The 50,667-nt window shown below is 37.2% G+C and carries 52 protein-coding genes and 2 riboswitches; of the genes, 15 read left to right on the plus strand and 37 right to left on the minus strand.

The features are described 5' to 3' along the window. Nucleotides 1-106: 106 nt before the first annotated feature. The 8 genes from ABES03_RS17670 to ABES03_RS17705 all read right to left on the minus strand — a co-directional run bounded on the left by ABES03_RS17670 (nt 107) and on the right by ABES03_RS17705 (nt 8,001). Nucleotides 107-253 carry a hypothetical protein gene (locus ABES03_RS17670; RefSeq protein WP_430119056.1) on the minus strand — a complete coding sequence of 49 codons (147 nt, stop codon included), beginning with the start codon at nt 251-253 and terminating at the stop codon, nt 107-109. 247 nt (nt 254-500) lie between these two features. Then, on the minus strand, nt 501-2,213 hold the full coding sequence (ptsP, locus tag ABES03_RS17675; RefSeq protein WP_430119058.1) for a phosphoenolpyruvate--protein phosphotransferase: 1,713 nt from the start codon (nt 2,211-2,213) through the stop codon (nt 501-503). Next, nucleotides 2,213-2,479, minus strand: a complete 267-nt coding sequence (locus tag ABES03_RS17680) for a phosphocarrier protein HPr (RefSeq protein WP_430119060.1) — start codon at nt 2,477-2,479, stop codon at nt 2,213-2,215. The genes ptsP and ABES03_RS17680 overlap by 1 nt, the downstream gene beginning before the upstream one ends. Before the next feature lie 349 nt (nt 2,480-2,828). After that, on the minus strand, nt 2,829-4,319 hold the full coding sequence (gene glpK, locus ABES03_RS17685; RefSeq protein ID WP_430119062.1) for a glycerol kinase GlpK: 1,491 nt from the start codon (nt 4,317-4,319) through the stop codon (nt 2,829-2,831). Nucleotides 4,320-4,349: 30 nt separating this feature from the next. Further along, nucleotides 4,350-5,552: a hypothetical protein gene (locus tag ABES03_RS17690; protein WP_430119064.1), complete on the minus strand. Its 1,203-nt coding sequence runs from the start codon at nt 5,550-5,552 to the stop codon at nt 4,350-4,352. Continuing rightward, nucleotides 5,549-6,745, minus strand: coding sequence for a DUF58 domain-containing protein (locus ABES03_RS17695; RefSeq protein WP_430119066.1), 1,197 nt, complete (start codon nt 6,743-6,745; stop codon nt 5,549-5,551). Before ABES03_RS17695 ends, ABES03_RS17690 begins: the two co-directional genes overlap by 4 nt. After that, nucleotides 6,742-7,692: an AAA family ATPase gene (locus tag ABES03_RS17700; protein ID WP_430119068.1), complete on the minus strand. Its 951-nt coding sequence runs from the start codon at nt 7,690-7,692 to the stop codon at nt 6,742-6,744. The genes ABES03_RS17695 and ABES03_RS17700 overlap by 4 nt, the downstream gene beginning before the upstream one ends. Nucleotides 7,693-7,806: 114 nt before the next feature. Continuing rightward, complete coding sequence (locus tag ABES03_RS17705; protein WP_430119070.1) at nt 7,807-8,001, minus strand: hypothetical protein; 195 nt, start codon at nt 7,999-8,001, stop codon at nt 7,807-7,809. Nucleotides 8,002-8,248: 247 nt separating this feature from the next. On the opposite strand from ABES03_RS17705, the gene ABES03_RS17710 reads away from it, so the two are divergent. Further along, nucleotides 8,249-8,437, plus strand: a complete 189-nt coding sequence (locus tag ABES03_RS17710) for a YkvS family protein (RefSeq protein WP_149869412.1) — start codon at nt 8,249-8,251, stop codon at nt 8,435-8,437. 118 nt (nt 8,438-8,555) lie between these two features. Here the strand turns inward: ABES03_RS17710 and ABES03_RS17715 are convergent, their stop codons facing one another. Then, the gene (locus ABES03_RS17715; protein WP_430119072.1) at nt 8,556-8,678 is read right to left on the minus strand and encodes a DUF6254 family protein; all 123 of its coding nucleotides are present in this window, start codon (nt 8,676-8,678) and stop codon (nt 8,556-8,558) included. A 143-nt stretch (nt 8,679-8,821) separates the two neighbouring features. Between ABES03_RS17715 and ABES03_RS17720 the strand changes: the two genes are divergently transcribed. Continuing rightward, nucleotides 8,822-9,433 carry a CPBP family intramembrane glutamic endopeptidase gene (locus ABES03_RS17720; RefSeq protein ID WP_430119074.1) on the plus strand — a complete coding sequence of 204 codons (612 nt, stop codon included), beginning with the start codon at nt 8,822-8,824 and terminating at the stop codon, nt 9,431-9,433. A gap of 43 nt (nt 9,434-9,476) precedes the next feature. Here ABES03_RS17720 and ABES03_RS17725 read toward each other — a convergent pair whose 3' ends face one another. Then, nucleotides 9,477-10,526 (minus strand): YkvI family membrane protein, encoded by a 1,050-nt coding sequence (locus tag ABES03_RS17725; protein WP_430119076.1) that lies wholly within the window; start codon nt 10,524-10,526, stop codon nt 9,477-9,479. A gap of 202 nt (nt 10,527-10,728) precedes the next feature. On the opposite strand from ABES03_RS17725, the gene ABES03_RS17730 reads away from it, so the two are divergent. Beyond that, nucleotides 10,729-12,879, plus strand: a complete 2,151-nt coding sequence (locus ABES03_RS17730; protein ID WP_430119078.1) for an AAA family ATPase — start codon at nt 10,729-10,731, stop codon at nt 12,877-12,879. 44 nt (nt 12,880-12,923) lie between these two features. On the opposite strand, the gene ABES03_RS17735 is transcribed toward ABES03_RS17730, so the two are convergent. The 3 genes from ABES03_RS17735 to ABES03_RS17745 form a co-directional block, all read right to left on the minus strand. Continuing rightward, nucleotides 12,924-14,618 (minus strand): M3 family oligoendopeptidase, encoded by a 1,695-nt coding sequence (locus tag ABES03_RS17735; protein ID WP_430119080.1) that lies wholly within the window; start codon nt 14,616-14,618, stop codon nt 12,924-12,926. Nucleotides 14,619-14,711: 93 nt separating this feature from the next. Next, a complete protein-coding gene (locus tag ABES03_RS17740; RefSeq protein WP_309865452.1) occupies nt 14,712-15,152 on the minus strand; it encodes a MarR family winged helix-turn-helix transcriptional regulator in 441 nt (146 codons plus the stop codon). Nucleotides 15,153-15,267: 115 nt separating this feature from the next. Continuing rightward, nucleotides 15,268-16,257 (minus strand): phosphotransferase enzyme family protein, encoded by a 990-nt coding sequence (locus ABES03_RS17745; RefSeq protein WP_430119082.1) that lies wholly within the window; start codon nt 16,255-16,257, stop codon nt 15,268-15,270. 139 nt (nt 16,258-16,396) lie between these two features. On the opposite strand from ABES03_RS17745, the gene ABES03_RS17750 reads away from it, so the two are divergent. Continuing rightward, complete coding sequence (locus ABES03_RS17750; protein ID WP_430119084.1) at nt 16,397-17,635, plus strand: MFS transporter; 1,239 nt, start codon at nt 16,397-16,399, stop codon at nt 17,633-17,635. Between the two features lie 20 nt (nt 17,636-17,655). Here the strand turns inward: ABES03_RS17750 and ABES03_RS17755 are convergent, their stop codons facing one another. Further along, nucleotides 17,656-18,180 (minus strand): hemerythrin domain-containing protein, encoded by a 525-nt coding sequence (locus ABES03_RS17755; RefSeq protein ID WP_430119086.1) that lies wholly within the window; start codon nt 18,178-18,180, stop codon nt 17,656-17,658. A 222-nt stretch (nt 18,181-18,402) separates the two neighbouring features. Here ABES03_RS17755 and ABES03_RS17760 point away from each other — a divergent pair, with 222 nt between their 5' ends. Then, nucleotides 18,403-18,750, plus strand: a complete 348-nt coding sequence (locus ABES03_RS17760) for a hypothetical protein (RefSeq protein ID WP_430119088.1) — start codon at nt 18,403-18,405, stop codon at nt 18,748-18,750. Between the two features lie 641 nt (nt 18,751-19,391). On the opposite strand, the gene ABES03_RS17765 is transcribed toward ABES03_RS17760, so the two are convergent. Genes ABES03_RS17765 through ABES03_RS17780 form a run of 4 tightly spaced genes read right to left on the minus strand, consistent with a single transcriptional unit; the run spans nt 19,392 to nt 22,855 of the window. Then, a complete protein-coding gene (locus ABES03_RS17765) occupies nt 19,392-19,676 on the minus strand; it encodes a ferredoxin family protein (RefSeq protein ID WP_307289207.1) in 285 nt (94 codons plus the stop codon). Further along, nucleotides 19,676-20,971: an FAD-dependent oxidoreductase gene (locus ABES03_RS17770; RefSeq protein WP_430119090.1), complete on the minus strand. Its 1,296-nt coding sequence runs from the start codon at nt 20,969-20,971 to the stop codon at nt 19,676-19,678. The genes ABES03_RS17765 and ABES03_RS17770 overlap by 1 nt, the downstream gene beginning before the upstream one ends. Continuing rightward, nucleotides 20,964-21,995, minus strand: a complete 1,032-nt coding sequence (locus tag ABES03_RS17775; protein WP_430119092.1) for an electron transfer flavoprotein subunit alpha/FixB family protein — start codon at nt 21,993-21,995, stop codon at nt 20,964-20,966. The genes ABES03_RS17770 and ABES03_RS17775 overlap by 8 nt, the downstream gene beginning before the upstream one ends. A gap of 35 nt (nt 21,996-22,030) precedes the next feature. Further along, a complete protein-coding gene (locus ABES03_RS17780; protein WP_430119094.1) occupies nt 22,031-22,855 on the minus strand; it encodes an electron transfer flavoprotein subunit beta/FixA family protein in 825 nt (274 codons plus the stop codon). Between the two features lie 392 nt (nt 22,856-23,247). Here ABES03_RS17780 and ABES03_RS17785 point away from each other — a divergent pair, with 392 nt between their 5' ends. Then, entirely contained in the window at nt 23,248-23,979 is a 732-nt protein-coding gene (locus ABES03_RS17785) for a ZIP family metal transporter (RefSeq protein WP_430119095.1), read from the plus strand. Nucleotides 23,980-24,036: 57 nt separating this feature from the next. On the opposite strand, the gene ABES03_RS17790 is transcribed toward ABES03_RS17785, so the two are convergent. The 6 genes from ABES03_RS17790 to ABES03_RS17815 form a co-directional block, all read right to left on the minus strand. Further along, nucleotides 24,037-24,279, minus strand: coding sequence for a Spo0E family sporulation regulatory protein-aspartic acid phosphatase (locus tag ABES03_RS17790; RefSeq protein WP_430119097.1), 243 nt, complete (start codon nt 24,277-24,279; stop codon nt 24,037-24,039). Nucleotides 24,280-24,653: 374 nt separating this feature from the next. Further along, nucleotides 24,654-25,187 (minus strand): 1,2-dihydroxy-3-keto-5-methylthiopentene dioxygenase, encoded by a 534-nt coding sequence (locus ABES03_RS17795; RefSeq protein ID WP_430119099.1) that lies wholly within the window; start codon nt 25,185-25,187, stop codon nt 24,654-24,656. 28 nt (nt 25,188-25,215) lie between these two features. Then, complete coding sequence (locus tag ABES03_RS17800) at nt 25,216-25,845, minus strand: methylthioribulose 1-phosphate dehydratase (RefSeq protein ID WP_430119101.1); 630 nt, start codon at nt 25,843-25,845, stop codon at nt 25,216-25,218. Further along, nucleotides 25,839-26,513, minus strand: a complete 675-nt coding sequence (locus ABES03_RS17805; RefSeq protein WP_430119103.1) for a 2-hydroxy-3-keto-5-methylthiopentenyl-1-phosphate phosphatase — start codon at nt 26,511-26,513, stop codon at nt 25,839-25,841. Before ABES03_RS17805 ends, ABES03_RS17800 begins: the two co-directional genes overlap by 7 nt. After that, nucleotides 26,514-27,725, minus strand: a complete 1,212-nt coding sequence (mtnW, locus tag ABES03_RS17810) for a 2,3-diketo-5-methylthiopentyl-1-phosphate enolase (protein ID WP_430119105.1) — start codon at nt 27,723-27,725, stop codon at nt 26,514-26,516. It lies immediately after the preceding gene. 73 nt (nt 27,726-27,798) lie between these two features. Further along, nucleotides 27,799-27,908, minus strand: a riboswitch (SAM riboswitch). 78 nt (nt 27,909-27,986) lie between these two features. Beyond that, nucleotides 27,987-29,165: a pyridoxal phosphate-dependent aminotransferase gene (locus tag ABES03_RS17815; protein WP_430119107.1), complete on the minus strand. Its 1,179-nt coding sequence runs from the start codon at nt 29,163-29,165 to the stop codon at nt 27,987-27,989. A gap of 120 nt (nt 29,166-29,285) precedes the next feature. On the opposite strand from ABES03_RS17815, the gene ABES03_RS17820 reads away from it, so the two are divergent. Further along, nucleotides 29,286-30,071 (plus strand): carbon-nitrogen family hydrolase, encoded by a 786-nt coding sequence (locus ABES03_RS17820; protein WP_430119109.1) that lies wholly within the window; start codon nt 29,286-29,288, stop codon nt 30,069-30,071. Nucleotides 30,072-30,179: 108 nt separating this feature from the next. Next, nucleotides 30,180-30,350: riboswitch (SAM riboswitch) on the plus strand. Between the two features lie 99 nt (nt 30,351-30,449). Continuing rightward, nucleotides 30,450-31,634 carry an S-methyl-5-thioribose kinase gene (mtnK, locus tag ABES03_RS17825; protein ID WP_430119111.1) on the plus strand — a complete coding sequence of 395 codons (1,185 nt, stop codon included), beginning with the start codon at nt 30,450-30,452 and terminating at the stop codon, nt 31,632-31,634. Nucleotides 31,635-31,676: 42 nt separating this feature from the next. On the opposite strand, the gene ABES03_RS17830 is transcribed toward mtnK, so the two are convergent. From ABES03_RS17830 to ABES03_RS17840, 3 genes are all read right to left on the minus strand, one after another. Further along, entirely contained in the window at nt 31,677-32,261 is a 585-nt protein-coding gene (locus tag ABES03_RS17830) for a metalloregulator ArsR/SmtB family transcription factor (protein WP_430119147.1), read from the minus strand. A gap of 124 nt (nt 32,262-32,385) precedes the next feature. Next, a complete protein-coding gene (locus tag ABES03_RS17835) occupies nt 32,386-34,680 on the minus strand; it encodes a thiamine pyrophosphate-dependent enzyme (RefSeq protein ID WP_430119113.1) in 2,295 nt (764 codons plus the stop codon). Next, nucleotides 34,680-35,693, minus strand: a complete 1,014-nt coding sequence (locus ABES03_RS17840) for a 2-oxoacid:acceptor oxidoreductase family protein (RefSeq protein WP_430119115.1) — start codon at nt 35,691-35,693, stop codon at nt 34,680-34,682. Before ABES03_RS17840 ends, ABES03_RS17835 begins: the two co-directional genes overlap by 1 nt. Before the next feature lie 399 nt (nt 35,694-36,092). Between ABES03_RS17840 and ABES03_RS17845 the strand changes: the two genes are divergently transcribed. Beyond that, the gene (locus tag ABES03_RS17845) at nt 36,093-37,829 is read left to right on the plus strand and encodes a B12-binding domain-containing radical SAM protein (protein WP_430119117.1); all 1,737 of its coding nucleotides are present in this window, start codon (nt 36,093-36,095) and stop codon (nt 37,827-37,829) included. A 141-nt stretch (nt 37,830-37,970) separates the two neighbouring features. Here ABES03_RS17845 and ABES03_RS17850 read toward each other — a convergent pair whose 3' ends face one another. After that, complete coding sequence (locus ABES03_RS17850) at nt 37,971-38,132, minus strand: hypothetical protein (protein WP_430119119.1); 162 nt, start codon at nt 38,130-38,132, stop codon at nt 37,971-37,973. Nucleotides 38,133-38,264: 132 nt separating this feature from the next. Here ABES03_RS17850 and ABES03_RS17855 point away from each other — a divergent pair, with 132 nt between their 5' ends. Together ABES03_RS17855 and ABES03_RS17860 are read left to right on the plus strand one after the other, a co-directional pair. Next, nucleotides 38,265-38,621: a DUF3905 domain-containing protein gene (locus ABES03_RS17855; protein ID WP_430119121.1), complete on the plus strand. Its 357-nt coding sequence runs from the start codon at nt 38,265-38,267 to the stop codon at nt 38,619-38,621. A gap of 112 nt (nt 38,622-38,733) precedes the next feature. After that, on the plus strand, nt 38,734-38,937 hold the full coding sequence (locus ABES03_RS17860; protein ID WP_430119123.1) for a small, acid-soluble spore protein, alpha/beta type: 204 nt from the start codon (nt 38,734-38,736) through the stop codon (nt 38,935-38,937). 41 nt (nt 38,938-38,978) lie between these two features. Here the strand turns inward: ABES03_RS17860 and ABES03_RS17865 are convergent, their stop codons facing one another. From ABES03_RS17865 to ABES03_RS17880, 4 genes are all read right to left on the minus strand, one after another. After that, on the minus strand, nt 38,979-40,085 hold the full coding sequence (locus ABES03_RS17865; protein WP_430119125.1) for an anti-sigma factor domain-containing protein: 1,107 nt from the start codon (nt 40,083-40,085) through the stop codon (nt 38,979-38,981). Next, nucleotides 40,082-40,828 (minus strand): RNA polymerase sigma factor SigI, encoded by a 747-nt coding sequence (gene sigI / locus ABES03_RS17870; protein WP_430119127.1) that lies wholly within the window; start codon nt 40,826-40,828, stop codon nt 40,082-40,084. The genes ABES03_RS17865 and sigI overlap by 4 nt, the downstream gene beginning before the upstream one ends. A 299-nt stretch (nt 40,829-41,127) precedes the next feature. Then, nucleotides 41,128-41,607 (minus strand): hypothetical protein, encoded by a 480-nt coding sequence (locus ABES03_RS17875; protein WP_430119129.1) that lies wholly within the window; start codon nt 41,605-41,607, stop codon nt 41,128-41,130. 156 nt (nt 41,608-41,763) lie between these two features. Further along, nucleotides 41,764-43,344, minus strand: a complete 1,581-nt coding sequence (locus tag ABES03_RS17880) for a peptide chain release factor 3 (RefSeq protein WP_430119131.1) — start codon at nt 43,342-43,344, stop codon at nt 41,764-41,766. Between the two features lie 187 nt (nt 43,345-43,531). Here ABES03_RS17880 and ABES03_RS17885 point away from each other — a divergent pair, with 187 nt between their 5' ends. From ABES03_RS17885 to ABES03_RS17895, 3 genes are all read left to right on the plus strand, one after another. Then, nucleotides 43,532-43,783 (plus strand): hypothetical protein, encoded by a 252-nt coding sequence (locus tag ABES03_RS17885; RefSeq protein WP_430119133.1) that lies wholly within the window; start codon nt 43,532-43,534, stop codon nt 43,781-43,783. Between the two features lie 134 nt (nt 43,784-43,917). Continuing rightward, nucleotides 43,918-45,657, plus strand: coding sequence for an AAA family ATPase (locus ABES03_RS17890; RefSeq protein WP_430119135.1), 1,740 nt, complete (start codon nt 43,918-43,920; stop codon nt 45,655-45,657). 105 nt (nt 45,658-45,762) lie between these two features. Next, nucleotides 45,763-46,185, plus strand: a complete 423-nt coding sequence (locus ABES03_RS17895) for a YkvA family protein (protein WP_430119137.1) — start codon at nt 45,763-45,765, stop codon at nt 46,183-46,185. Nucleotides 46,186-46,194: 9 nt separating this feature from the next. Here ABES03_RS17895 and ABES03_RS17900 read toward each other — a convergent pair whose 3' ends face one another. From ABES03_RS17900 to ABES03_RS17910, 3 genes are all read right to left on the minus strand, one after another. Further along, nucleotides 46,195-46,743 carry a cell wall hydrolase gene (locus ABES03_RS17900; protein WP_430119139.1) on the minus strand — a complete coding sequence of 183 codons (549 nt, stop codon included), beginning with the start codon at nt 46,741-46,743 and terminating at the stop codon, nt 46,195-46,197. A gap of 161 nt (nt 46,744-46,904) precedes the next feature. Further along, a complete protein-coding gene (locus tag ABES03_RS17905; protein WP_308080397.1) occupies nt 46,905-47,048 on the minus strand; it encodes a YjcZ family sporulation protein in 144 nt (47 codons plus the stop codon). A 23-nt stretch (nt 47,049-47,071) separates the two neighbouring features. Further along, nucleotides 47,072-47,176, minus strand: coding sequence for a YjcZ family sporulation protein (locus ABES03_RS17910; RefSeq protein WP_308080398.1), 105 nt, complete (start codon nt 47,174-47,176; stop codon nt 47,072-47,074). A gap of 247 nt (nt 47,177-47,423) precedes the next feature. Here ABES03_RS17910 and ABES03_RS17915 point away from each other — a divergent pair, with 247 nt between their 5' ends. After that, nucleotides 47,424-48,233 (plus strand): glycerophosphodiester phosphodiesterase, encoded by an 810-nt coding sequence (locus ABES03_RS17915; protein WP_430119141.1) that lies wholly within the window; start codon nt 47,424-47,426, stop codon nt 48,231-48,233. A gap of 45 nt (nt 48,234-48,278) precedes the next feature. Here the strand turns inward: ABES03_RS17915 and ABES03_RS17920 are convergent, their stop codons facing one another. Both ABES03_RS17920 and ABES03_RS17925 read right to left on the minus strand, forming a co-directional pair. Beyond that, nucleotides 48,279-49,109, minus strand: a complete 831-nt coding sequence (locus tag ABES03_RS17920) for an undecaprenyl-diphosphate phosphatase (protein WP_430119143.1) — start codon at nt 49,107-49,109, stop codon at nt 48,279-48,281. Between the two features lie 225 nt (nt 49,110-49,334). Beyond that, nucleotides 49,335-50,516, minus strand: coding sequence for a response regulator transcription factor (locus tag ABES03_RS17925; protein ID WP_430119145.1), 1,182 nt, complete (start codon nt 50,514-50,516; stop codon nt 49,335-49,337). Nucleotides 50,517-50,667: the final 151 nt, after the last annotated feature.

Genomic DNA, 50,667 nt, shown 5'->3' on the forward strand with positions numbered 1-50,667 from the left:
ACTCCCACAGGAGTCTTCGTGCCTTCCGCTCCAATAATCAACACTGTTATTAACACAGCCAAAAATAAAAAGGGATTTGTCATGTGACAAACCCCAGCAAAGTACATTATTCATTTGTATCAAGTGTGTAAGGATTACGACCGATGTTTATTCTCATTTCATCAGTCATTTGGAATGGTTCAGTTACTACTGCCTCGTTTGTTGCTTGGCCAAGTTGAGAACTTCCATCATAATGTACAGGCTTTTGTTCCATTTTCCCTTTCACCTCCACTGACTCTTACAGTTATCATATGTATATTTGTACCCATTTACCGCTTATTTCACTATCTCATAATACCTAAAAAAATTAGATAAAATTAACAGTAATACAGGTCTTTCTATCTATTATTATACTCTGTTTGTCACACAAAAGACATAATTTTTGAAAAAATAATATTATTTCAGCATGTATATATAAAAAAGAGACTGACTTAAAGTCAGCCTCTTCCAAAACTCTTATTTTACTTAATAGCAGCATTTACTGCTTCAATTACTTGGTTAGTTGTTTGCATGTTGAGAACTTCTTGAGCTAGTTTCTCCATGTCAGACTTTTTTAAGTTCCGAATTAAAGAACGAGCCTTTAGTATGGATGTTGCACTCATAGAGAATTCGTCAAGTCCTAATCCTAAAAGAACAGGAATAGCTGTTTCGTCCCCAGCCATTTCTCCGCACATACCTGCCCATTTACCTTCCGCATGCGCAGCATCGATTACCATTTTTACCAATCTTAAAATAGATGGGCTGTATGGCTGATAGAGATAAGACACACGTTGGTTCATACGGTCTGCTGCCATTGTGTATTGAATCAAATCATTGGTTCCAATACTGAAGAAGTCCACTTCTTTAGCAAATTGATCAGCTAAAACAGCAGTAGAAGGGATCTCAACCATAATTCCTAATTCAATATGTTCTGCAACTTTCTGATTTTCTGAAATAAGCTTTTGCTTTTCCTCTTCAAGAATCGCTTTAGCTTCTCTGAATTCATCTAAGGTTGCAATCATAGGGAACATAATTTTTAAATTACCATAGCTGCTAGCACGTAATAATGCACGAAGCTGGGTACGGAAAATATCTTGCTCTTCAAGACATAAACGGATTGCACGAAAACCTAAGAATGGGTTTAATTCCTTAGGCAGTTCAAGATATGGAAGTTCTTTATCTCCCCCGATATCAAGCGTCCTTACAACAACAGGTTTTCCACTCATTCCTTCTAATACTGCCTTATAAGCTTCAAATTGCTCTTCTTCTGTTGGAAGTTGGTCTCTACCCATGTATAGGAATTCTGTTCTGTAAAGGCCTACCCCTTCACCACCATTTTCTTTTACTCCCTTTAAATCTTTAGGAGTTCCGATGTTGGCAGCCAACTCCACATGATGGTCATCAGCAGAAACAGTAGGTTCATTTACAAGCTTCGCCCATTCTGCCTTTTGTACCTCATATTCTTCATGTGTCTTACGGTATTGTTCAACAAGTTCTGGTGTTGGGTTAATGTGAACTTCACCCTTTAAGCCGTCTACAACAACTAAGTCCCCATTGTTAATTTCCTCTGTGGCAGTCTTTGTACCGACAACTGCAGGAATTTCCATTGAACGAGCCATAATAGCTGAATGAGAGGTACGTCCACCAATATTTGTTGTAAAACCTTTTACAAACTGCCTATTTAATTGAGCTGTATCTGATGGAGTTAAGTCTTCAGCAACAATGATTACTTCCTCAGCAATCATGCTTGGGTTGACAATATGAACACCTAATAAATGTGATAGAACACGTTTCGTTACATCACGAATATCTGCTGCACGTTCTTTCATATATTCATTATCCATTTGTTCAAACATCATAATGAACATATCTGCTGTTTCCTTAAGAGCAGTCTCAGCGTTCACATTTTCAGACTTTATTTTATCTTCAATAGGTGAATTTAACTCTGGATCACTTAATACAAGAAGATGTGCTTCGAAGATAGCTGCTTTATCTGCACCAAGGTCAATTTTAGCGCGATCACGAATAGCTTCTAATTCACTTTTTGATTGCGCCATAGCTTGACGGAAACGCTCTACTTCTGCAGCAGAATCTTCAACTGTTACTTTTTCGAAAGATAAATCTGGCTCAACCAGACGGTATGCCTTCGCAATAGCAATACCGTTTGATGCAGCAATTCCATTTAAAAACGTCATTATTCTGCCAAACCTTCTTTTTTCAAGGTTTCACCTAAGCTGTTTAATGCCTCGTCTGCATCGTTGCCTTCAGCAGAAATCACAATGTCAGCTCCTTGGCCCACACCTAGAGACATAACACCCATAATAGATTTCAAGTTAACTTTTTTGCCTTTATATTCTAATGTGATTTCAGAATCGAATCTGCTAGCTGTTTGCACTAATAAAGTTGCTGGTCTTGCGTGAATTCCTGTTTCTGCGATTACTTTAAATTGCTTTTCTGCCATGCTTAATCAAACTCCTTTAATAAGTAAGTGTATTTATTCTGACTTAATAAAAATAAACATTTCTTCTTATTTAGTCAACTAAATCAATAAAAGACTAAAGAATTAATATCAATCCTTTTCCGCTTAATTTTTCCAAAAAACGAACCATTCATGTATTGATTTTAACCTAGTCATGATGTTTATTTGTATACAAGTGCTAGAATATCATTTTAATTCATAGTAAACAACTGAAAAACTCAAAAAACATTATTGTTCACAAAACTGTCAAAAACTGTCGAAAACCATCAAATCACTATAATTAAAACAGCACAAAAAGTTGCCTTTTAAGACAACTTTTTATGGATTCCATTTATTTAAAGACCATAGCCGCGTTAACTGCCTTCTTCCAGCCTTCATATAAAGTCTTGCGATTTTCATCTGTCATTTTAGGATTAAATTGGTGTTCAATAGCCCATTGCTTTGAAATCTCCTCTTGATTATCCCAATAACCAACTGCAAGCCCTGCTAAATAGGCTGCTCCAAGTGCGGTAGTTTCATTGATGATAGGCCGTTCAACAGGAACATTTAAGATGTCACTTTGGAAAGACATTAAAAAGTTATTTTTAACTGCTCCACCATCCACACGAAGCGTTTTTAATTCAATACGCGAATCAGCTTCCATAGCAGATAAAACGTCTTTAGTCTGATAGGCTAAGGATTCTAGTGTGGCCCGGACAAAATGCTCTTTCGTCGTTCCTCTTGTTAATCCAAAAACGGCTCCCCGAACATCACTATCCCAGTAAGGAGTCCCCAGGCCAACAAATGCTGGAACAACATATACGCCTGCCGTTGAATCTACCTTTGCTGCATAATCCTCGCTATCCTTTGCGTTCTTCAATATTCTTAACCCATCCCGAAGCCATTGTATAGCTGACCCAGCAACAAAGATACTGCCTTCAAGAGCGTAGTGAACTTTCCCATTTAACCCCCAAGCAATAGTTGTTAGTAATCCATGTTCTGATTGAACAGCTTTCTCCCCAGTATTCATTAGCATAAAGCAACCGGTACCGTAGGTATTTTTAGCCATTCCTTTTTCAAAACATGCCTGCCCGAAGAGAGCAGCTTGTTGATCTCCAGCAACGCCAGCAATGGGGATTTCTTTCCCGAAGAAATGATAATCAACTGCATTTGCGTATACTTCTGATGATGGTCGGACCTCTGGCAGCATGGTTTTAGGTACACCTAATATATCTAATAGTTCTTCGTCCCATTTTAGTTCAAAAATATTAAACATTAGCGTACGGGAAGCATTAGAATAATCCGTAACATGCGTTCGTCCACCGGAAAGCTTCCAAATTAACCATGTATCAATGGTTCCAAATAGTAATTTTCCATCATTCGCTTTTTTACGGGCATCCTTTACATTGTCTAGAATCCACTTTACCTTTGTACCTGAGAAATAAGCATCAATTAGCAAACCCGTTTTTTCACGAAATAATTGGTTGTAGCCTTTTTCTCTTAATTCATCACAAATCCCGCTCGTCTGTCTTGACTGCCAAACAATCGCATTGTAAATTGGATCACCTGTTTCTTTATCCCACACCACAGTGGTTTCACGCTGGTTAGTTATCCCAATACCGGCAATTTGATCGGCTTTAATTCCCGATTCAGATAGAACACCCGCAATAACCGAGAGAATGGAACCCCAAATCTCGTTAGGACTATGTTCCACCCATCCTGGTTGTGGAAAATACTGAGTAAATTCCTTTTGCGCTGTATGGATGATTTCACCTTGTTTATTAAAAAGAATTGCTCTCGAACTAGTTGTCCCTTGGTCAAGGGATAAAATAAATTGGTCCAATCAAACCCCTCCCTATGCTCTCCCGAAGGTTTAGTTTTTTCCCTTTTTATGAATTTCTTTTAATTGCTGCTTTAACTGATGAATTTCTGTCTTAATATACGACTGTTCTTCATAAGAGGACTGGACATCACCATAACGTACCTTTTCATAGATGCCTATTATTTCTTCTACTCCCACTAGCCCAATTCTATTCCACCATTCTTCAATCGATTCAGACGAATGACGACCTAATTTTAATTTATGGGCGTATTTCTCGAGATTATAAATTTCCCTTCTAATATACTCCTCCGGTGGTGTACCTTTTTTTCGTAATCCCACCATCGAGTTTGTACTAAAGAAAGCATCGAAAATCTCTATCCGTGGGGTAGAGTTACTTTCTATCGCCTGTTGCTTTAGCCTTTTCTTATAGATTAAGTACCCAATAATCCCTACAACTACCACAATAAGAATTAGGAGTAAGAAATCCATTGAGAAGGATTGATCTTGATATTTGCCCGCTTCATACTCCATATCACTTTCCAAAGGTTTTGCCACAAATTCCTCATGCCCAAAAAGACTGATAATGTATTCAAGGCCACTTAAGAGTGGTTTAGCAATTAGAATACTAAAAATCATGACAATCACATGTAAGATGCTGAAAAAAGCGAGTTGAACATATTTCAGTAAAAATGTAAGTCCTATTCCAATAATAGAAAATACAGCAAGGATTTTCATAAAATAAACAGCAAATTTAGTTTTGTCTACTTGAATAGAATACCATTTACCATAAAAACTGCCCAATAGGGCTAGTATTATTTGAGATATTAGTAGATAAATCACTGCGTCTTGAAATGGATAGTGACTCAGCGCGGAATAGATGATTGCAACCAAACCAACCATAAAAGATAACAGTAATATAACCGCTTCAGATTGTAGCGATCCATCGTCATACAATGAAATTCCCCGCCAAAATATAAATAATCCAATAATTAATCCAAAAAATAAAGAAAGCTCAGCTTGGTGATAAATATATAACAGCAATGGGAAAATCGTTACAATATAAACCCATTTTCCCTTCTCACGTATTTTTACAAGAAGGGTTGCTAAAAAAATCATACCACCTATACAAGTAAGCAACAAAAAGGAAATAGGCGGGATTTCTTTTTTATTTATATAAAATAAGAAAAGGAAAAGAATCCCTACATTACATTCCAAGACAAATCGATAGGTTATGGAAGCGACACGTTTCATCATAAGCGTACCCTTCTATCATTTTGAATGTCTAATTCACTTAGAACACCATGCTCCTGTTCAATAGTAAGCTCAAGCAACTTAGCCCCTCTTTGTCCAACCCTTAAGAGTATCCGATTATCTTCTTCTGTCCTGATACCTGTATGGATAAAAAAGGGTTGTGACGTTAGATGTCTATTATAAAAAGAAAGCATATATTCATATGGAATACTTGTATTTTGAGTACTAATGGAGGCCAGTGTTTCTAATGCCTTTTGGAGTTGTTCTTTTCCTTCTCCTTTTGGAAGAAATAGAAAAGGAGTACTCCCTGCCGTCCGTACATTAATACATAAGGAATAAGGAATCTGTTTGTTACATGCATAATAAGCAATCTCAGTAATTCCACTAATCAATTTCTCGATTTGACTAGTAATGGAATGGCCATTCGATACGTTTAATGCAATAGTCCAACCCTTTTCGGAAATTTTTTCAAAAACTTTTGTTTGCAGCGTTTGTTTTTTTGCACTAGCTTTCCAATTGATTCGATTAAAGCTATCCGAAGATATATAATCCCTTGTTCCTAAAGGACCAAGGCGATCTTCATAAACTGAATAAGGAACCGCGTTTACACCTTGTAGAACAGACAATTTCTCTATTAGCCCTTTTACTGGAATAGGTTGGGGATAGACTACGGCTTGTTGCTTTAAAAACGTTTTCGATTCCAAAATGATTTCTCCGAATCCAAAAAGACTTGGTACATGAAATTCAAGCTTACGAATTCTAGCAATTCCCCTTCTCCTAGCTTCGAAAGGAATGACTACCTGTTTTGTTTGTTTACTAAAAATAGAAAACGGGATTGAAATATCATACATGGACGAATTTGATTCCACTTCTTCACCCTCTGGAACCACAAAATGATCAAAGTAAACTCTTAATTCACCTTTTAAGATGGGGAGCCCCTCATTCCTAAAAATGAATGACCATCGTCCATTATCCTCGACAAAAAAATGGTTTTTTTCATAAATATTATCTAAGTAAAGCTTATCACCTGCTTTTTTTAGATAATAATTATTAGCAACAACAATGATTAGAAAAAACATAGCTAAGAAAAGCACTAATTTTGACTCCATATACAAGCTGACAAAGATAAGGAGTATGGCAAAAATACTAATACCCGGAATCTTTCGGTCTTCTACCGAATCTTTACTCCAAGTCATTCATTTATCCCCAATTCGACTGGTACAGGTACTGAGCGTATGATTTCTTCAATAATTGATTCAGGAGTTTTAGTTAAGGAACTCTCAATTGATAAAAAGATTCTATGTCCTAGAACAAACGGAGCTACTGTTTTTACATCATCGGGGATAACATATGTACGACCATTCAAAAATGCTTTTCCTTGCGATGCTTTCATTAATGCCAACGTTCCTCTTGGGCTCACACCTAATTCAATACTGTTATGCTCCCGCGTCTTCCTTACTACAGTCAACAGATAATCCTCCATCTCATCTGAAATGTAAATGTCGTTGATGGCTCCCTTTAATTGTTCTATTTCTTGCGTAGTAAATACTCGACCAATAGTGCTCATTTTTTTATCCCCACGATGAATTTGCATGATTCTCTTTTCATCCTCATACATCGGATAATCTACATTAATTTTAATAAAAAATCGGTCCATCTGTGCAACAGGCAGTGAAAAGGTCCCTTGCTGTGATTCAACGGGATTCTGTGTGGCAATTACCATGAAGGGTTCGTTTAATCTAACCGTTTCTCCATCAATTGTTACCTGTCGTTCTTCCATTACTTCTAATAAACTGGACTGTGTTCTCGGTGTGGCCCTGTTAATTTCATCAGCTAAAACGATGTTGGCCATAATTGGTCCTGGACGTAATTCAAATTCCTGCCGCTTTGGATTAAAAAACTGGATCCCCGTAACATCACTTGGAAGGACATCTGGGGTAAATTGAATGCGCGAAAATTCCCCTCCAATTGCAGTTGCAAAGCTTTTAGCGAGCATAGTTTTCCCGGTCCCAGGAACACTTTCAAGTAATATATGTCCATTAAATAATAAAGAAATTGCCATTAATTCTACTTCTGTATCCTTTCCGACAATCACCTTACCAATTTCCCGTTTTAATTCCGTAATTTTTTCTGTAAGAACCACTCTCTCATCCCCTTAGACGTGTATATATTTTTGTAGTCTTATATATTTTAACAAATTTTTCAATTTTTCCAAATATAAACAAAAAACCGCCTAATAAAGCGGTTTTGGCTACTATTAACTTCTTGGTTCTTTAAGGTACTGGTATAGTACATCTCCCCCTCGCTGACCAATTCCACGGAAATGTTTGAAATCTTCTCTCTTTACAAGAACCTTCCGAAATTCCATAAAATCCTCGTTCTTCACGTAATACTCTGATAGTTCACCTGTCATAAGTCTATTTAGAATGTCGGTTACATACTCTTCGTTCATTTCATAGCACCACCTTATTTATATTTATTTTATCGTATATTCATTTCTAAAAGTCAAATATCGCTTTCTTCTATTCTACTTATGGTAGCGTTTTCTATTCTTTTTACTATTTTCTTCACATATACCTGAAATATTCCGTGATAATTAACCAAATTGTCAAATAAAAGGCTTTACGAATTCCGAAAAGTAGTGCAAACTGGTATTTAACTGGTTTTATTATAGTTTTGTAGTAAAGGAGAGAGACTAAATGAAAAAAGCAGAAGTTGGGAATATCATAGAATTCCGTGGTGGTTTGCAAGGGATTGTTGAAAAGGTAAATGAAAATTCTGTAATAGTCGACCTAACATATATGGATAACTATCGTGATTTAGAATTAGATCAACGAACGGTTGTCAACCATAAAAACTATAAGGTAGTAAAAGAAAGCGCTTATTAATGGAAAAAATTCGTAAGAAAAGGCAGATTATCCTGCCTTTTCTTTTTTTCATGGCTCTGTTGATTTCCGCTCCAATCAACAGGTGTGCCAAATCAACATAAGGCTTTAAATTAATCCCTTATTCTTTTCCCTTCCCTGCTTCAGTCGCAAGGTTTTTAAATGACTTTACTTTCCCATGGGGGTTTTGATCCTGTTTTCTAACTGTCCATTCCCGCTCTTGTTCACTTTTTGATTTGCTCATCCCTATCACTCCTTTCTAGATTATTTTTTTCTTTTTTCCCTCTTCTTATCAGTCATTTTTGTGAATTCATTCATGTAAACATTTCCTTTGAAAACCATTTTTGCTACAATAACTTTTATTGACTCTTAAAGGAGATGCCACTAATGAAAAAACACAACCTAGACATACGGCTTATTGTCGGGTTACTTGTTGCCCATATCCTCATCAACTTTTCATTTCATGATAAAGCTATTTTTTGGTATATATTTTCTGGCTCCTTACTCGTGTTAATTGCCTATGCTACTCTCCAAGGTGAAGTAGACGATGAAGTCCCGTTTATAAAGTATTTCTTTTTAGGCGCTTTAAGTGGATTCGTACTCTATTTTGTATTTTGGCTAGGCATTCAAACAATGGAGTTGCTTCACCTTCCAATTGAAAATAGCCTAAATAAATTGTACAAGTTGTATGCACCTTCGTTATTTTGGCAGTATATTGCATTAATATTGGTTGCAGCACCTGGGGAAGAGCTTTTCTGGCGTGGATTTATTCAGAAAAATTTAATGAAATATTTCCGTCCATTGGTAAGTATTGTAATAGCTGCATTACTCTACGCTTCAGTACACATCTATTCTGGTTCTTTTTTGTTAGTTTTAGCTGCTTTTCTATCAGGTCTCACCTGGGGATTCCTCTATTACTGGAAAAAAAGCATGCCGCTTATCATTGTTTCACATCTTGTCTTTGACATCATGATTTTTATTATTTTACCGCTTAAATAATGTTAATTGCAGAAAGTAGAGGCTGACTCTGAAGTCAGCCTCTTTAACTTTTTTCAGTTGGTTTAAAAGGTTTCATCCAAAGTAAAACAAAAAAGGTCATACAAATATACCCAAATAAAGGATATAAATATGATAAAAGGGTCCCATAATTCACAAGGCTGATAAGATAGGAAACGACAAAAATAGACGAAACCGATACCATTGTTGGGATGGCCATATATTGTTTCAGCTGCCGATCAAGGCCGAAAACATTCCCAATCACGGAAGTGAAAATCTCTCCGTAAATGACAAGGACAAAAACGCCATAAAGAAATGGTGCTAAATTTTTCATAATAATGGCCATTGGAATTTCATATAGTTCAAGATTTGGAAGCATAATTAATGTTGAATGACTGGCAATTAAGATAAGAGTTAAGGCCATTCCCCCGAGAATTCCCCCCCATTTAATTGTCCAATCATCTTTTATTTCTGATGCAATCGGTACTAGAACTGCCTGAGCTAAGCCAAGATTCAAGGCTGTATAGGAAAACGGTGCCACGACACTTTTCCATCCATCTTCTGCATGGGGTATAAATAACAATTTATTTAAAAAATTGGGCATTTGAATGGAATAAGACATCAATATGAGACTAAAACAAATCATCAGCGGAACCACAAAACTATTCACTGCAAAAAGTCCCTTAGTTCCAATTAACATAACAATAATGGATAATGCGATTGTTAGAAACACTCCCAGGTTTTTAGTAAGACCTAGCTGCTCTTCAAAAACAGCACCTGCTCCTGCAAGCATTACTGCGCTTACTCCTAGAAGCATAAAAAGCATAAATATGTTAATAACCCTACCCGGCCATTTGCCAAACAAGTACTCATTAAACTCTTGATATGATTTTGCGTTTATTTGTGCAGCAATTCTCATAAGCTTAGACCCTAATACAATAAAGAGATACCCGCTCATCAATATACTAATAAAGCCAAAGAATCCAAACCGTGAAAAAAACTCAACGATTTCCTTTCCTGTGGCGAACCCTGCTCCAATCACTGTTCCAACATAGACTGCCGCAATTTGAAAGGCTGCTGGCCAATTCTTCCTCACATCATCTCCCCCTTATCATCAATATATGAGTGAAGGGACAAACAAAGACGAGCTTTTTTCCTTAATTGGTAACCATTTCAATAATCAAATCTCTTGAAAGTCAAAAAAGGTCAGAGTATACTATGGTCATAAAGTCAAAGATAGTCAAAGTCAAAATCTGATGTTAAACACCTTATATATATTATTAGGAGGTTATTTGCTTATGTATTGTCAAAAATGTAATGTAAACCATGCAAATGTACAGTTAAATATGAATATCAATGGCCAACGTAAGGAAATAAAACTCTGTCAGGAATGCTATTTGAAGGAAAAGCAAACCTTGGGTTCTAGTTTGGGTTCACATATGAACTCGTTCCCTAGCTTTCCTTTTGAAAATCTGTTTATGAGTAACCACGTACCACAGGATGATCAAATACATGAACCATATATAACTCAACAAAAGGCCTCTCATGGTGGATTTATCGATCAATTCGGTCGTAATCTAAGTAACATGGCGAAAGCAGGTCTTATTGACCCCGTCATCGGTCGAGATGATGAAGTGAAACGTGTCATTGAAATTCTCAACAGAAGAAACAAAAACAACCCAGTATTAATTGGTGAACCTGGTGTCGGTAAGACAGCTATTGCGGAAGGTCTTGCCATTAAGATTGCAGATGGAGATGTACCAGGAAAACTGAGGAATAAAGAGGTCTATTTACTAGATGTTGCCTCCCTCGTTTCTAATACTGGAATTCGTGGACAGTTTGAAGAACGAATGAAAAAATTAATTACAGAGTTACAAGAACGTAAAAATATTATTCTTTTTATCGATGAAATTCATTTGCTTGTTGGTGCAGGTTCTGCAGAAGGATCAATGGATGCTGGAAATATTTTAAAACCTGCATTAGCACGTGGGGAATTACAAGTAGTGGGGGCAACAACCCTCAAGGAATATCGTCAGATTGAAAAGGATTCAGCCCTAGAACGCCGCTTTCAGCCAGTTCACGTTCTTGAACCAACAGCGGTAGCTGCTATAGAAATTTTAAAAGGAATTCAAAAGAAGTACGAGGATTATCATGAAGTGGTTTATTCTGATGAAGCCATCCATGCATGTGTCCAATTGTCACAGCGCTATATCCAAGACCGCTTCTTACCTGATAAGGCCATCGATTTACTTGATGAAGCTGGTTCAAAATTAAATTTAATCTCTGATTATAGAAGTACTGAACAAATTGAGGCCCGCTTAAAAGAGATTGCAGGTGCAAAACAAGCAGCCCTTAAAAAGGAACAATATGAAGCTGCAGCTAAACTTCGTGACGAAGAATTACAGCTTGAGAAGTCATTAAATAAGGATACAAGCGCTGAAAGACCTGTTGTTCAAGTTTCACATATTCAAGAAATTATTGAACAAAAAACAGGGATTCCAGTCGGAAAATTGCAGGAAGAAGAACAGTTTAAAATAAAGGATTTGGAAACAAATTTAAATCATAAAGTCATTGGGCAGGAAAAGGCTGTTAAAAAAGTAGCAAAAGCGATTAGACGCAGTCGCGCTGGCTTAAAGTCAAAGAATCGCCCGATTGGATCTTTTCTATTCGTCGGTCCTACGGGTGTCGGAAAAACGGAACTATCTAAAACACTTGCTGAAGAGCTATTCGGTACAAAAGATGCCATGATTCGTCTGGATATGAGTGAATATATGGAAAAGCACAGTGTATCAAAATTGATTGGTTCACCTCCTGGTTATGTGGGTCATGACGAAGCAGGACAGCTTACCGAAAAAGTACGCAGAAATCCTTACAGTATTATTTTGTTAGATGAAATTGAAAAGGCACATCCTGATGTTCAACATATGTTCCTGCAAATTCTTGAAGATGGCCGTCTTACAGATAGTCAGGGAAGAATTGTTAGCTTTAAAGATACAGTCATCATCATGACAAGTAATGCGGGTGTCAGTCATAAATCAGTTCATGTCGGCTTTAGTACAAATGAAGCTGTCGAAGAAGCTACGATTCTTGACTCACTAGGCAGTTTCTTTAAACCAGAATTTTTGAATCGCTTTGATAGTATCATTGAATTTAACGCACTGGATAAAGAAAACATCTTATATATTGTTGATTTAATGATGATTGAACTACAAGAAACATTAGCTGAACAAAATATTGAGCTACACATTACGCCAGAAGCCAAAGAAAAGTTAGCTGAGCTTGGTTACCATCCTGCTTTCGGTGCACGCCCACTCCGCAGGGTCATTCAGGAACAACTAGAAGATACCATTGCGGACTTTATCCTTGAGCAGCCAGATGCTAATAAGTTACAAGCCATTTTAGAAGATGGCCAATTAAAAGTCGTTTCTGAAATGATTCCAGTTCAATAAAAAGGTGAAAGAGGTTGACTCAGTCAACCTCTTTCATACATTTCTTATAGTTTTTTATCCTCAATAGAATTGAGCCAATTCTCAATCTCACCAACTACAGATTCCACACAACCGTTTTCAAATGGAGAAATGAGGTTCGCTGCTTCCACTAACTTGGTAAATGACATACTTCCACCAAGCTTACATAGATTCACATAATCATTCCAAGCCTCTTCTTGGTTCTCTCTTGAGCGTTTCCAAAATTGGAAAGCACAAATTTGAGCAAGAGTGTAATCAATATAATAGAATGGAGAATTGTATATATGACTTTGACGTTGCCAGAAGCCCCCGTTTTCTAGGTATTCATTCCCGTCATAATCCTTATGAGGTAAGTATTTTTTCTCAATCTCACGCCACTGAAGATTACGTTCCTGCGGTGTTGCAGTTGGATTTTCATATACCCAATGCTGGAATTCATCAACAGATACACCATATGGAAGGAATAATAGGGCTTCGCTTAAATGGGAGAACTTATATTTATCTGTATCTTCCTTGAAGAATAGCTCCATCCACGGCCATGTAAAGAATTCCATACTCATGGAATGGATTTCACATGCTTCATAAGTTGGCCAATAGTATTCAGGAATTTCAAAGTGACGGCTAGAATACACTTGGAAAGCATGCCCAGCTTCGTGAGTTAATACATCGATATCGCCAGATGTTCCATTGAAATTGGAAAAAATAAATGGAGCTTTATTGTTTTCAATAAATGTACAATAACCACCAGCAGCTTTTCCTTTTTTAGCGACTAAATCCATAAGGTTATTGTCTTGCATAAAACGGAAAAACGCTCCAGTTTCCTCTGAAAGTTCTTCGTACATTTTCTGTCCGTTTTCAATAATCCATTCAGGACTGCCTTTTGGAACAGCATTTCCTGTTTTAAAAATAAATCCCTCATCATAATATTTCAATTGATCAAGACCAATTCTCTCTTGTTGACGAGCTTTTAGTTTTGTAGCTATTGGAACAATAAAATCCTTCACCTGCTGACGGAAATTCGCTACCATTTCTGCATTGTAGTCTGTTCTCATCATTCGATAATAAGCTAACTCTACAAAGTTTTTGTATCCAAGCTTCTGAGCAATCTCTGTTCTTACTTTTACAAGGTCATCGAAAATTCGATCAAGCTCTGCCTGATGTTCTGCTAAGAACCCAAACCTTGCCTCATTTGCCCGTTTCCTCATATCTCTATCTGTCGACTCAGTAAATGGTTGTAATTGTGTTAAAGTCCTCTCTTCACCTTCAAAATCAATCTTTGCTGATGCAATTAGCTTTGTATATTCTGTTGATAAGCGATTTTCCTTTTGAAGTAATGGGACAATCTCTGGCTTAAATGTCTTAAGCTGACCTTCTGCAAGAGCAAAAAGCTGCGTGCCCCACTTTTCCTCTAATTCTCGGCGAAATGTTGATTCTACCAATGCTTGATAATACTTTGTAGCTAGACCTTCAACCTCAGGCTGAATTTCATCCATATAGTCTTGTTCCTGCTTATAAAACTCATCGTTTGTATCAATGGAATGACGAATGTAACATAAGTTGAACATGGTTCCAATGTCATTTCTAAGCGCATTAATTTCATGCATAGCCTCACTCTGTTCCTCAACTGAAACTGCACTTTTAAAACGCTCCAGTAACGCATCGAATGTAACAGTTGCTTCTTCTAAATTCGGGCGTACATATGTATAGTTTTCAAAGCTCATTAAACATCCCCCTTATCTTGTCTTCTGCATATATTTCTTCGACACTCTACCATCATATTCCTTTTACAAAAAAAATACGACCATTTGGCCGTATTAAAATTTCCCTGCAGGTATACCTAATTTTTTTAATAGGTCAATCGCTTCCGACTTTTCCGAATCAGTTAGACTCGACATAAGTTGATCAATTTGTTCGGCATGCTCGGGGAATATGCCTTGAATAAATGCTCTTCCCTCTTCAGTAATTTGAGCATAAGTGACCCTGCGGTCTTTTGGACAGGCAATCCTTTTTAACATCCCTTTTTGTTCAAGCTTATCCACCACATAAGTTATACTTCCGCTGGCAAGCAAAATTTTTCCGCCAATTTGCTGCATTGGCTGGTCACCTTTATGATAAAGAAGCTCTAAAACAGCAAATTCTGTTGGATTTAAGCCACTAGCTTGAATCACTTTATTTACATGTTCATTAATTGCTTTATATGCTCGTGAAAGGACAATAAATAACTTTAATGATTTTGCTACTGAATCATTTTCCATAAAAACTCATCCTTTATAGGGTATTTCTAAATTATCTCGATTTCAAAATTATTATAAGAAAATTTTAGTTTGATGTCAATTTTCTAATAAAAAAACGAGACACCAGCCGGTCTCGTCACTTTGTTTTTACAATTGTTTCTTTTTGGATAATTCTTTCCTGTATTTCAATAATAATTTGATTTAATCGTTCGTCTCGGTCTTCCGGGGCAATCTTCTTTTGAAAAACAGAATAAAGAGTAATATCTCTTAGCTTCAAAAAGAGTGGTAAATGTTTCTCCCAACTTTCCGGTAGGGTATTAAATTCTTTATATCCTTCAATAAAATATGTAAGGAAATTCCGAGCAAATTCGGTCTTTTCCTGTTCACTCGCATTCCGAAGTCCATAAAAAATAGAATAATAAAGTGGGATAGCAATATCTGATGTAAACCAATGGTAGCTGCAATCATCAAAATCAAACACATGTACTTCCTTGCCATCATAAAAGAAATTACCGGAATGGATATCCGTATGGATTAAACCGAAATTATCTGTCGATTGTGGAAGTGCCCATAGTTCCTTCATTAGCTCACTTGTGTTCTTAATCATTTCCGGTTCATCTGGAAAATATGCTGAAACATCAATGAGTTCTTCTTCATGCCAAAAAGGGCGCATTTTCAATCCTTTTTTCGCTTGATAATGCTTCGTCACTGCATGCATATGTCCCGTCACCTTCCCCCAGGCATGGAACAATTCGTTACTAAAATACTCAGAGTCGGTCTTAACCGGAAATCCTTCGGCCTTTGTATAAAGACAAGCAAAAAAGCAGGACTCATCCAAAGCCTCAAATTTTTCTATTAAATGTCCATTAGAAGAAAGAAATACTTTTGGACAATTTACACCATTTTCGTTTAAATAGTTCATCCAATCTAGCTCTGCTTCTATTTCACCTAAAGAGCGGTGTGAACTATGGGTAATCCTCAAAACAAATGGTTGACCATTGCGGTACACTTCAAATACATAATTTTCAAAGTCTCCCAATTTCTTTACTCTTGATTCTAATTCAAACCTTGTTAAAAATTGATTTAAAACTTCTTGAGTAAACAATACTTCAACGGACTTTTCCATAAATCCCCCTATGAAACAATTATTCTTTCATTATAGTTTAAAAATTCCGAAAGTAGAAATAAATATTTCTTATTTTTGGCAATCGGTAGTAAGATATGGATAGAAAACTATTTGCATTTTTTACAAAGAAGGGATGTCAATGAGTCAGCAAGCTGCTTTACCCGTTAAAACGCCAAAAGCCTCAGAGTCTACCATGTTTAAAATTCTCTTTATCATCGGGCTATGTCATTTATTAAATGACGCGATTCAGGCTGTTGTACCAGCTATGTTTCCGATATTAGAGAAGTCGATGGGATTAAGCTTCACCCAGCTAGGGATCATTGCTTTTTCATTAAATATGGTCTCCTCTGTCATGCAGCCTCTAGTCGGGGTTTTAACTGACAAAAAGCCTATGCCTTATGCTTTGCCAATAGGACTTACTTTTACTTTAGTTGGAATACTTGGATTAGGATTTGCTTCAAATTTTTCTTGGATTGTCTTAGCTGTTGTCTTGATTGGTCTCGGTTCAGCCGTGTTTCACCCTGAAGGCTCTAGGGTTGCCTATATGGCTGCAGGGAATCGACGAGGTCTTGCTCAATCAATTTATCAAGTCGGCGGAAATACTGGTCAGGCATTGGCCCCACTTATTACAGCACTTATTTTAGTTCCACTGGGTCAAATCGGCGCATCTTGGTTTACCATTGTTGCTGCTCTTGCTGTGGTTTTATTGATTTATATTGCAGGTTGGTATAATCATAGACTAAACCAATCTCCTAAAACAGCAAAAGGTAAAAGAACAAGTACGGATCAAAAAGTCGGGTTGTCCAAAGAAGTTAAAAATACAATTGTCTTTATCCTGTTACTAATCTTTGCTAGGACTTGGTACACATCAGGAATGACCAATTTCTATACATTTTATGCGATTAAAGAGTATGGACTTACAATTAAACAGTCTCAGCTTTTCTTATTTGTCTTTCTCGTATCGGGTGCAATCGGTACATTCTTTGGAGGTCCGCTTTCTGACCGTTTTGGAAAGAAACAGATTATATCCTTTTCCATGCTGGCAACTGTTCCTTTTTCGATTCTCATTCCTTATGTAACTCCAACAATTGCCTTTATCTTTTTGATTTTTACCGGATTTATTTTAATGACTAGTTTTTCTGTGACGGTTGTCTATGCACAAGAATTAGTTCCTGGAAAGATTGGGACAATGTCTGGTTTAACTGTAGGACTTGCATTTGGCATGGGGGCAATTGGTTCAGTGGGGTTAGGATACATTGCCGACTGGATTGGTTTACAATCAATGATTACATGGCTTGGGGTACTTCCACTACTCGGTTTAATCGCCTTTTTACTTCCATCTGATCAGAAAGTGTGGGAATGGAATCAAATAAAGTAAGGATAGGCTAATGCCTATCCTTACTTTATTTCTTGTATTCTTTTGTACAATTCAGCTTTTTCTTCATCTGTAAGCATTCTTTCTGCCATAGGAAATAGTACATTTTCTTCTTTAGAGAAATGCTCTGTTAAGATGAAATAGGCATTTTGGATTAACTCAGCTAATTTTTTCATTTTTTCAGTTGATGCTTCAGTAACTCCTGCATTTGTTAGGAAAGAACCAATATTAGCTTTCGCTTGATCATGTTCATACTCCATTACCGCTATAGGTCCTGAGGTTGTTCCAATATAGGTACCCATCATTGGGAAAAGAACTCCTTCTTCTCTTTCTGAATGTGGGTCTAAAGCTGCCTTAAAGGCTTTCACTTGCTCAATTAATTCAATAAAGTCTTCTTCTACATTCAACTCTTGGTCAATATTTTGTGTTAAAGTATATAGCTTCTCTAATTGTTCTAGTAATGGAGGATGTTCACTTTTAAGTTGTTTTAATCCTTCACTTAATTCAGCTTGGGGCATACCACCAAACCCACTCATGCAACCACTCATATCATTCACCTCTATTGTAATATGTGCCTTAAGTATAAAATTTACTATGAAACTATGTAGTGACAGAGGTCACATTTCTGCAAAGGGAGCAAAAGGTTGTCGTATTTTTGTCATTTTTATGAAACCGTTTTAATTTTTTTGAGATTTTAACATTTATCACACAAAAATTGATTGAAAGTTTCATATAATGAAGATAGAACATGAAAGGGAGGTCAAAAACACATGAAAACCCCAAATTACCATGACTTTTATCAAAAGGCATTAATCCCAATCGGTTTTAACGATTTAAGGGCTCTAAAGGAATCCGATACTACCATTCCTAATTTTCCTTATACACACTGGCTTATTGCTGTAGAAGGGGTACAACTCCCGCAACCTTCCATTTACTATAATTGGAAAGTTAGCATATACCCCGCTGATTGTGACGGTGATTTCAACTGGAAAAAGCCTTATTATTGTTCAGCAAATATGGAATTAATGGATCACGCAAATAAACTTGCTTCTTCATTTGTTGCTTCAGGCAAGAAAGATGAGCTATCCTCATCAACCCTACTAGAGAAAATTAGCTAAGCCACTTATATTATTCCCTCTGCTTTACCTTCTTTTTACCCTCACTTGTGAAAAAACCTACATATAGTGATAATTAAAATATTTTTAATTTAATAGTGCATGCATATTGTTGTTTTTTGAAAAAACTAAGCATGTTTTTGGCCGGAATCCAATACGGTAAATTAGACTGGCTGCTACGTTACCGATTCCACTTTTCCAACACCACTTGGGGCACGTAGACTTCTTCTACGTTACCGGCTCCACTTTCTCAACACCACTTAGGGCACGTAGACTTCTTCTACGTTACCGGCTCCACTTTCTCAACACCACTTGGGGCACGTAGACCCCTTCTACGTTACCGGTTCCACTTTCTCAACACCACTTGGGGGCACGTAGACCCCTTCTACGTTACCGTTCCACTTTTACATCACCAGTTGGGGCACGTAGACCCCTTCTACGTTACCGGTTCCACTTTTCCAACACCACTTGGGGCACGTAGACCCCTTCTACGTTACCGGTCCCCTTTCACAACTTCACTTTGGTCACCTAGGACTGACTACTTCTTAATAATATAAGATCTACGACAGCACTTTTTGTTTCCAGATACCAAATAAAAAAAGTGTTGTTCACGGCAGGCCGCAAACAACACTTTTTCTATTATTCTATGCAAGTCTAAATACTATTCCGTGTCCACCCTTTGGATACTCCCATTTGATGTTTTGGTACGGACAGCCTATACGGCAGCTTCCGCATTCATGACAACCCTCGTAGCCCACCTGCATCCTTGTTCCTTCCCACTTATACACCTCTGCTGGGCAAAATACTGTACAAAGCTTATCAGGACATTGGGTCATACACACATCATGATCGAGTACAGTTAAATGCGATTTCGTGTCACACTTAAAACGGAGAAGATACTGTTTTTCTTCGATATTCTTCGTTGACATTATTTCACCGCCTTCCAAGCACGATAAATATCTTGCAATACTCGAATCGTTCCTCTTTCAGAAGTGACACTCTTCATTATCTGCTTTTGCTTTTCACGTTTTGGCGTTCCATCTACGGTAAAGAATTTGCTCATGGCCTTATTCATCATTGGAACATATTCATTAAAGTATTGTGGATACTTTTCAAATGTATGAGCAGCATCTTTATATTTCTCTAAGTCTTTGATGATAAAGCTATCATATAACTTCTCACGGTAGAGATTTAAGCTGGACTCTGAATAGTCGCCTCGATTTTTCGCCTCTATAACAGTTTCAGCCGCTAGTAAACCAGAATGCATGGCCATATTCGAACCTTCGCGGTGGATGGCATTAACAAGCTGAGCAGCATCACCGATAACAACTACTCCATTTCCAGCAACCTTAGGAACCGAGCGATAGCCACCTTCTGGAATAAGATGGGCAAGATACTCAGCGGATTCTCCACCAGCAATTAATGGTTTTACCATTGGGTGAGTTTTCAAGTAATCAAGCAGCTCATACGGCTTTAATTTTGCTTTAATCATACTAGAAAGAGTGGTACCCACTCCAATGTTAATACTTTCTTTATTTGTGTAAATAAAAGCAGTTCCGAGGTTACCTTTTGTTGAATCCCCAAAGACCTCTATGGTACAGCCTTGGTTATCCTCCAGATTAAACCGATCATTGATCTTTTCCTTGGATAAATTAACCACCTCCATTACAGTTAAAGCCACTTCATCTGGTCGAAATTCTTTATGGAAGCCTAACTGTTTAGATAAAAGTGAATTTACTCCGTCTGCAAGTACAACGACATCAGCATATACCTCTCCATCTGGGCGGTCCGTACGCACACCTACTACCTTGCCATTTTCAACAATACATTCTGTAACGACAGTTTCGTTGATTAGGAGCGCTCCGGCCTCGACTGCTTTTTGCGCAAACCATTGGTCAAACTGTGCTCTTAGAACAGTGAAGTTATTATAAGGTTCCACGGCCCACTCAAGACCTTTATAGCCAAAGGAAACAACAGATTCTTTATCCATCATCCAGAAGCGCTGTTCAATCACGGGTCTCTCAAGAGGTGCTTCCTTCCAAAATTCAGGAATTAGCTCTTCCATTTGCTTTCGATATAACACTCCACCCATTACGTTTTTGGCACCAGGATATTCTCCTCTTTCTATAAGCAAAACGTTTAATCCATTTCTGGCACAAGTCAGAGCACAAGAAGTACCTGCAGGACCCGCACCAACGACAATCACATCAAATTTCTCAGGCATAGCTTATTACACCGCCTTTTTCCGTTCTGAGCTGCTTAAATTGCTCGATTAGTTTAGGTACAATCTCCATTGCATCTCCTACAATTCCATATGTTGCAACATCAAAAATTGGCGCATTCGGATCTTTGTTGATGGCGATGATGAACTCGGAGTTCTTCATACCAACTACATGTTGAATCGCTCCTGAAATACCAATAGCAAAATAAATCTTCGGAGTCACTGTTTCTCCCGTTTGACCAACTTGTTGTTCGTGAGGTAGCCATCCAGCTTCTACAACATCACGAGTACCGCCCACACTTGCCCCTATTGATTCTGCTAACTCATGGATAAGCTGGAAATTTTGAAAATCTCCCATGCCTTTTCCACCGCATACTATGACATGTGCCTCAGCTAAATTAGCTTTTTTTGTTACGTCATTCACAATTTGGAGTACTTTTGTCCGCATATCTTCTTCTTGAAGTGAAATCTTTTCTTCAATGATTTTACCAAGGCGCCCTGCATCCGGCTCTAATGCCTTCATTACTTTTGGTCTAACAGTGGCCATTTGCGGTCGATGCTTTTTACATAGGATGGTTGCCATAATATTTCCACCAAATGCTGGTCTACTTGCTTCTAGCAATCTATTATCGGTATCAACATCCAACATCGTTGTATCCGCTGTTAATCCTGTAGATAAATCGGTTGCGACTGCACTTGCTAAATCCTTCCCATTTGGTGTTGCTCCGTAAAGGATTATCTCTGGCATATATTTTTGAGCCAGCAGCATAACACCCTTCATATAAGATTCAGTCCGATAATCTTTCAATACTGGATGATCAATGACATAAACCTCATCAGCACCATAGGCTATGGTCTGATTAGCTAATGATTTAATTTCACTTCCTAATAAGAATCCTGCTAATGGAACTTGCAGTTTATCTGCCAGCTTTCTGCCAGCTCCAAGCAATTCAAGTGAAACGCCTTCTATTTTACCTTCGTTTTGTTCAATAAAGACCCAGACTCCACGATACTCGTCTAGATTCATGTAAACCCCTCCCTGCGGCAACTGATTAATCTTTGTTATTTAGATGACTGGATTGTTAACAGGTCTTTTTTATCTATTAACAATTCCATGAGCTGCTTCACTTGCTCATCAGCAGTACCCTCAAGTCTTTTACCACCCTCTGGTCGTGGAGGTGTAAACATTTTACCTACAATGGTCGGTGAACCTTTAAGTCCTAGTTGAGAACGTTCAACATTCTCAAGGTCACTTACTGCCCAGATAATCGGTTCATATCTTGCTGCACTAATCATGTTTGGCATTGGGGAATAATCGATTTCATTTATTTCTTTTTCAACTGTTAATAAACAAGGTAGCTCAGACTGAATGAGTTCATATCCGCTGGTTAATTTTCGTTTGATTAAAATGGTTTTCTCCGCTTGATTGACTTCCGTAACTTCAATTACATTTGTGACTGGGGGAATATCCATCCTTCTTGCGATTCCTGGTCCAACTTGCCCTGTATCTCCGTCAATAGCATGTTTCCCACAAATCACAATATCCACTGGGAGATCCTTACCGATTCTTTCCAATGCTTTAGATAAGGCATAACTTGTTGCAAGTGTATCTGCACCGGCAAAGGCACGGTCAGAAATCAAATAGCCTCTATCTGCACCTATTTCAATACTCTTTTTAATAACAGCCGTTGCCTGCGGTGGTCCCATTGACAATACCGATATGGTACCTCCCGTTTGTTCCTTAATTTTCACAGCCTCTTGAACAGCATGTGCATCGTAAGGATTCAAAATAGCTGGAGCACTTCGGCGGTCGAGTGTGTTTGTTTTAGGATTGATTTTAATGATTTTTGTATCAGGTACTTGTTTGACACATACGACAATGTGCATGTAGGACTTTCCCTCCTCCATATAGTCTAAGATTGGTGAAAGCGTTTGCTTCCTTTGGTTATAAAAAATGCTTTTATTAACGATATATGAACCGTAACACAAGCATAGTACCAAACAATTATTGTTTTCTTTTTTTTCTTACAAAGATCAATTAAACTTCGGATAAACAAATAAGCATGACAAACTTGGGTAGATTCTAGTGAGTAGGTTAAAAATAATAAAAAAAGTTGAAGTAATGACAAATTGTGGTAAGATATGTAGTTAATCATGATGTGAGATTGTATAAATATAGCACTAATATAACTATATGAAATATTGGGATATAAACAATGATAAAAATCACAGTACTGTCTAAAATTGTAGATTTTATGTTTTAAGGAAGGAGGAAAGAAATGAATGAAGTTATCTTAGGGAGTGTACTCTCCGCTTTATCAACAGGGATTGGAGCATTACTGATCTTATTTATTCCCCACTCTATTACACATCGATGGAAGGATGTATTGTTAGCCTTTAGTGCAGGCATTATGATGGCTGCTTCTACTATTGGTTTGATTCCGGAGGCCCTTAAATATGGAGGATATATATCACTTTTTGTCGGTGTTTGGTTAGGAGTTGGTGTTCTAACTCTCTTGGAAAAAAATATTCCCCATATTGACTTACAGCATAATAAAAAGGGGATTCAATTCGATGAAAAAGCTTTGTTAATTATCGCTGCCATTACTTTACATAATATCCCTGAGGGTCTATCTGTTGGTGTTAGCTATGCATCTGCAGAAGGCGATACTGGAAATTTAATCGCATTAGCAATCGGTTTTCAAAATGCTCCAGAAGGCCTTCTTGTCGCTCTTTTTTTAACTAACCAGCAAATTAGTAAATGGAAGGCCTTCATCATAGCGACCTTAACAGGTGCAATTGAAATTGTAACTTCATTATTAGGGTATTTTTTAACTTCATTTGTTCAAGGCCTCGTTCCATACGGCCTATCTTTTGCGGCAGGTGCGATGTTATTTATCATTTATAAAGAATTAATTCCCGAAAGTCACGGTGACGGGAATGAGCGGGTATCAACCTATGCGTTTATCATGGGGCTTCTAATTATGGTGTTAATAATTAATATTTTTTAATAGAACAAATATCTTAACAATGTATTTTTAAGCTGTTTTATTCCTCTCAAATTCCATTTAGACTAAAACTTTAGGCCAAATCATAATCATTTGTTTAAAAGCAATTTTAACTTCTTCATTTGGCCTAGAAGCTTGTCCCATTATCCTATGGTAATCATTAATTAATTCATCTAGCTCCTGGCTGTATTTGATTGTTTCCTCACTTGTATAGCCCAACGTGTTTGCACTTTTTATCATTAATTCCCTTTTGACCTTTATCTGTTCAATCATTTCATTTTGATTATTACTATACTTGTACAATGTTATCCTCCTACTCATTACCCTGTTACTGTAATTCACTAAAAAAGTTGACTACTTGAAGAATTATGACAAGAATTTCTTTAAAAGTAAATACATTCGCAAAAGTAGACAAAACATTCTATTTCTTTCGTTTTTCGACAAATTCCTTCCTTTTTTTTCAAGCTTTTACGACAATTGTCTCCGACTCCCTTCGATTGCATCATGACAAAATTTTAAGGCAAGGAAATAGAGATGAAAATGATTGAACACGTTTCTTTTTTTGGGTTGGATTATTCATTTACCGATAACATTTTTCCAAAATACTTCCAACTTCGAAAATGAATTCAAAACAGATAAAAAAACTGACTGCATCAGCTGCAACCAGTTTTCCTTTTTTATAGGTTTACTTCTTCTTTTTCGTAAATGGGAACCCAGCCTTCGGTTGTAACAAAAATTCTTACCGCTACAACCTTTCTGTCTTCTTCAAGTGTAAAATAATGTCTTGTATTTTCTGGTACAGAGATCAAATCACCAGGATTTAAATGAACTTCAAAAAACTCTCCATCTTTTCCTTGAATGACAAATACCCCGTGACCACTTACGATAAAACGAACTTCATCATCTGTGTGATGGTGCTCGTTTTTAAAATTAGTAAGTAATACGTCAAGATTTGGTGTATTTTCAGATAATGAGATTACATCCTGTGCTTTATATCCTCGTCTGGCAGAAATGTCTGCAATCTCTGCTGTGAAAGTGTTTAAGATTTCTTCTTTTTCTTCATCACTTAAAAGATATTTTTCTACTAGCGTTGCTGGGAGCTTGCTAATATCCCAATTTTCATAAATAACTTCCTGACTTTCCAGGAAGCTTGCCACTGCCTCCTGCTCGTGAATTTGATCTTCTTTCTTTTGAAATGTAATATACGCCATATTGAATCAGCCTCTCCTCTATTATTTTTTAAACTACCTTAAATAATTGGTATGGTTTATGTTCTAGTAAACGCAATTGGTAGCGGAATAGAAACTCTGACGCTTCTAGGATTTTTTTTGCTTCAAATGCATTCCGTCCCCACACAGTGATTCCATGGTTCCGAATTAGAACAGCACCGCTATCTTCTGAAACATGTTCTGAAAATTTATTTGCTAGTGTAGGAATGTGTGCATAATTTCGGATAATAGGTATCTTTAAAACAGCATCCTCTTCCCATTTATCAAAAGCCTTAATTAACTCTTGACCCTTAAAGGTAACCTCTCCATGATCACCATAGACCTCTGAAATCACATTATTATCAATCGTATGAACATGAAGACTACAACCAGCATTGGTCTTTCGATAAATCTCCACATGAAGAAGTGTCTCTGCAGACGGTTTTAAATGAGTCTCTTCTACCGGACGGCCAAATTCATCCACTAGTAAAAAATCTTCTGAAGTCCGCTTACGTTTATCTTTTCCACTTGCTGTCACCAAAAATTGAAGCGGATGATCACTCACTTTAATGGCAAGGTTTCCACTTGTCCCCATAAACCAATCTCTCTCTGCCAATTCATCCTTGATATCGGCTAATTCTGACCATCTTTCCTTTAACATGTTAGCTCACCCACCTCAATTCTTTTATTTATTTCCTCGATACAATCGAAGAAAGTATGAAACCCTTGATGGTTAATACCCCATTCCACACATTTTTCCTGAAGCAAATCTCTAGCTAGTACAAAGTCAGCATGTTTAGCCGCTTCTAGGTCGGTTACAGAGTCACCAATTACAATTTTAAAACTCTTCTTTGGATCGTTCAGTTTACGCATAATACTTGGCTTACAGCAACCGCAATCATTGTTACAATATGAATCACATTCATTTGGCCAAAGAATATTAATTGTATCTCCAGAAAAATCAGAATGGTTACAATAGACTCCATCAAAAGGAGCGTATTCTGCTAGGATTGGATGGACAAAGAAATCTATTCCACCACTAACAATATAGAGGGGAATTCCCTTTTCACGAACATACGCTACAAATTCCTTAAAGCCTGGTCGGATTTTTGCATTTTCAATTGCAAATTCAGTTATTTCTTTCTTCTTATTACTAGGCAATAAGGAAAATAATTTCCCCACACCTTCATTTACTGAAATCTGACGAGAAAGAATTAAATCCTTGATTTCCACCCATTCAGGAGGAGCAAATTGTTTCATAATAGCAATAATGTTATCACTTTCTGTAATGGTTCCATCAAAATCACAATAAATAACCGGCTTTGTCACTTAGACCATCACCTCTGCATTTCCCCATAGCTGGAGTGCCTTTTTTAGTTCAGGATTCTGCTCCGCTCCTACTGAGAGTGTCTTTCCCTTAAGAATTGCATCCACTGCTTGTCGGAAGGCAAGGCCACCTCCGCGAGCACCGTCTGGATGCCCATGTACTCCACCCCCAGCATTTATAACGGAGTCGACTCCAAAGTCACGAATTAACAAGGATACCAACCCTGGATGTATTCCCGCTGATGGCACTGGAAAAGCTTTTTTATAAACATCCTCTTTCGTCAGTTCAGCTGCAATCGAAAGTGCAGATGTTTTTTCTAATGCCACCGTTCCATATGGAGATGGGAACAGTGATAAATCAGCACCTGCATAACGTAAAAGCTTTCCAAGGAGCAAGGAATGGGAAAAGCCATATTGGGATGAAGAAGTTAATGCGCCGCTTACTGCTGGATGTGCCATTAAAGGCAACCCAATTTCATTGTCCTCTCTTAATTCTTGCAGGACATCTAATCCATAGGAGAAGATATTAAATAATAGTAAGTCTGCTCCCAGCTCAGCTGCTTTTTTTGCCTTTTCCTTAAGTTGTGAGGTTCTCCCTGTCAGGTTTACTGCATACAGCGTTCTATGACCAGTCTCTTCTAGAACTTCATTTAACACTTTTTTTCCCTCTGTAATTCTTTTTTCAAAAGGTGTTAATTCATTTTCAAAAAGAATCTCATCATCTTTGACTAAATCAACACCACCAAGAGCTTGCTGCTTTAACTGCTCTACCAAAAAGTGTATGTCCTTACCAAGTACGCCCTTAAAGATACTCATTACTAATGGTCTATCAAATACGTTTATTTTCTCTCGAATTCCATCGATACCGAATCTAGGTCCAGGAAAATGACCTTTTAATCGATCATCAAACTGCAAATCTAGTAATTTTATTTTTCCATCCAAGGACAGTTTTCCGAAAACAGTGGTTAAAATCGCTGGCAAGTCAGAAGAGAAGTTAATGGTTGGATAGGCAATCCGAATGATTGCTAGGCCGTCTCTTTCAGAATCTTTCCCCTCAATTGAAACGACTCTGCCCTTATGCTTACGTAATTGGTCCTGCTCAAGCTCAGGAAGATTCGTCCAAGAACCTACAGTTAATCCAAGAGCAATTTCCTCTGCTTTTTTCTCCGGATTTTTTTCATCATGTACAAGATATGTTGCAATTATTTCAGACATTTTTTCAACTTCCCTTCAAAAAACATAAAAAACCTCTTCGAAAAAGAAGAGGTTAGCATCACAAACTAACATCTTCTCATCTTTCAGCCAGATTGCTGCAAGATTTAGCACCGTGCTTAACTCTTGGTTAAGTCGGTTGCCGGGCTTCATAGGGCTTTTCCCTCCACCTGCTCTTGATAAGAAAACGATTCGTATTTATTCACTTTAATAAGTTGTTAAACTTTATTTTGGATTATCGCAAGAAAAAAAACATTTGTCAACTTATTTTTTGAACATTTCCAAACAACTAATTCTTCTGACAGCTTCAGCTAATCGTTCTTCGGATGATAATAAGCCCACACGGACAAAACCTTCACCATATTCACCAAAACCAATACCTGGTGCGACCATAATATGTGCTTGATCAAGAAGAATTTCAGCAAACTGTCCAGATGTATACCCATCAGGTACCTTAAGCCATGCAAAAAAGGATCCCATTGGTGCGGTTACATCCCATCCTATCGACCGAAGACCGTTAATTAATACATTTCGTCTTCGCTCATACAGTTCGTTCAATTCTCTAACACACTCTTGTGATTCAGTTAAGGCTGTAGCTGCCGCTTCTTGAACCGCTCCGAACAAACTTACATACAGATGATCCTGAAGAAGTTCAATCGCTGAAATGACACTTTCATTACCAACTGCAAATCCAACACGCCAACCTGCCATGTTATAGGATTTGGATAGTGTATAAATTTCGATTCCTACTTCTTTTGCCCCTTCGGTCTCTAGGAAGCTTATGGGTCTCTGACCGTCAAAACCAATGGCTCCATATGCAAAATCGTGAACAACGCAAATATTATGGTCATTTGCCAGCATCACTGTTTCTTTGAAAAATTCTTCAGTGGCAACAGCACCGGTAGGATTATTAGGGTAATTCAGAAACATTACCTTTGCTTTTGATAAAGTATCGGAAGAAAGTTCATTGTAGTCAGGCAAAAATGCATTACTCTCTCTTAAAGGCATTGTAGCCATTTCCGCTTTTGCAAGCGCCACACCTGACCAATAATCTGGGTAACCGGGATCTGGAACAAGGATGGTATCCCCTGGATTCAACAAGCACTGTGGAATCTCTACAAGACCTGCTTTTCCGCCAAAAAGAATAGCCACTTCCTTATCAGGATTGACCGTTACTCCGTACTCTCTCAAGTAAAAATCGGCTGCTGCCTGCTTTAAATATCTATGCCCCTGAAACGGAGAATATTTATGATTGATTGGGTTAGCTGCCGCATCCTGTAATTTTGACACGATATGTTCTGGCGTTGGCTGATCAGGATTCCCTTGTCCTAAATTTATAACGTCATGCCCTTCGGCAATATACTCTCCAACCTTCTTTACAAGGCCTGCAAAAAATTGTTTTGGCAGACTATTTAAAAGCTCTGATGGTGGAAATTGTTTCATCACTCTCTCACCTGCTTATTCATTACAAATTTTTGTTGAAATTCTAGTCACAAATGATATAACTTTTATAACAGCTTGTAAAGAAAAAATTCTGATATTTCGAACCGGAGGGAAAATTCTTTGAAATTAAACATATCTTGTATACAAATGGATATCGCCTTTGGTAATCCATATGAAAACTATCGTTCTGCAGAAAGACTGATTGAAAAAGCAATGGAATCTAAGCCTGACATTCTCGTCTTACCCGAACTCTGGACTACCGGATATGACTTAACAAGACTTGATGAAATTGCAGATGATCAAGCGAAACAAACGATACAGTTTCTACAGGAGGCAGCAAAAAAATACCAAGTTCATTTCGTTGGAGGATCTGTTGCAAACCGCAATGATAGTGGAGTAAAAAATACTTTGATTATTATAGACAAAGAAGGCCAATTGATTCACCAATATAGTAAATTGCATTTATTTAAGCTTATGGATGAGCACCTTTATTTAGAGGCAGGTACAGAAAAAGGATTATTCCAATTAGAAAATCGTCCGTTTGCAGGAGTCATTTGTTATGACATCCGGTTTCCTGAATGGATACGCACCCATACTTCTGAAGGTGCTGAAGCTCTGTTTGTGGTCGCAGAATGGCCTGAACCTCGGTTAGCGCATTGGCGGGCCTTGCTAATTTCTAGAGCAATTGAAAATCAATGTTATGTTGTTGCCTGCAACCGGTCTGGAAGTGATCCAAATAACAAATTTGCTGGACACAGTATGATTATTGATCCTTGGGGAGAAGTGATTGCTGAAGCGGGGGAAAAAGAGGCCATAGTATCTGCTGAAATAAACATGGGCCTTGTCAAAGATATACGCAAGCAAATCCCTATCTTCGCAGATAGAAAGCCAGAATACTACCGTTAGATTGTTTCCAAATTTAAAAATTAATGATATTTTCAAAATTTTGTTGACACCTATCTTTTCATCCTGTTATAGTTTTTATCATACTGAAAAAATAGAATATTAGATTTACTCTTATCATGAGCTGGCTGAGGGATTTGGCCCTTTGAAGCCCAGCAACCGACCTAACCCACTGAGAAGCGGGGCGCTTATAATTATAATTATAATTATATAGGTGCAGGGACTCCCTAAAAGGCACGGTGCTAATTCCAACAGAAGGATATCCTTTCTGAGAGATAAGAGGTGCGAAGAAATATACATCTTCTAGCCTCTTTCAGACAAGAAAGAGGCTTTTTTGTGCGAAAAGTACAACAGAGCCTCCAAATTAAGGAGGAATTTATAATGAGTCTACTAAAACAGACAACGTACAAACCATTAACTGAAGCAGCTGCTATCGAATTAGCACTTAATTTAAATATTTTCTCAGAAAAAGCAAACCTATCTTGTAAGGAAATTGGTGATGGCAATCTTAACCTTGTATTCCACTTGGTTGATCAGGAATCAGGGAAAAGTATTATTATCAAACAAGCCCTTCCTTATGCAAAAGTCGTAGGAGAAAGCTGGCCACTAACACTTCAAAGGGCAAAAATTGAAGCAGAAGCCTTAAAGACTTTTGGTCAAATTGCTCCAAATTTCGTACCAGAGGTATATTACACAGATGATATTTTAGCTGTAACTGTTATGGAAGACTTATCCCATCTCTTAATTGCTAGAACAGGATTTATAAAAGGTGCAACCTATCCCCTCATTTCTAAGCATTTAGGAGAGTATCTGGCTAGAACTTTATTTTTTACCTCAGATTATGCTCTAACTCCAGCGGAGAAAAAAGTAAAAGTGCAGCAATTTATTAACCCAGAACTATGTAAGATTACTGAGGATTTAATTTTTACAGATCCATTTTTAGACGCAGAAACAAACGAATTTGAATCTGACCTGCGTCCAGTAGTGGAAGCTCTTTGGCAGGATGATGAGCTAAAGTTTCATGTAAATGTCTTGAAAAGAAGTTTCTTAACAGAAGCGGAATCACTCCTTCATGGAGATCTGCATACAGGTAGTGTCTTTGCCGATGATTCCGAAACAAAAGTAATCGACCCTGAATTTGCTTTTTACGGACCTGCTGGTTTTGACATTGGTCAAGTATTTGCTAATTTACTCTTCCAAGTTATTGTGAATGTGCCAAAACGTGAACTGTTTTTAACTCATATTGAAACTGTTTGGAACGTCTTTGAAGAGCAATATTCACTATTATGGAATACCGAAAACAAAGAACCATTAGCTAAGACCCCTTCATTCTTACGCTTTCAGCTGGCTAAATTCTTTGAGGATACAATCGGTTTTGCTGGATGCGAGTTGATCAGACGAACCATCGGACTCGCCCATGTAGCTGATTTAGATGGAATTGAAGATGAGCAAACAAGATTAGCAGCTAAGCGTCATTCTTTAGAACTTGGAAAAATCCTTGTCAAGCAGAGAAAAGAAATAAAAGACCTCACTGCGTTCATTCGTACAGTCAGAGAAGGATTCTAGTAAACAAAGAGAGGTTGACTCATATAAAGTCAACCTCCCTTTTTATTGTGGTTTAGCCCACATTTCTTCTGGGTTAAGTTCGTAGATACTGTTTTCCCGATACATGTAATGATTTATAATGAATTCCCGTCGTATGGTTGCATAATCATCATGGAATTGTTTGATATACTCGTTCAATTCTTTTTCTTCGTATTTTTTACCTGATTTTAACCCTTTTACGATATGTTCAAAGACAATTAATTTCTTCTTCCTTTGAGCAGGAATGCTCTTTAATTTTCCATCCTTAGTAAAGAAATTCTCCAGAACTTTTTGTCTCTCTAAACTAGATTCCACCATGTCCCCCAGCTCCTCTCCTCTTTTTTCAAGTAATTGCGTTAATACCTGTGCTTGTTGTTTAATCATAGATTCATTTAAATAGAAGTAAATCGTATTTTTATCTCTTCTTTCATATACCACATGAATTTCCCTTAGTTTTTTCAAGTGATGAGTAATGGTTGGTGCCGTTAAACCCAATTTACCTGCTATCGCCTGACCATGAAGAGGACCCTTTGCTAAAAGAGCAACGATCCTGAATCTCGTTGGATCACCCATTGTTTTATAAAACGCGACTAAACGGTTTAGCTGCATCATCGTATACACCTCAAATTAGATATTCTTCTAATTAGATATATATCAAATTTTATTTTTTCTGTCAATAATAAAAGCAATAAAAAAAGCAAAGTGCACCATACACTTTGCTTTTTCTTTCAACTTATAACATTGGGCTTTCGTGTTTAGCTTTTAAACGCAGCCATCTTTTTTCTACTTCTGCTTCAAAATCTTCTAATATTGGCTTGTTTTCATCTTTTAGCAAATGTTTGGTTTTACCCATATATTTTAACCAATCAGCCAGTGAAATTCGTTTGTTCTTTTCTTCTGGGTTATACGTAATGTTTGTAACCCCTTGCTCTACTTCATAAAGTGGGAAGAAGCAGGAATTTACTGCCGCTTCAATGATTGTTGTACCATAACGGTCATCGGATTTCCAGTTAAGCGGACAAGTGATGAGAAGTTTTCCATACACAGTTCCGACATTTTGCGCATACCACTGTGCTTTTGCACCCTTCTTGATAAGGTCTTGTGGGAACGCTTCTGAACCTGTAAATACATAAGGAATATTTGTTGCAGCCATAATTTGCGCTGTGTCCTTATGATGGAAGGCTTTTCCTCTCTGTGTCTTACCAACCCCAGAAGTACTTGTCATATGTCCAATTGGTGTAGAATAGGACATTTGAGAGCCTGTATTCATGTAACCTTCATTATCATATTCAAGCATGATTAACTTATGTCCACGAAGAGCAGTACCGATTGCAGACCCCATCCCAATGTCCATACCACCATCTCCGGTAATCATAACAAACGTTGCATCATCAGAAACTTGGATCTCACCACGGCGTTTTAGTTCCATGAAAGCCTCCACTGTACCTGATAAGGTTGCAGCACCATTTTGGAACAAATTGTGCATCATCGTTTGCTTATGAGATGTATGCGGATAAGCTGTTGTAGTAACATAAGCACAACCAGTTTGGAATAGAGTAACTATATCTCCTTCTATCCCTTTGAAGAAAAGCTCAAGGCCGGCAAAAATTCCACATCCCGGGCAAGCTCCATGACCAGAAGCGATTCTCTTTGGTTTTCCAGTAAGAGCTCGAAGCGGTGGGATTTTCACTTTTAACTTATTAGTTTCCTCATCCATTTTCACATCGATTAAACCGGATTTATATACATCACCATGTTGCGGTAAAATAACCGGCTTAAGGATCTTTTCAGGGTTCCCTGGAATATGGCCATAGTAATCAAATGGTTTTTCTGCGTAGCCTTTTTCCATCGTATCGATAGCCATTTCAAAGAACTTCTCAGCATCACTTGCATAGAAGTCTTTGCCTCCAAGACCGAAAACACGACTTAAAACTATTGTTTGATTATTACGGTCTTCTTGAAGAGCAGATTTCACTTCATGTGTTAAATTCGGACCATTTGCTCCATAAGAATCGGCACGTTCCCCAATTAATAAGGATTTTACGTTTTTAAGTGCTTGGCGAATTTCCTTCGCAGGGAATGGGCGGATAATATTCGGACTAATGACCCCTGCCTTAATTCCCTTTGCACGAAGCTGATCAACAACATCCTTAGCTGATTCAGCTGCGGAATTTAATAAGAATAATGCTACTTCTGCATCTTCCATTTTATATAAGTCAAGAACTGGGTATTCTCTACCAGATAATTTCGTATATTCAGCAGCTACTTCTTTAAATACCTCACCAGCATTATACATGGCTTCAGATTGTTGGAAGTGATTATTAATAAAATCATCACCACTCATATGTGCACCGATGGTAACTGGTTTTTTAGGGTCTCTTGCAAAATTGTAATCTGTTGGGCACTCCCCAACAAATTGTTGAACAACGCGACGATCCTTGAAGAATTCTACCCTCCGCTTTTGATGTGAAGTGAAGAATCCATCATATGCTACAATAACTGGTAACCGTACCTTTGAATGCTCGGCAATTTTCAGTGCCATAATATTCATATCATAAACAGCTTGTGGTGTTTTGGCTGTTAAAATAACCCAGCCAGTATTTAATGCATAATAAAGGTCAGAGTGGTCTCCTCGAATATCAAGTGGACCGCTGACGGAGCGTGTAACTAAATTCATTACCATTGGGAAACGAGTTCCTGATTGTACAGGAAGCTGTTCAATCATATATAGTAATCCATTTGCACTCGTCGCATTAAATACGCGAGCACCTGTTGCAGCAGCACCGTAGCAAATACCCGCTGAACCATGCTCACCATCTGCAGGGATTAATTTGATATCATGTTCGCCACGAGTTTTCATTTGGTCCAGGAATTGCGCTACCTCAGTAGATGGTGTAATTGGGAAATACCCCATGATATGATAGTTGATTTGTGCAGCAGCCATTGCAGCCATTTCATTACCTGATTCAAATGTAGAAATTTGTTCAGCCATCGCTTGAGTTGTTAATTTATCTTCTAAAGTTGCCATTAAAAACTACCTCCTGTAACATAAGGAAAGTTTTGCTTCACGCGGTTAGCGTCTGCATACCCAATCATTTCACGAAGGTCACCAAGCGCATCTGTTGGACAAGCTTCCACGCATTTTAAACAGCCCTTGCAATATTGATAATCAATTCCCTTAAGGAACATTTGCTTTCTGCCGCGCTTATCTTCTCCCTCTTCCCAAACGAAACAGAAATCCGGACATACGTTGTCGCAGGCAGCACAATGTATACATTTTTCTTGCTGGAATTCCGGAAGGAAACCTTGACGGGAACCACTTAAATCTTTAAAAATACTATTTGCTTGTGAAACTAAAACCCCTCCGATTTCCTGAGTTGTAAACCCTAGCATCGGAAGTGGACGAGTGAAGGCTTTCCCTTCCGCCCCTTCTGGAACTTCATAGGTTTTAAATTTCACTTCATTATATCCACGATCAAACGTACGAATATTTGGTTCAACAAGATGAGGATATTTCTTTGTAAATGTTTTACGTATAACATCTCTCATTGATTCTGGATCTAAAAAGTCTAGTATTCGGTATAAAGCACCGAGCATCGCTGTATTTACTTTTGTTTTTTCTTCAACCGCAATACTTAAGGCATCAATAATGGCCAAAGTTCCATTTTCTAGTTGTAAATCCCTTTTTACTTCATCAAAATCTCGTTCTGTATTTACTAGAACGATTCCCTCAGCATCTAAGCCACTGACAACATTAACTGTCTTATATAGGGCTTCATGGAAAACACCAACGATATGTGGCTGTTCAATTGGACTATGATCTCTAATTTCTACATCTGGTTCACAAAAACGGATAAAGCTCTTTACAGGAGAGCCCTTTTTTTCTGAGCCATAGGATGAAAAGTTGGAACCCTTCAACCCAAGACTAAGAACACCAGCTTCCGCCAACATTTTTCCAGCTAGGTTTGCACCTAAGCCTCCGATTGATTCAAGTCGAATTTCAAAAAATCCAAGTTCATTTTTTTTCGGTAAAATAGACATAATGTCCCTCCCCATTGTTAAAAAAGTATACACATGGCTTTTGAGCCTTTTGCGCTACTCTTATTCGTTCATAAAAATACCTTAAAAATGTCATAAAAAATTAACTTCCCCACGATCATTGTAAGACATTCAAATATATTAAGCTGTGACAAAAGTCAAACATAAGAGATTTTTTTTGAAACACATTTAATTTTTTCCGAAGAAACATTAATATGACTGGATGAATTAGAATTATTCAATTATATAACAGCATTCCATTTGTAATATAACAGATCTAACCTAATGGATAATAAGAAGAAAATATGAATCCATAATCTTACAGCCAGTTTGTCTGCTATCTTTTTGGTTGAAAATAAGATATAATTATTTTTTGTTTTATCATTGAAAAGGAGCCAGTTTATGAATGTAATTTGTTCTACATTGAATGCAAAGTTCATCCATACAAACCTTGCTATTCGCTATTTAAAGGCTTATGCCGCTCCCGAATTTACCATACAGCTCAAAGAATATACGATTAAGGACCCGGTTATGAACATTGTGTCAGACCTTTATCAATCCAAACCTGCCGTTATTGGATTTAGTTGTTATATTTGGAACATTGAAGAAACACTCAAAGTGGTCAATATGCTTAAAAAAATTGACCCCTCTATTTTAATCGTCTTAGGGGGACCTGAAGTTACCTATGATACGTTGGAATGGATGGAGAAACATTCTGAGGTCGATTTTATTGTAATCGGTGAAGGTGAACAAACCTTTAAACAGTTACTCACAGAAATAGAAACGAATCATGATTATCGTAACGTTCCCGGTATTGCTTATCGCTCTGAGGATAGGGTTATCATAACACCACAAATGAATAAGCTAGATCTTAAAGAGCTTCCGTCTCCCTACCGACTTCCTGAAGATATCCCTTACTTAGGTAAGCGGGTAACTTATATAGAAACTAGTAGAGGATGTCCATTTAGCTGTCAGTTTTGCCTCTCATCCATTGAGGTAGGGGTAAGGTATTTTGATAGAGAAAAAATTAAATCTGATATAAGGTATCTAATGGAAAACGGGGCAAAAACCATTAAATTTGTTGACCGTACCTTTAATATAAGCCGTAGCTATGCCATGGAAATGTTCCGTTTCTTAATCGATGAGCATCTACCTGGAACAGTTTTTCAATTTGAAATAACTGCGGATATTATGCGGCCTGAAGTTATTGAATTCCTTAACCAAGAGGCACCAAAAGGTCTTTTCCGATTTGAAATTGGGGTTCAGTCCACAAATGATTATACGAATGAATTGGTCATGCGGAAACAAAACTTTGCCAAGCTTACAAGAACGGTGACAATGGTAAAGGAAGGCAACAAAATCGATCAGCATCTGGATTTAATTGCAGGATTACCTGAAGAGGACTATGCATCTTTCCGAAAAACCTTTAACGATGTTTTTGAGATGAGGCCCGAGGAATTACAATTAGGATTCTTAAAAATGTTACGCGGCACTGGAGTTCGATTGCGTGCTGAAAAACATCAATATGTATACATGGACCATTCTCCTTATGAAATACTAAGCAATAATGTCCTTTCCTTTGACGATATTGTAAGGATTAAACAAGTGGAAGATGTATTAGAAAAATATTGGAATGACCATAGAATGGATCATACAGTGGAATACTTGGTTAAACATGTTTTTCCTTCACCATTTGATTTCTTTCAAGAGTTTGGCAGCTATTGGGATGAACGCGGTTGGTCAAGAATTGGTCATCAGCTAGAGGACTTATTCCGTAGGTTATATTCTTTCCTAGAACAAAAAGAAGTGAAGAACCTTGACGTAGTTGCAGATTTAATGAAATATGATTATTTAATCAATCATAAATACAAACCAAGAAAGCCTTGGTGGGAAGCAAGCTATGATAAAAATAAACGAACAGAATTATATAAAAAGTTTGTTGAGAACCCTAACCTCTTAGGAAAAGAATTTATCAATTTAAACCTTGAGGAAAAGGAATTATTTAAACACACGATGCTAGAAGAAATTTCTTTTAATTTAACAGGTTATATAGCAACGGGTGAAATTAAAAAGCAGCCTTCCTGTTTATTGGCTTATTTCGATCCTATAAACAATCGAACCCTTATATTTACAACCTAACGATAAGCCGGGAGAACCCGGCTTATCTATTTTTCTTTTGGGTCTTTTTTGTTTCGTAAAGTGACTTCCCATTTACATCTCCATATTCAACACTAAATTCCTCAACTGGGATACGCGGAGGAGTTTTTCTTCGGCTCTTCATTAACTTCTACCCTTCTTGCCTTGTTTGGAATTGCGATTTGCTCCTCTTATTGCGTTGTTATTATCAGCAAATTCAGCTGAGAATTCACTTTCCTGAACATTTTTATGAGGTGTTTTAGAATATTTGGTTACAGCATCAAATTCTGCTTTACGCTTTGCCATACAGGAACCCTCCTATAAGTTAATTAGTACAGCTATAGTTTTAACATAATCCCTTCATTCCTTTCCTTCCTTATTTTTCATAAATAAAAAAAAACTACAGACAGAAAATAATATTAAAAGGAGTGATGAGTGATGAAACATTCTAAAGATACAAAACCGTCAATTGAAGACATTGCCATTAACGAAACCATGCCACATCAAATGAATGCTCCAAGCTTTGAAGGAACTGGAATAAAAATGGAGGACCCCTTTGTCAACAAACATGGGGTTACGATCGGAGACAGTTTATACGCTTCTAAAAACTCACCATTAGAAAATTGGTCCAAGGAAACAGACCCATCAATAATGGCTGGTGACGAATGGGTTCACCCAACGAATGATATTGGGTGGAATACAGCCGAAAATCGGGATTTACTGGAAAGCAAACGAAAGCCACAAGCTGTTCCATTTATGCATCCTACTAAGGATGTTAGTAAAGGGACGGACTAGAATTTAATATCCAATTACGAAAAACATTTCCACTCATGAAACCGATAAAAAAATAAAATAATACTTTTACAGAGGAAAGAAACCTCTGGAGAAAAGAAGGAGTTGAATTGAAATGGCTAACAGCAGCAATAAACTATTAGTACCTGGAATTGAACAGTACCTAGATCAGGTTAAATATGAAATAGCACAAGAATTTGGCGTTCAATTAGGTTCAGATACAGTTTCTAGAGCGAATGGTTCGGTCGGCGGAGAAATTACTAAAAGGTTAGTACAACAAGCACAAGCCCAACTTTCTGGACATTTTACGAAAGAATAATTTCATACAAATGGAAAAAAGTCCGGTCTAAACACCGGACTTTACCTATTTTTTCGATTATTATTACCATTATCCTCATGCTCATTATTACTATCGTTACGCTCATTGTTTCGTACCTTGCTATGAGGATTATTGTCATTATTGTTATTATGGTTATAATTGTTATTCTGTCTATAATTGTTACTATGATTTGAGCTTTTATCCTCATTATTCTTCGACTGTGAATCGTTGTGTTTCCTGTATTGCCCTTGGTTTTGCTTCGAATTCCCCTCTTCCATTTTTTTCAAATATCCTGGAGAATTCGTATTCCTGTCCCAATTCCCCTTTTCTTCACCGTTATCCCAATTAGACTGTTTACCATTATTTTCAGATGGCTTCTTTGATTGTCCCGATGGTATTGAAATATCAGATGGTGATTGTGCTGGTGCAGAAATTTTTTCATCCTTCTTCTCAACAGTATCCCAGTTCTCTTGTTTGGATTTCCCTTGAGAATACTGGTATTTGCCGATTGTAATACCTTGCTTATGTGCTTTTTCTAATTGCTTTTCGGTACCGGTCGAGACAATTAGATCTAATTTTTCTTTATTAACCGTTACTTCAATCTTATCTAATTTCTTCTGTAATTGATTTTCAATTTTTTCTACAGGCTGCTCGATTCGCACGGTAGAAATTAGGAGTTGGGTGTTCTCATTTAAATAACCACCCTTTTTCATCTCAGAAAGAATATCTTTGGTTAATTCCGAAACGTCTTCCTTCTTCCAATTCTTTAAGTGTGAAATAATCTCTTTTCCTTCTTTATTGAATCCGGTTAATTTCACAACTTGCATTTTTTTATTCACACCCAGTTCAACACTTGGGTTAGCATCAATGGACATATATGCATAGGCCTTATTATCTTGATACATTGGAATAAAAGTTCCAATAAAAATCATAAGTGCTGCCATCGCGATCCAGACGGTTTTAAGCCTAATTATGTTTCTTATTGAACGTTTTGTTTTAACTCGATTCACAGTTTCAAACGGAAAAAAATAAATTTCTTCTCCTATTGAATAGGGCTGATTTTGTTTCCTTGATTGTAAAAACTCACCTTCGGGGGTTAAAAGCGTTAAAAAACCTTCATGTATTTCCATTATAATTCCCTTTTTCATGTCTCTAACACCCCCTTAATATAATCCTTCATGTAAACATAATCACTCGATAAGATAAGAGCAATAGCTAAAATATATTTCCTATTCCGCTCGATTGTCTTTCTACTCACATTTACCCTTGTTTCAAGCTGCTTAATAGGAAGACGTTTCTTTTCAAGTAAAAAATCCTTTAATTCCTGGTCAGCTACTAACATTTTCGCTGCGAGGATCGCATTCCTCCTGGCATCCACATGCTTCGGAGAATTTTCAACTAAATCACTAAAACTTAAATCAAAAGTAATTAATAGGTTTTGAAAATGGATTATCTCATCTTTTCTTAATTGTTCATCATTCTTTTTATGATAGTCATCAAGAGAAAGCTCATTAACAATAATAGTTCCTGCTGTTTCTTCATCTTGGGCAGAATTTGTTAAATCAATACTAATATGTTGATTTTTGGTTTGTTTACGTATATAGTCGATGACTCTTCTTTTAATGATTACTTCTGAGAAACTCAACAATGAGCTTCCACGTTCTGGGGAATATTTTTCAATCGCTTCATTGAATGCAATAAGTCCTATGCTAAATTCATCATCAGTTTCATAGATATATCGTTTACATACGGAAGATACAGTCTTTGCAATAAAAGGTTTGTAGGCATCAATAATTTCGTCCAGTAGATACTGGTCGCCCTGTTGAATTTGAAGGACGGTTTCCTCCAAAGTTCTTTTTTTCTTCTTGGCCATAAACAATAAACTTAGCATTTGCTCACCTCTATTCGACCAATTATAACATACGAACGTTACCTTGGACTTTTTGGGGGTAAGCAATTATCAAAAGATAGTACCAATAGCGGATTACTTTTCCAGTTATTGTTTATGGTTCATATTTCTTATTTCCTATTTCATATTACAGTGTTTTTACAATCCTTTGACATCCCTCATTTTTTCTTATTGCGATCGCTCTTTCATTACATTAGTACGTTACAATTGTTACAGTTTTGGGGGTCTCCCAAAAACTTTCCAAATAAAAAGCTTTAAACCAGATTATCTGATTTAAAGCCTCACCCATCTACCTTTTTACTTTTGCTGGTATAGAATAATAAATATTTAAAAAAGAAACCTATTATCAGTCCTGGAATTAAAAATAGCATTGGTAAAAAAACAGGACCAGGATGAACGTGAAAAATTGTAACTTTAGGAGATACCATTAAACCAACAGTAACAAAGTACGCACATGATACAAATGGAAGAAAAGAAAATCTTTCATCCTTAGGCATAGCCGAACGATATCCATCCCACATAGAAAACATATAAAGACATGGATAGAACATAAGCCATTGATAGTCTATAACCGCTTCAGCCTTTTCGATTTCACCTAGGAAACTGTACATAATTGCTTGGTTAAATCTGCTCATAACATTCACAACAATTTCTAATATGACAAACAACACGCCTTTAATATACTGACCAATAATTAATTGGCTGAAACCTGGAAACGCTATATTCCATAAAACGGCCTCTAATCTGCTCATCTTTTTCATAGTGATATCCCGCTTCTTTAGGCTTTTTTTTAAGTAAATAACTGTTCAATATAGCTTATCCAGTCTGATGCCAAATTAACAGGTCGAACATAAATTTTCCCAACTTTATGGAAAAAACAGCAAGAATTTTTCCTCGCTGTTTTTTGAATGTTCATTTTATTCGTGTTGATCCATAGGATTATATAGTTTAACCGTAGGGTTTTTTTCTTGGAACCATCTAAGGGCAAATTCATTTTCAAATAAGAATACATAATGATCATAGCGATCTTTTACCAGCATACTCCGTGAACTGGATAAATTCTCATCCACTACATCACCATCTACCCAACGGGCAATCTTTGAACCCACTCGTTCCATCAATACCTCAGCATTATATTCATTTCTCATCCGATGTTCAAAAACCTCAAATTGCAACTGTCCAACTGCACCTAAAAGGTACTCTTCCATCCTTACGGTCTTAAAGAGCTGTATCGCACCTTCTTGAACAAGTTGCTGTATACCTTTATAGAAAGATTTTTGCTTCATCACGTTTTTGGCTGAAACTCTGACATACAATTCCGGTGTAAATTGAGGTAATCTTTCATATTGGAAATTGTCCTTACCTGTTGTAAGCGTGTCACCAATCTGGTAGGTCCCTGTGTCATATAACCCAATAATATCTCCACTAACTGCCTCATCAACTGTATTTCTTTCTTCAGCCATAAATGAGGTAGATTGAGAAAGCTTGATTTGTTTTCCTAAGCGCGGTATATTAACGGTCATTCCCCGCTCAAATTTACCAGAACAAACGCGGACAAAGGCAATCCTATCCCGATGTGCTGGGTTCATGTTTGCTTGAATTTTGAAAACAAATCCCGAAAATTGATCACCGAGCGGATCAATTTCTCCTACCGAAGAATTACGCGCTTTTGGTGGTGGCGCAAATTGCAAGTAAGACTCAAGAAATGTTTGTACACCAAAGTTTGTTAATGCACTTCCAAAGAATACTGGCGTCAGTGTTCCAGCTGCAATTTTCTCTGCTGAGAATTCATTACCAGCTTCATTAAGAAGCATAATTTCATCTAATGTTTGGTCATAAAGCCCTGATGATTTTAACGGATGATTCCCCTCAATTTCACCATCGTTAGTTAATGGAATAAATCGCTCGTTTTCATTCACTCGAAATTGTTCCACTCGGTTATTAAATCGATCATAGATACCAAGGAATTCTTTCCCCATACCAATTGGCCAATTCATAGGATAGGATTCAATTCCTAAAACCTCTTCTAACTCTGCGAGAAGTTCGAGCGGCGCTTTCCCTTGACGATCTAGCTTATTCATAAACGTAAAAATAGGAATACCGCGCATACGGCATACTTTAAATAGCTTAAGTGTTTGTTCCTCAATCCCCTTTGCAGAGTCCACAATCATTACTGCACTGTCTACTGCCATTAAGGTTCTATACGTATCTTCACTGAAGTCCTGGTGACCAGGTGTATCCAGAATATTGACTCGGAATCCATCATAATCAAATTGCATCACACTGGATGTTACGGAAATTCCCCGTTGCTTCTCAATCTCCATCCAGTCACTTGTTGCAAATTTACCTGTCTTCTTCGCTTTTACAGTCCCTGCATCACGAATAGCTCCACCAAATAATAATAATTTCTCCGTGAGTGTCGTTTTTCCGGCATCCGGGTGGGAAATAATCGCAAATGTCCGGCGCGACAATACTTCTTCTTTAAAATTGTTACCCATCTTGTCTTCCTCTCTTTTGACAATAAATAAATTTTTTGTCCATAAGTTCAATCTTATCTCTCAAACGTGAACTTTGCAATATTTCAATTCACCTGCCCTCATTATTTCTTTTATCCAGTTAAGGAAAAGAATATAATGTAGGTAAGCGGTAATTTAATGCCGTTAATGTTCGTATTTGGGAGGAACTATGGATACTACAACGATCGACTTAGGTTTATTACACAAAGCATTCGAAGCTGTCCTAGTGCAAAATAACGTGTCCTTCAAAAAAATTGGTATCGCAGAAGAAGGAGAGCAACTATTATTTTTGTATGAAGGAAAGGACGAAAAGGTTCATGTTTTTAAATGGAGTAAAGCATCTAGTGCAGGTGTAAGTATTGGTGTACTTGCTCAAAGTGTATTAATGCCAATTATTCCTCATCTTCGCTTATTATCCTAATTCACATTGAGGCTGACTGTTATGTTAGCCTCTTTTTTATAGCTGCAGTGTTAGCTCTTCCACTGATTCCCACATCCATTTTATTGGAAATCACTCTATAATAGAGTATGACTCTGTTATAGGAGATGAAAAATATGAACAAAAGTAAAAAAATAGTTTCCAAGTTTATTCCGCTGTTCACAGCTTTACTCATAATTGTTGCTGGTATCGTTTGGTTTGTTCAATCCACTAATAAAGAGATTGCGCTCCCTTTCTCTTCAGTAGAAGAAACAATTAAAGCACAAGAGGGAAAGTCCGTTACCCTCATAGAACAACCAGATGGTAGTCTTTATTTAAAAGCTGGTAAAGAGGAATACACTTCACATATTCCACCTAACAGTCACATGGTAGAAAAACTTGTTGAAAAATATAATATTGAATATTCCTATACCACAAGTAGCCCTTACGGAAAATGGGTAATGCTCGGTGTGATTTTGTTACTAACAGGTACTGCTATTACCCTTCAAAAAACTAAAGGCGGCTTCGGCCTACCTAATTCAATAAAAAACAGTGTTGCTAAATCCCGCCCATTGCCAACAATTAGTCTAAAAGACGTTGGTGGACTCGGCGAAGAAATGAAAGAAGAAATACTACAAACCCTTTCTACATTGAAAGAACCAGATCGTGCAATAAAATTAGGAATTAAACCACCAAAAGGAATTTTGTTGTATGGCCCACCAGGAACTGGTAAAACATTGTTAGCACAGGCAATTGCGCGTGAACTAAATGCTTCTTTCTTCTCATCGAGTGGTTCAGCTTTTAATGAACTATTTGTAGGTGTAGGTGCAAGTCGTGTCCGTTCACTATTCCAAACAGCAAGAAAACATTCTCCTGCAGTTATTTTCATTGATGAAGTAGATGCGCTAGCAGGGAGACGGAAAGCACATGGAGGCGAGGAAGCCGAAAAAACCTTAACTGAACTCCTTGTTCAGCTTGACGGTGGTCATGTAAATGATGGTATTTTATTTATCGCTGCTACTAACAGAAAAGACATGCTGGATGAAGCCTTTCTTCGCCCAGGCAGAATTGACTTCTCTTTCCATGTACAACTGCCAGACACAAAAGGAAGAAGAGAAATCATTAATATCCATACGCGGGGAAAAGCTCTTGGAGAAGATGTTTATTCTTCATTAGATGATTTAGCAGAAAGTACATCTGGTTTTTCTGGGGCCGAGTTACAATCCCTATTTGAAACAGCAAGTAGAAAAGCTGTTCAAAACGGTCAGGAAAAGATCCTAAAACAAGATCTTGACTACGCCTTAGACCGAACCATCCTTGGAAGTACCTCTCGTTCATTGAAGGACCAAGAAACAAAACGGAGGGTTGCTATCCACGAAGCTGGTCATGCAATTGTTGCTTCGTTAACAAAGCCCGGTTCTGTCAGAAAAGCCACGATTATTCCACGTGGTGAAGCACTTGGTTATGTGGCACCCATTCCACAAGAACTTCACTTATCAACACACACTGATTTGCTTGACCGTGTTGCCATGGTGTTAGCCGGGGGTGTTGCTGAACGATTGATCCTTGGTGAACATAGTATTGGTGTGAGCGGAGACGTACAGCAGGCAAAACAACTCATTGAACAAATGGTTGATACAGGCTTGCTTGAAGATGGTTTCACTTTGACTTTTAATAAATCAGATAGAGAAGCTAAAATGCAGGACCTTTTTGCAAAAGGCTTAGAAAAAGCAGAAAGTCTTATTAAAGGTCATCAATACCAGTATCAGCAATTAGTTGATGCATTATTAAAGAAAGAAACACTAGAAGGTTCCGAAGTGGAAGCTATCGTTTGGAATTCCACGAAATCAAATACCGAAAACCTTGTATTAGCATAAAAGAGACTGACGTTATAATCAGTCTCTTTTCTTTTATAGGAAGTTTTGATTTATGATTTCGGTGGTAAACTATAGTGAAAATCCGGAATAAGGGAAGTGAAGGGCTTGTTCGGTAAAAATTTCTTTTTCGAAAAAGAACAACACGTTTACAACAAGGAAGCGCAAAACTACATTGACAACCCGAAAAAAACACTTGGTTTGCTTAATAAAGCAATACAAATGGCAAATGAGAGGAAAGACAGTTTAGGGGAAGCACGAGATAAGCTTCAATTATTTTTTGATCTGATCAAAGCTTATTCTAAAGGTGAATATAAGGATGTATCAAAAGGTACCATTGTTTCGGTTATCGGGGCCATCCTGTATTTTGTATCTCCACTTGATTTTGTTCCTGATTTTATCATTGGTTTAGGAATTATAGATGATGCAGCTGTAATTGGCTTTACTTTAAAAAAGATTAGCAAAGAATTAGAAGGGTTCCGAAAATGGAAAAATACTACATCAATAGAAAAAAACCCGCTCGATCTATAGCGGGTTTTCTTAACTGGCAAAGCGATGGTTTCCTATTTCTTCTGTAACAGGTCTCGTACGCAGCCATTTACTGTTAGTCTCATCAGGATTGAAAAAATAAAGTGCATCTGTTACTTGTCCATCTTTATTTATTGCTTCATCTACCGCTTTTTTTGCTTCTTCCCCTGCTGGTTTATTAATCATCCCATTATCGACGGGTTGAAACTGTTTATCTTGATAAATAACCTGCTGAATAGAATCTGGAAATTGTTCACTTTCTAAACGGTTAAGCACAACTGCTGCGACAGCCACCTTACCTTGATATGGTTCTCCCTTTGCTTCAGCTGTGACCAACCTTGCTAACAAGTCCATTTCTTTCTCAGTAATTTTCATTTTTATTAATTCATCTTTTGAATTACCATATTGATGAGATATTTCCCTTAAAGTTTCACGTTTGGTAACTTTATGAACTTTTGTTTTATCGAGATTTTTAGCATTAACGTTTAAGGGTAAATTTAGATCATTCAGCAGGATGAAGAAGATGATGACAGATAATAAAAAAGAAACAGTACGCTTCATTATTATGTCCCCCTTTATCCTTTAATTTTTCAACCCATTAACCGTAACATGAATCAACAACTTGTCCAACCTTAAAAACTTTCCATGGAAAAAAAGGAAAAGCAAGGAAATATCCTTGCTTTTCGACGAGGCAATTATTAGTGCCTCTCTTCATTTTTCTTCTACCATCTAAAGCAAGCTGCACCTACAATGATTAAAAGGATGAATAAAACGACGATTAATGCAAATCCGCCGCCAAAACCACATCCACCACCATAACCTACTCCACAACCGCCAAACCCGCCACCATAACCATATCCAAACATTTAAATTCCTCCTTTTATAATTATCAATAGAATGGGGTACACCAAGAAGCACCAATAATGATTAACAAAATAAATAAAACGACTAGTAGGGCAAATCCGCCGCCATAGCCACCTACTGCACCAGACATCTACATTACCTCCTTTTCTTAATTCCATATATCTATATTCACCTAGATAAAAATGTGCGATAGACATATATCCCTATTCGTACATTTTGAATAAAAAGAATAAGCCCATTATTAATGTACAAGGCAGATATCACAGTAGTATGTCTGTCCATTATTTCTGTTCAATGATGAAAAACATCAGAAAGTTGACATTTATCATCATTTTTCTTACCATGTTCACAAATCATAATAGTTAGGAGCCAATCGTTTGAGGTCATTTGCAACAGTTATTCTGTTCATATTAATGGTGGCTTATCGTATGGTAAGCGGGTTAACTAAAGAACGGAGAGGTCATTCTTTTATAAAAATAGGTCATCGTGGAGCAGCTGGATATTGTCCGGAGAATACTTTTGCATCCTTTAACAAGGCATTAGAGCTGGGAGCTAATTACCTTGAAATCGATATTCAGATGACAAAGGATGGCGAATTAGTTATTATCCATGATCCAACAGTTAACCGTACAACCAACGGAAAAGGAAGAGTAAAGGATTTTACTTTAGAGGAGCTTCAGTCACTCGATGCAGGAAGCTGGTTTCATTCAAAATTTTCTAAGGAACGAATTCCTTTATTTAGCGAATTTCTAAATACCTATGCTGGAAAGGTTGGTTTATTAATTGAGTTAAAAAAGCCTAACTTATATCCAGATATAGAAGAAAAAGTAGCTAATGAACTACTGAAAAGAGGCCTTGCTTCTGGGGACAATAATCAAATCATCGTTCAATCCTTTGATCAAATCTCAATGAAACGTTTCCATCACCTTCTTCCCAAGATTCCTATTGGGATATTAATAAAGAAAACAAAGATGAACGGACTGTCAAATAAAGAGTTAGAATCCTACTTAAACTATGCTACCTATATCAATCCAAAGGTTACTATGGTTAACAAAAAACTCATTAGGCGAATTCATCAACATGGGTTTAAAACAATGATTTGGACAGTTAATAAAAGAAGTGAGAAGAATTTGTTAAAGTATTATTCTGTAGATGGCATGATAAGTGACTATCCAGATTTACTCTAATAAAAAAAGACAGCTTCCCAATTGGGTATTGGCTGTCTTTTTTCACTAAAAGAAAATTAGATAAATAACTATAGCTAGTACAATTCGATATATTGCAAAGGGTAAAAGCTTAATTTTATTAATCAGCTTTAAGAAAAAGCGAATGGATAATAACGCAAAAATAAATGCACTAATAAATCCAGCAATAAAAAACGGAAGAGCATCCATTGTCATATACTGCCAGTTTTTTAACAATGAAAGCAAACTTGCTCCCGCCATAATCGGTACAGCCATAATAAAAGTAAAGTCAGCTGCGGCGCGGTGACTCATCCCCATTAAAACACCACCGGATATCGTTGAACCTGAACGAGAGAATCCTGGCCAAAGTGAGAAACATTGAAAAAGTCCTATTGCTATCGCTTGTCCATATGAAATTTCGTCAACTGTTTGTACTTTTGGATTTTTTGGTCCAATTAAATCTGCAAGAATCATAAACACAGCCCCAATGACTAACCCAATCAAAACGGTCGCTGTGGAAAATAAATGATCATCAATATAATCATTAAAAAGGACACCCAATACACCTGCTGGAATTAAGCCGACTATAACTTGGGTTAACTTAAGACGGCTTTGTTTCTCCTCGTGCCCCTTTCTGAATCTCCCTAATCCTAACAAGTCAAAAAATCGTTCCCAAAAAGTGACGACAACTGCTAGGATAGAACCAAGCTGGATTACCACTTTAAAGGTATTAGCCCCATGCTGTGTTAAGAATTTTTCAGATTGAAGCCACAAATCATCAACAATAATCATGTGCCCAGTTGAAGAAACTGGTGCAAACTCGGTTGCGCCTTCTACAAGTCCCAAGATAATTGCCTTAATAAACAATAGTAAGTCCATGTTGTTAACTTCTCCTAACTTTTATTGCTTTAGAATATTTAGTAATGACAAATAACTCTCCCATTTTACTCACTTATTAGGTGAATAGCAATAATTTTTTCATACATAGTTTATTTGCTCCACTTTAGTATAACGTGGTTTGATCCATAATAGTTTCAGGTATTTTTTTCTAAATAAAATCGCAGCTTTGATAAACTGCATTTAATAAAGGGGCGTTTTTCTTTCTTATTGTATAATTCCCATTCTTATTGCCTTTACTGCTACTTCAGTCCTGTTTTGTGCATTCAGCCTTTTCATGATATTGGAAATATAGTCTCTTACAGTAAATTCACTTAAATAAAGCTTTAATGCGGCCTCAGCAGTAGACGCTCCGTCTGCCAGAAGCTTGATAATTTCAATTTCTCTTGGAGATAAGGATATTAGCCCTCCTTCTGGTAATTCCGGCATTTTAATATCCGCTTCAATAAATTTTGATAATAGTTCTCCAGAGCTTTGGCCGAATTTCATTAATGCTGGGAATAGACTTGTATCCACTGTGAATTGCTTCCCGGGTCCTTTATCTAATACAACTCCACCAATAATTTTCCCCTCTTCGGGTACATAAATAGGGACTATGATTAAAGAAGTAAGTTCAAATTTCTTTACATATTTTTCAGGTAGTGCATTTTCAGCCAAAGGAATATAAATAGGCTGGAAATTTTTCATCTCGTGTCCCTGAGACTTTAATTTTACCAGACTCTCATTAAGCACTGGAATATTACTTATTTTTTCTGCAATGGCTTTAATTTCTTCTGTATTGAGATGATGACCAAATAAACCAACACCAACACTTTCTTTATTGGTAAATTTAAAAAGGGCACATCGTTCAAAAGGAAGAAAATAACCAAATCCAAAGGATATATTTTCAACTGACTCTTGGAAGTTTTGAGAGCGAATAATCCATTCATTAAATAAAATAACAGCATCCTTCCAAATACTGCAGTTCTCCTTTTCTGATTGGAATAGCATCACTTCACCAATTTTAGAGAATAAATAATGTACCGATGGATGTAGCTTGGAGGAAGATGCAATCCTCGATTTTAATACTTTATGAGCTGCATTCTCTAACAAGTTCAAATGAAAGATTAACGCCTCTGGTTCAGGACGTCTACCGAAATGGGCATACCAATCATCTTGCAATTTGTCTAACATCAGATAGATATCAACTGTCTCATCATTAATAAGCTGGAACGACTTCACTAAAAAACCACTAATAAATTCAAAAACGGCAGCTGATTTTTTCTTCGTATTTTTTAGGGATTGAAGCATTAATCTCCATTCCTCAATCAGATCTATTTGATAATGATATAACATTTTAACAGCATCATTTAAAAGATTATCCAAATGGCGGTTTAAAGACTTGGACATTCCTAACACACTCCATTCAATGAACATCTACGCTGTTATTTTTTAGTAATAGGCTCCGCAAAACTTGCCTGTTGATTTCCGCTCCAGGCACTTCGCTTTCCGTGGGTGTTTCGGCGAGCCTCCTCGGCGCTTGCGCCTGCGGGGTCTCCCC

Source organism: Neobacillus rhizosphaerae, from assembly GCF_050477885.1.
GTDB lineage: Bacteria > Bacillota > Bacilli > Bacillales > Cytobacillaceae > Neobacillus > Neobacillus rhizosphaerae_A.

Bases quoted from the DNA above. Each gene is read 5' to 3' on its own strand.
- ABES03_RS17670 (WP_430119056.1), bottom strand. From the start codon at position 253: ATGGAACAAAAGCCTGTACATTATGATGGAAGTTCTCAACTTGGCCAA.
- ptsP (WP_430119058.1), bottom strand. From the start codon at position 2,213: ATGACGTTTTTAAATGGAATTGCTGCATCAAACGGTATTGCTATTGCG.
- ABES03_RS17680 (WP_430119060.1), bottom strand. From the start codon at position 2,479: ATGGCAGAAAAGCAATTTAAAGTAATCGCAGAAACAGGAATTCACGCA.
- ABES03_RS17690 (WP_430119064.1), bottom strand. From the start codon at position 5,552: ATGATGAAACGTGTCGCTTCCATAACCTATCGATTTGTCTTGGAATGT.
- ABES03_RS17695 (WP_430119066.1), bottom strand. From the start codon at position 6,745: ATGACTTGGAGTAAAGATTCGGTAGAAGACCGAAAGATTCCGGGTATT.
- ABES03_RS17705 (WP_430119070.1), bottom strand. From the start codon at position 8,001: ATGAACGAAGAGTATGTAACCGACATTCTAAATAGACTTATGACAGGT.
- ABES03_RS17710 (WP_149869412.1), top strand. From the start codon at position 8,249: ATGAAAAAAGCAGAAGTTGGGAATATCATAGAATTCCGTGGTGGTTTG.
- ABES03_RS17715 (WP_430119072.1), bottom strand. From the start codon at position 8,678: ATGAGCAAATCAAAAAGTGAACAAGAGCGGGAATGGACAGTTAGAAAA.
- ABES03_RS17720 (WP_430119074.1), top strand. From the start codon at position 8,822: ATGAAAAAACACAACCTAGACATACGGCTTATTGTCGGGTTACTTGTT.
- ABES03_RS17730 (WP_430119078.1), top strand. From the start codon at position 10,729: ATGTATTGTCAAAAATGTAATGTAAACCATGCAAATGTACAGTTAAAT.
- ABES03_RS17735 (WP_430119080.1), bottom strand. From the start codon at position 14,618: ATGAGCTTTGAAAACTATACATATGTACGCCCGAATTTAGAAGAAGCA.
- ABES03_RS17740 (WP_309865452.1), bottom strand. From the start codon at position 15,152: ATGGAAAATGATTCAGTAGCAAAATCATTAAAGTTATTTATTGTCCTT.
- ABES03_RS17745 (WP_430119082.1), bottom strand. From the start codon at position 16,257: ATGGAAAAGTCCGTTGAAGTATTGTTTACTCAAGAAGTTTTAAATCAA.
- ABES03_RS17750 (WP_430119084.1), top strand. From the start codon at position 16,397: ATGAGTCAGCAAGCTGCTTTACCCGTTAAAACGCCAAAAGCCTCAGAG.
- ABES03_RS17755 (WP_430119086.1), bottom strand. From the start codon at position 18,180: ATGAGTGGTTGCATGAGTGGGTTTGGTGGTATGCCCCAAGCTGAATTA.
- ABES03_RS17760 (WP_430119088.1), top strand. From the start codon at position 18,403: ATGAAAACCCCAAATTACCATGACTTTTATCAAAAGGCATTAATCCCA.
- ABES03_RS17765 (WP_307289207.1), bottom strand. From the start codon at position 19,676: ATGTCAACGAAGAATATCGAAGAAAAACAGTATCTTCTCCGTTTTAAG.
- ABES03_RS17770 (WP_430119090.1), bottom strand. From the start codon at position 20,971: ATGCCTGAGAAATTTGATGTGATTGTCGTTGGTGCGGGTCCTGCAGGT.
- ABES03_RS17775 (WP_430119092.1), bottom strand. From the start codon at position 21,995: ATGAATCTAGACGAGTATCGTGGAGTCTGGGTCTTTATTGAACAAAAC.
- ABES03_RS17780 (WP_430119094.1), bottom strand. From the start codon at position 22,855: ATGCACATTGTCGTATGTGTCAAACAAGTACCTGATACAAAAATCATT.
- ABES03_RS17785 (WP_430119095.1), top strand. From the start codon at position 23,248: ATGAATGAAGTTATCTTAGGGAGTGTACTCTCCGCTTTATCAACAGGG.
- ABES03_RS17795 (WP_430119099.1), bottom strand. From the start codon at position 25,187: ATGGCGTATATTACATTTCAAAAGAAAGAAGATCAAATTCACGAGCAG.
- ABES03_RS17800 (WP_430119101.1), bottom strand. From the start codon at position 25,845: ATGTTAAAGGAAAGATGGTCAGAATTAGCCGATATCAAGGATGAATTG.
- mtnW (WP_430119105.1), bottom strand. From the start codon at position 27,725: ATGTCTGAAATAATTGCAACATATCTTGTACATGATGAAAAAAATCCG.
- ABES03_RS17815 (WP_430119107.1), bottom strand. From the start codon at position 29,165: ATGAAACAATTTCCACCATCAGAGCTTTTAAATAGTCTGCCAAAACAA.
- mtnK (WP_430119111.1), top strand. From the start codon at position 30,450: ATGAGTCTACTAAAACAGACAACGTACAAACCATTAACTGAAGCAGCT.
- ABES03_RS17830 (WP_430119147.1), bottom strand. From the start codon at position 32,261: ATGCAGCTAAACCGTTTAGTCGCGTTTTATAAAACAATGGGTGATCCA.
- ABES03_RS17835 (WP_430119113.1), bottom strand. From the start codon at position 34,680: ATGGCAACTTTAGAAGATAAATTAACAACTCAAGCGATGGCTGAACAA.
- ABES03_RS17840 (WP_430119115.1), bottom strand. From the start codon at position 35,693: ATGTCTATTTTACCGAAAAAAAATGAACTTGGATTTTTTGAAATTCGA.
- ABES03_RS17845 (WP_430119117.1), top strand. From the start codon at position 36,093: ATGAATGTAATTTGTTCTACATTGAATGCAAAGTTCATCCATACAAAC.
- ABES03_RS17850 (WP_430119119.1), bottom strand. From the start codon at position 38,132: ATGGCAAAGCGTAAAGCAGAATTTGATGCTGTAACCAAATATTCTAAA.
- ABES03_RS17855 (WP_430119121.1), top strand. From the start codon at position 38,265: ATGAAACATTCTAAAGATACAAAACCGTCAATTGAAGACATTGCCATT.
- ABES03_RS17860 (WP_430119123.1), top strand. From the start codon at position 38,734: ATGGCTAACAGCAGCAATAAACTATTAGTACCTGGAATTGAACAGTAC.
- ABES03_RS17865 (WP_430119125.1), bottom strand. From the start codon at position 40,085: ATGAAAAAGGGAATTATAATGGAAATACATGAAGGTTTTTTAACGCTT.
- sigI (WP_430119127.1), bottom strand. From the start codon at position 40,828: ATGCTAAGTTTATTGTTTATGGCCAAGAAGAAAAAAAGAACTTTGGAG.
- ABES03_RS17875 (WP_430119129.1), bottom strand. From the start codon at position 41,607: ATGAAAAAGATGAGCAGATTAGAGGCCGTTTTATGGAATATAGCGTTT.
- ABES03_RS17880 (WP_430119131.1), bottom strand. From the start codon at position 43,344: ATGGGTAACAATTTTAAAGAAGAAGTATTGTCGCGCCGGACATTTGCG.
- ABES03_RS17885 (WP_430119133.1), top strand. From the start codon at position 43,532: ATGGATACTACAACGATCGACTTAGGTTTATTACACAAAGCATTCGAA.
- ABES03_RS17890 (WP_430119135.1), top strand. From the start codon at position 43,918: ATGAACAAAAGTAAAAAAATAGTTTCCAAGTTTATTCCGCTGTTCACA.
- ABES03_RS17900 (WP_430119139.1), bottom strand. From the start codon at position 46,743: ATGAAGCGTACTGTTTCTTTTTTATTATCTGTCATCATCTTCTTCATC.
- ABES03_RS17905 (WP_308080397.1), bottom strand. From the start codon at position 47,048: ATGTTTGGATATGGTTATGGTGGCGGGTTTGGCGGTTGTGGAGTAGGT.
- ABES03_RS17910 (WP_308080398.1), bottom strand. From the start codon at position 47,176: ATGTCTGGTGCAGTAGGTGGCTATGGCGGCGGATTTGCCCTACTAGTC.
- ABES03_RS17920 (WP_430119143.1), bottom strand. From the start codon at position 49,109: ATGGACTTACTATTGTTTATTAAGGCAATTATCTTGGGACTTGTAGAA.
- ABES03_RS17925 (WP_430119145.1), bottom strand. From the start codon at position 50,516: ATGTCCAAGTCTTTAAACCGCCATTTGGATAATCTTTTAAATGATGCT.